Raw genomic sequence first — 57,671 nt, forward strand, 5'->3', positions numbered from 1 at the left:
CACCACCGACCACGAGCAGTCGCGGTACTCCCCGATCGATCCCGCCCCGGCGGCGAACATCGCCTCGGTGACCTGTTCGGCGTTGCCCTCCGGCACCATCACTCCCCACTTGTCCAACGGGGCCGCCGTTTTCGGCTCGATGGGGACGGTGTCGAGCACCCCCAGCACCTCGGCCAACGCATCCGAGACACCCGGGCGTGCGCTGTCGGCGTTGGTGTGAGCGGTGAACAGGGCTGTCCCGGAACGGATCAGACGGTGCACGATGCGCCCCTTGGCGGTGTCGGCGGCCACCGAGTCGACCCCGCGCAGCAACAACGGATGGTGGGCGACGATGAGCTGTGCGCCGACGTCCAGGGCGGCGCTGACGACGTCATCGGTGACGTCGACACAGACGAGGACCGACTCGACCGGTTCACCGGGGTCCCCGCAGACCAGTCCCACCGAATCCCAGGGCTCGGCCAGCGCCGGCGGATACGCGTGGTCGAGTACACCGATCACTTCGGCGACGGTTGCCGTCATCGTCGGATCTCCTCTCGTAGTTCCACGATCGTGTCGATCAGGGTCTGGGTGGTGGCGGGATCACGTACCGCCAGCCGAACATGCGAGTCGTCGAGGCCGACGAAGTTGGCGGCGCTGCGGACCGCGAAACCCCTGCCCCGCAGCCGCTGTTTCAGCTCGAGCGCGTTCGGCAGCGTGATGAGCACGTAGGACGCCGACGGCGTGACACTGACCTCGATCCCGGCACGGGTCAGCCGCGCAACCATCTCCGCGCGGTCCTCGGCGACACGACGCGCCTGCGTCTGTGCGTACTTCTGCCCCATCGGGCCCATGCATTCGGTCAGTGCGGTCAACGCGAGCGTGCCCAGCGGCCACGGACGACGGCCGATGGTGAGCCGCGAGATGACATCCCGATGAGCGAGGAGATACCCGGCGCGTAGCCCGGCGAGCCCGAATGTCTTTGTCACACTGCGGATGACGATGACATCGGTGGCAGCCTCGCCGGCGATCGACGCCGGTTCGTGCCGACCATCTGCCGCATCGAGGGTGATGTCGGCGAAGGCCTCGTCGACCACCACCGTGCGGCCGGGCCTGCGAAGTCGCTCGATCGCGGCAACCGGATGGAGCACCGACGTCGGGTTCGTCGGATTACCCAGGACCACCAGGTCGGCATCGACCGGGACGTCGGCGGAAGCGAGCTCGAACGGCGGCGGCAGCACCACGTCGGTGATCGGCACGCCCGCGGCGCGCAAGGCGAGCTCGGGCTCGGTGAACGACGGCTGGATCAGCGCGGCATGCCGCGGGCGCAGCCGCGGCAGCAACTCGAACCCTTCGGCGGCCCCGGCCAGCAGGAGCACCTCGTTCCCACGACGGCCGTGCGCCTCGGCCACCGCGGAGATGGCCCGCTCCTCGTCGGCGGCCGACGGATAGTGGGCCAGGTCCGCAAGCCGGGTGGCCAGCGCATCCCGCAGGAAGTCGGGAGGACCGCCCCGCACGTTGACCGCGAAGTCGATGAGCCCCGGTTCGGCGTCGGCATCGCCGTGACGCTCCCGTGCGAACAGCCCCGATGTCATAAATCACCAGCCTACGTGCACGATGGAACAGTGACCGACACGCCTGAAACAGCCGATCTCACACCATCACGCGTCGACCCTGCCGATCCGTCGACCGTTCTGCTCGTCGATCTCGACGGCACCATCACCGACAGCTTCGCCGGCATCGCCAACAGTTTCCGCCACGCCCTTGCCACGATCGGCGCCCCGGAACCCGAACCGGACGTCGTCGCCGGGATCGCCGGCCCGCCGATGATCGACACGCTGACCACTCTCGGCATGGATGCCGCCACGGCCGACGCGGCGATGCGCGCATACCGCGAGCGGTATACCGATGTGGGCTGGCTGGAGAACTCGGTGTTCGACGGAATGGGCGAGGTACTCGCGGACCTGCGCGGTTCCGGACGAACCCTCGCGGTGGCGACGTCGAAGAACGAGAACACCGCCCGGGCCATCCTGAGTCACTTCGGACTGGCGCAGCATTTTGCCGTCATCGCCGGCGCGAGCGACGACGGTCGGCGGCGCGCCAAGTCGGACGTGATCGCACATGCGCTCGACGGACTCGGCATCGACGCCGACCCCATCGCCCATGTGACCGGGGCCCCCGTGGTGATGATCGGTGACCGTTCTCACGACATCGAAGGCGCAGCTCTGTTCGGGATTCCAGCGGTCCTGGTGCGTTGGGGCTACGCTCTGGATGGGGAGGACGGCTCGGCGACCTGGTCTGTCGGGTCCATTGCACATCTGCGCGAGGTACTTGGTGTCTGATCAACTGCACGTGTGTTTCGTGTGCACCGGCAACATCTGCCGGTCGCCCATGGCACAGAACATCTTCCGGTCGGCGCTCGACGACGCGGGGTTGAGCGAGCGTGTCCTGGTGAACAGCTGCGGTACCAGCGGCTGGCACACCGGCGAGCCCGCAGACAACCGAGCGCGCACCGAACTGCTCGCGCACGGATACTCGGATGCCCATGTGGCGGCCCAGCTCTCACCAGAGCACTTCGACGCCGACTTGCTGGTCGCGATGGACTCCGGGCACGTCCGTGATCTCGAGCGCAAGCGTCTCGGCGACCGGGTGCGCCTGCTGCGTAGTTTCGACCCCGCCGCCGGCCCGGACGAACTCGACCTCAACGACCCGTACTACGGCGGCAGTGAGGACTTCGAGCTGACCCGCGAGCAGATCGAGGCGGCCGTCCCCGGTCTGCTCGCATGGGTGCAGGCGGCCCTCGAGAACCGCTGAGGACGGTCAGGCCGGCAGCACCAGGTTGTGCACGAACCTGATCTTCTCGAGCACCTTCTCCGGCAGGACGAACGGATACAGGTCGGGATGGCCCATCGACCGGTTGATCTGGTTCAGCGCCCAGGTCAGCGGGAGCCACCACTCGATGAGACGCTCGAATCCGACATCGCCGGGTAGTGCGCTGTCGATGGTCGACCCGGCCGGCGCCATCGCGAAGGCCGCCGCCGTGTCGAGCGTGTCCCGGATGTGCAGGTAATGCGCGAACGTCTCGGCGAAGTCCTCGGCGGGATGCATGGTGGCGTAGGACGACACGAAGGTCTGCGGCCAGCCGTCCGGTGCCCCCTGCGAATAGTGACGGTCCAACGCCGCCTGGTAGTCCTCGTCGGGGTTGCCGAACAGCTTCTCGAACTCGGGACGCTTGTCCTCGTCGATCAGTACGAGTTGGTAATAGTGCCCGATCTCATGCCGAAAGTGTCCCAGCACGGTGCGATACGGCTCCTCGAGTTCCACCCGCATCTGCTCGCGGTGCACGTCGTCGCCTTCCGCGAGATCCAAGGTGATCACACCGTTGGCGTGTCCGGTGACGACCGACTCATCCGAACTCGACAAGAGGTCGAAAGCGAGCCCGATGTCGGGATCCTCGTCACGGTCGCGGATCGGCAGGCCCAGCTCGTCGAGTTCCAGGATCACCCGCCGCTTCGCGGTCTCGGCACGGCCGAATTCCACGATCGCTTCCGCGTCGGTGTCGGCCGGACGTGTCCGAGTCAGGCGGCACGACGTGCACATCTGCGGCAGGCCGGTCCACTTGACCAGCCAATTACATTGCGCCACTTTGTTGTTGGCGCACCGCTCGAGCAGCTCGCCGTCGACCTTGACCCGGCCATCCTTGTCGAGGACGTGGATGGACCGGGTGGGCAGCCAGAATCCCAACGCACTCTTGCAGTGCAGGCACAGGCTGTTCTCGAAGGACAGACGCTGACCACACGTCCGACACAGGAAGTCTCGCATTGCGACAACGGTACCTTGCCCTGGCGCCCAACAGCCGAAGGCCGGGTCGGGGCGGCTTTGCCACCTCGGTACCGTTGAGGTGTGCATGTGTTGCGGACGTTCCTGCGCCCGGGGTGGCTCGCCCTCGGCGTGGTGGTCGTCGCGTTCGCGGCGATGTGTTTCATGCTGCTGGCGCCGTGGCAACTGGGGAAGAACACGGCGACGGAGCAACGCAACGCGCTGATCAAGTCGGCGGTGTCCCAGGCTCCGGTGCCGATCGCCGATGTGGCTCCCGCAGGTCGGGCGTTCGAGCCGTCCACGGAGTGGCGTGAGGTGTCGTTGACCGGGCGGTACCTACCCGACAAACAAGTCCTGGTCCGCCTTCGCTCGGTGGAGGAACGTCCGGCCGTCGAGGTCCTCACCCCGTTCGACGACGGCTCCCGAGTGGTCCTCGTGGATCGCGGATACGTCCGGCCCGATCAGGGGACGCTGCCGGCCATTCCCGCCGCCCCATCCGGCCAGACGACCATCGATGCCCGCATCCGCAAGAGCGAGGGCACCTCGCCGGGGCGTGGCGCACACGACGAGGCCGGCGCCATGGCCGTCTACACGATCGACCCCGCCGAGGTCGGCCGAGCCATCGACACCTCGCTCGACCCGTTCTACCTCCAACTCTCCCCCGACCAGCCGGGTTCGCTCGGCGAGATCCCGCTGCCACAACTGGAATCCGGCCCCTACCTGTCCTACGGGCTGCAGTGGCTGGCGTTCGGCATCATGGCCCCGCTCGGTGCCGGCTATTTCATCTACTCCGAGATCCGCCAGCGTCGACGCCCCGCCACCGAATCGGCCACCGACACCGGAACCGATTCCGGGGTCGAGGTCGAGGGCGGCGGCGCGCTGCACGCACACGATCACGCGACGTCGGCCGCACGAAAACGGCGTGAGCGCATCCGCGCCGACCTGCGCGATGCCGGCACCGACTCCAGCTCACGACAACGCGGCCAGATCGGCAGCGGACCCGACGCCGATGCGGCATCGGCGGACGTACGAGCCAAACTCACCGACCGCTACGGCGGCTGAGTGCCACCCGCAGCGCCACCGCGCCCACCGCGGCACCGACCTGCACGGCACGTGAGAGTCGAACCGCCGCACGTAGATCCGCAGTACCCGGGGATGGCCCGCCGCCCAGCCGGGGCCGGTCCTCGACACCGTGCGGGTACACGGTGCGGCCGCCCAACGTCACTCCGAGAGCACCCGCGAACGCCGATTCGACGACGCCGGCGTTCGGGCTCGGATGATGCCGGGCATCGCGCAGCCACGCCGCGGCGGCCCGCCGCGGCGCATCGCAGAGCACGACGACGAGCAGACCGGTGACGCGTGCGGGCATCAGATTTGCCAGATCGTCGAGCCGCGCGGCGGCCCATCCGAATCTCGAGTACCGGGCGTTGCGATATCCCACCATCGCGTCGAGCGTGTTGACGGTGCGATATGCGATGAGGCCGGGTGCACCGGCGACGGCGCCCCAGAACAGTGGCGCCACCGTCGCGTCGGAGGTGTTCTCCGCGATCGATTCGAGCGCGGCGCGCGCGACACCCGCTGCGTCGAGCGCCTGCGGATCACGACCGCACAGACTCGGCACCAGATCGCGGGCCGCCTCGAGGTCGTCGGCGTCCAGCGAATCGGCCATCGCCTCGCCCACCCCGACCAGGGTCGTACCCCCGAGCACGGCCCAGGTGGTGACCGCGGTCACGGCGACCACCATGGGAGTGGTCCGGCCGCGCGTGGCGAGGGAGCCGGTCATCCAACCGGTGCCCACGCAGATCCCCGTGAAGATCGTTCCGGCAAGTCGCGAATCCCGGTAGAGGAGCTGCTCGGCGCGGGCTGCACCGCGCCCCAGACCCGCCACGGGGTGGTATCGCCGAGGGTCACCGAGCACACGGTCGGCGACGAAGCCCGTGAGCAGCCCCAGCGCGACACCCACCCCGCGTTGCCCGCCGCGGCGCGGACGACGGTGATCGTTGCGGTGAATGGCGGACACACGGCGATCGTAGTGGCGGGTGAGGGCCGGTCCGGCGCCGGCTGCACGCCCTAGACTCATCGCGATGGCCCGAACCCGCGCAGAACCCGTCGCCGGCAAGCACACGATCGACACCGGCGTGGCCGAGCTGACCCGCGACACCATTGCCGGCGGGTGGCTGCTGACCATCAACGGCGCGCAGAGTTCACACATCCATCCCGACCCCGGCGTACTCGACTTCGAGTACATGCGGCAGATGGCAGCGGTGATCGGCGACCGATACGACACCGACGCCCCACTTCGGGTGTTGCATCTCGGCGCGGCGGCGTGTGCGCTGCCGCGGTACCTCGCGGATCGTTATCCCGCATCGCGACAGGTCGCGGTCGAGATCGACGCCGAGTTGGCACGCCTGGCGCGCGAATGGTTCGACCTGCCGCGAGCCCCGCGACTCCGCATCCGCGTCGGTGACGCCCGGGAGGTGCTCAGCTCGCTGACCGAGCAGACGCGTGACGTGATCGTCCGGGATGCCTTTGTGGCGACGCGCACGCCACGCCATCTGACGTCGCGTGAGTTCATCGAACAGGTCCGCCGGGTCCTTGCGCCGGGAGGCGTCTACCTGGCGAACTGCGGTGACAACCGAGACCTCACACTGGCGCGGGCGGAGGTGTCCACGGCGGCGTCCGTCTTCGATCACGTCTCCCTTATTGCCGACGCCGCGATGCTCAAGGGACGCCGAACCGGCAACATCGTCCTGGCGGCCGGCGACCGCCCGGTCGAGGCCACCTCCGAGCTGGTCCGCACGCTGCTGAGCGATCCACAACCGGCGCAGATCCTGGCCGGGCGAAAAGCGCTGGACTTCGGGTCGGGCTCGGTTCTCACCGATGCGGGGCCGGCCCGCTGACCGGCGCGGCGGCATCCACATCGACGACCTGTCGATCAATCGGGCTACATCCGGTTTCCTGGTGTGAATTCCCGGATCCAGAAGGCGAAGCAACCGTCGACAACACGTTCGATTGCAGCCGTCGCCGGCACGTACTCAGATCACGTAGTCGAGGTTGCCGACGATCGCCTCGCCGATCTGCCGCTCGCCCTCGATCACGACACGACCCGGGTCGGCGCTCTTTCGACCGCCCGCCAGGCGCGCAAGGTCCACACAGTCCAGGGTCAGGATCACGTCGGCCGACTCATCGCCGTCGGGGAACTGGTCGATCGCCGATGCACGGTCGTCGACGACGATCCGGATCTCCCGCGGCGCGATGCCACCGATCCTCATCAGCACCGACGACCCTTTCGGCGTACCGGCGCGCTTTCCCACGACGAACGGCATCGACGACGCGATCTCGGTCAGGGCCATGGCGGCCGCCACCGGGTCCGACGGCGCGGACCCGTCCGTACTGTCGCGGATGTCGATCTCGTGCATCCAACAGTCGAACACCCGGATTCGCATGAACCGGCCATAGGTGTCCGGACCCGCCGGCGTCAGGGCGTCGGCCTCGAACTCCTCCTGTGTCATCGCCGTCAGTGCGTCCGTTCGGACCGCGATGATCTCGCGGAAGGCGCTCATCACCTCGGACCGCGGCGACCCGCGGAAGTGGTCGAGCCACCGCTCGTTGAGTTCGCCGATGGGGTTGCGGACGTGCTCGAGCGCGGCCACATCCCGCGTCGACTCGACGTCGCGGCCTGCGAGAAGACTCTCGGTGCCGATCACATGCGCGACGACGTCGGCCACCGTCCAGCCGGGCAGCACCGACGGTATGTCCCACTGCTCGTCGGACAACGCCGACACCACCTCGTCGAGGGTCGCCCATTCGGTGGTCAAGGCCTCGACCACCGGTTTCACGGGCAGCACGGTTCTGGCCACGGCCGTCCTCCTTCTCTGTCGGCGGTTTTCACCGCACGGGTTCGGTGCAACTCGACGGCGCCGCGGCCAGCGAACAGAACTCGGCCGGGCGGGTCGGCCGATACGTGCTCGGCACCCCGTTGTCGCCGGTTATCCGCCGATAGGCTGCGACGGCGCCGGTCGGGCGGCGCGTCAGTGTGGGGTCGGTCCGGACGTCCACTGTGTAGAGACCGAATCGCGGTGTGTAGCTTCCCCACTCGAAGTTGTCGGTGAGACTCCAGTAGTTGTACCCGATCACGTTCATGCCGTCGCCCCGGGCCCGCTGCAACCAGTAGACCAGGTCGCGCAGATGATCGGCGCGACGGTAGCCGTCGCGCCGCGGTGTGCCGTCGCGCGTCGGCATGCCGGACTCGACGACGTAGAGGGGCTTACCGGGATAGCGGCGCGCATAGGAACGCAAGGCGTAGTACAGGCCGTCGGCGGACACCGGCGCGAGCCACTGTTCATCGACCGCGGCATGCCAGGCACCCGTGTCGGCAGGCGAGATCGAGTAGTAGTAATCGATGCCGATGAAGTCGAGGGTGCCGGCCACACGATCGACGAACCCGGTGTCGAGAAGGGGTTCGACCGTCGGGATGTAGGCGACGTTCGACGACACCATCGCGCCGGGGTCGCGCCGGTGGATGTGCCGATAGATCGCGCGATGGACCGCGACCAGCCGGTCGATCATGATCGGCGCCGCCGACGCCGCCAGCGCTCCGATCTTGATCTCGTTCGTCACGTAGGCGAACGGCTCGTTGATGGTGATCCAGATCGGGTGATAGCGGGAGTACCGGTCCACGACGCGACGCGCGTTGCGCAACCACAGCGCCGGGGTGGACGGGTTCGCCCATCCCCCGCGGTCGGCCACCCATCCCGGGTAGACCCAGTGGTCGAGCGTGATCATCGGACGCATCCCGGCCGCGACGATCGAGCCGATCATCGCGTCGTAGTAGGCCAATTCGGTTCGGTCGACGACGCCCGGCCGCGGCTCGACACGCGCCCACTCGACACCGACGCGGTAGACCTTCACCCCGAGTGATGCGGCGAGCGCGATGTCCGCACGATAGCGGTGCCGGAAATCCACCGAGTTCCCGATCCGGTCGTGTGTGCGACCCGATGCGACATAGCGCATCCAGTTGCTGTCCGGTGACGAGCCTTCACTCTGGAATCCCGACGAGGCGACACCCCACGCGAAGTCCCGCGGCAGCGGTGCTGGGGCCGCGACGACGGGCGATATCGGTTGCGCGTGGCCGGTCGAGGCGACCATCGCGCCCGGCAGCAGGGATGCAAGCAGCGTCGCCGACAACACGACGATCGATGCGATGGCCGCTCGGTGGCCGGCCGCGTGCTCAGGCACGGGCCAAGGATGTCAGATGAGCGCGGCTTCCGAGTCGAATCGGCAGACCTGGCGACTGCGGCCCGCACGGTCGCCCCAGGACCTATTCTGTTGCGATGTCCGCCACCCGACCTCGCGCCCGGCGACGGCTCGCTCTCGTCTGCGCCATCGTCGTGATGGTCGCCTCGTTCGGACTCATCGCGCCATCACCGGCGGCCCCGGGGGGTCCTCTGACGCAGCAGGTCGCCGGGTGTGCCGGGTCGTCGATGCGAGCAGGTGCCACCGTGATCCGAACGGTGAAGGTCAGTGGTGTGGTACGCACGTTCCGGATTCATGTGCCACTCGGTTACAGCGGGCGCCAACCGGTGCCACTGGTGCTCGCCTATCACGGTCACGCGGAGCGCGTCGCACCGTTCGAGAGCTACACCGGGCTGTCGACGCTGCCTGCGATCGTGGTGTATCCCACCGGACTGCGTGGGACAGACAACCGTTTCGCGTGGCAGGGGGCTCCGTATGCATCACCGCGCGCCGACGATCTCGCGTTCACGCAGGCGCTTCTCCGCGACCTGCATGCCCGCGCGTGCGTCGACCGCTCCCGGACCTATGCCATCGGGCGATCCAACGGCGGCGGATTCGTCGCCATGCTCGCCTGCCGGATGCCGTCGGGGTTCGCCGGCTTCGCGACGGTGAACGCAGCGGTCTACCTGGAAGCGGTCGCGGGCTGTCCTCGGCAGGGACCCGCGATATCCCTGATCGATTTTCACGGCACCGCCGATCGCACCATCTCCTACGCGGGCGGCCGGCGATTCGGCGAGCGGTACCTGTCGACCCCGGAGTGGCTGCATCGCTGGGTGGCCCGCGACGGCTGCGTCGATGCGCCGATCACCGTGCCGGTGAATCTGGCCGTCGACCGCATGTCGTGGCTGTGCACCCGGGCAGGCGCCGCCATCGTCCATTACCGCATCCGCGGCGGGACTCACGCCTGGCCCGCTCCGGGCGGAACCTCGATCCTCGGCAGCGCGGGTAGTGCCGGCAGCACCGGTGGCACGGTGAACGCGACGGATCTGATCTGGCGGTTCTTCCTCACCCATCCGAGGCTCGGATCATCGTGACCCGACGGCCTCGCCTCGAGCGGAGCTCGAGCCGGCGCATCGAGCGGAGCTCGACGAGCCGGCGCAGCAGGGAGCCCGGGACGACACGTCCTAGCCTGGTGGGATGAGTACTGATCTGCCCACCATCGAGCTCTCCACCGGCGCACTGATCCCCCAGTTGGGTCTCGGGGTCTGGCAAGCCGATGACCAGGACACGGAGAACGCTGTTCGCTTCGCCGTCGGCACTGCCGGATATCGGCATGTCGACACCGCGGCGGCCTACGGCAACGAGACGGCCGTCGGACGTGGAATCGCGGATTCAGGCGTTGCCCGTGACGACGTCTTCGTCACGACCAAGCTGTGGAACGCCGACCACGGACGCGACCACACGAAGGCCGCCATCGACGCCAGCCTCGATCGCCTGGGGCTCGACCACGTGGACCTCTACCTCATGCACTGGCCGCTGCAGAACACCGATCGCATGATCGAGACCTGGCAGGCGATGATCGACATCCGGGAATCGGGCAAGGCCACCTCGATCGGTGTCTCGAACTTCGAACCCCACCACCTGGCCGCCATCATCGATGCCACCGGCCACGTCCCGGCGGTCAACCAGATCGAGCTGCATCCACGCCTCGCACAGCGTGAACTGCGCGACTACTGCGCAGAGCGGGGAATCCACATCGAGGCGTGGAGCCCGCTCGGTGGCAGCGGCTCGGGGTGGGGGAAGAACTCGGCGCCCAACACGCTGCTGACCGATCCGGATCTGTCCGGCATCGGGGCGAAGCACGGGCGTTCGACCGCGCAGGTGATGATCCGATGGCATCTGCAGAACGGCGTGATCGTGATCCCGAAGTCCGTGCACGACGAGCGGATCGCCCAGAACATCGACGTCCTCGACTTCGAACTCGACGACGAGGACATGGCGGCGATCGCGGCACTCGACGTCGGCGCCCGGGTGGGCGCGCATCCCGACGAACTGAATCTCGGCGCTCGCGACTGACCTCCGGTTCTCGGCTTTCGAAAGCACCGTCGGTACCAGCTTTGACCGTCGGCGAACGGCCATTGCGGTCACCACCTGTCCGCAAAAGGCGGCAGGATGTCTCCCATGTTGGAAACGTCAGCCCGACTGCTCGCCCTGCTGACCCTGCTGCAGACGCGTCGCGAGTGGTCGGGAGCCGAGCTCGCGGATCGCCTGAGCATCACCACCCGAACCGTGCGCCGTGACGTCGACAAGCTTCGCGAACTCGGCTATCCGGTCGACGCCACGGTCGGCGTCGGGGGCGGCTATCGGCTCGGCGCGGGCGCGGAGATGCCACCGTTGCTGCTCGACGATTCCGAGGTGCTCGCCGTCGCGCTCGGACTCAATGAGATCACCACCGGGTCGGTCAGCGACATGGCGGAGGCGTCGGCGGGCGCGCTGACCAAACTGCGTCAGGTGATGCCGTCGCGGCTGCGGCATCGGCTCGACGCGCTCACCATGGAGGCCGTGCCCCGCGAATCACGGACGTCGGTGTCCGGCGAGGTGCTCACCGAGATCGCGACAGCCTGTCATCGCTCCGAGCGACTGCGCTTCGACTACCGACGCGGGGACGGTGCCGAGAGTCGGCGCGAAGTGGAGCCGTATCGGCTGGTGCGCAGCGGACTGCGCTGGTATCTCGTGGGGTGGGACCTCGGCCGCGAGGACTGGCGCTCGTTCCGGGTCGATCGGATGCAGCCCAAGACACCCACCGGCCCTCGGTTCACGCCACGTCCGCTTCCCGAGGGCGGCGCCGCCGGATACCTGGCCCGGAGTCTCGGCGCCGTCTACCGGCGTGCGTCCGCGCGGGTACGCATCCATGCGCCGCTCGACGAGGTCGCCTCGATGGTCGACGACGACTGGGGCACCATCGAGGCCGGTGACGAGAGTGGGTGCGACCTCACGCTGTACAGCACCTCGCTGGTCAGCATCGCCCGCTGGCTCCGGGCCTTCGACGCCGACTTCACGGTGCTCGATCCGCCGCAGCTGACCGACGAGTGCCGCGCGGTCGCGCGTTATCACGACGATCTCGCCGCGAGGTACCGGCGCGCCGTCGGCGACCCGGCGGAACGATGACGCCCGAATCGCCTGAAGTGCTGTCGCGCACAATCTCTCGCCTGCGCGCGGCCGGCTGTGTGTTCGCCGAGGAGGAAGCCGGGCTACTCGTCGCCCACGCCACCGACGCCGCCAACCTCGACGCTCTCATCGCCCGGCGCACGGCCGGTGAGCCGCTGGAAGTCATCGTGGGCCGCACGCGTTTCTGTGGCCTCGACGTCCAGGTGGACCCCGGTGTGTTCGTCCCCCGGCAACGGACGACATTCCTGGTCCGACAGGCGCTCAGCGTCACCATCCCGGGCTGCGTTGTCGTCGACCTCTGTTGTGGGACGGGTGCCATCGGACTTGCCATCGCGGATGCGGTGCCCGGGGTGCACCTGTATGCGTGTGACATCGATCCCGTCGCCGTGCGATGCGCGGCCCGCAATCTCACGCCGGTCGGTGGACACACCTACTGCGGCGATCTCTTCGACCCGCTACCGGATCGTTTACGCGGATCCATCGACGTCGTGGTGGTCAACGCACCGTATGTGCCCACCGACGAGATCGCCTTCATGCCTCCCGAGGCCCGCGATCATGAGCCGCACCGGACTCTCGACGGCGGCGCGGACGGGGTGGATGTCCATCGACGTGTCGGCGCATCGATCGGCGCGTGGCTACGTCCGGGCGGTCACCTCCTGATCGAGACAAGCCAGGCGCAGGCGCCACTGACGGCCGCGGCATTGTCGTCGGTCGGAATGGCGACCACCGTCGAGATCTCCGACGAACTCGCGGCGACCGTGGTCGTCGGCACTCTCCCGCCCGGCACCGCGTCGCCCCCCGTTCCCTGAGGAGCCTCCGAATCCGACACAGCGTCATCCCCCGGTCCCTGAGGAGCCTCCGAATCCGACACAGCGTCATCCCCCGGTCCCTGAGGAGCCTCCGAGCCTGCGAGGATGCGTCACGAAGGGCCGCCCTTCGTGACGCTCGCAAGCTCGCTCCTCAGGGACCGGGAGACGTCGCAAGCACGCTCCTCAGGGACCGGGAGACGTCGCAAGCTCGCTCCTCAGGGACCGGGAGACGTCGCAAGCTCGCTCCTCAGGGACCGGGAGACGTCGCAAGCTCGCTCCTCAGGGACCGGGAGACGTCGCAAGCACAATCCGCACGGACCGAGAGACATCGCAAGCACGCTCCGCACGGACCGAGAGACATCGCAAGCACGCACCACGCGGACGGGAGACGGACCCGGAACACTCTCCGCGTCCCGCCGCACTCCCCACCCCGGTCCCTGAGGAGCCTCCGAGCCTGCGAGGATGCGTCACGAAGGGCCGCGCACAACGGGAGCCGGAATCTTTAAGTCCCACGAGTCGGAAGGACACGAGCCAGATGGTGCGCGCAAAGGGATTCGAACCCCTGACCGCTGGTGTGTAAGACCAGAGCTCTACCGCTGAGCTATACGCGCGAGGGCGGCCTCCGATGGCGACATCGGCGAACACCAACACATGAATCTAATGGGTAACCGTCCGGAGCCCAAACCGCCGGTGGCGGGACCGACTACTCCGCCACCAGCAGCGCCTTCTCCCACAATGCCGAGTCGCGGGCCTCCCCGGGCCCGACCATGTCCGCGAATCGGATGACGCCGTCGCCACCCACCAGGAACGTCGCCCGGTTGGGGTAGCCGGCGGCATCGTTGAACACTCCATAGGAACGTGCGACGGCGCCGTGCGGCCAGAAGTCGGACAGGATCGGGAACAGGAACCCCTGAGCCGACGACCACACCTTGTGGGTCGGCGGCGGACCCACCGACAGGGCGACGGTCTGCAGGCCGTCGCGTACGAACCGCGGCTCGTGATCACGGATGAAACCGAGTTCTCCCTGACACGTCCCGGTGAAGGCCAGCGGGAAGAAGACCAGCAGGACCTGCCCCCCGGCCGTGAGCCCGGTCAGCGACACCCGCTGGTTGTTCTGGTCACGCAGTTCGAAGTCGGGCGCCACGTCGCCCACGGCCAACGGTGACGTCGGTCGCTCGGTGGCGTCGTCGTTCATAGGCGCTTGCGGGATTTCGGCTGCACGAGCCGAGATCCGGACCAGCCCCCGAGACTGACGACATTGGTCTGCGTGAGGCCGGCCGTCGGCGCCGATTCGGCGATCTCGCTCGGATCGACGTGCCCGTCGGTGCCCGTCTTCGGCGAGAAGACCCAGACGTATCCGTCGTCGGCCAACGGCGCGATCGCATCCATCAACGCATCGACGAGATCACCATCGCCGTCACGCCACCAGAGAACGACCACGTCGATGACGTCGTCGGCGTCCTCGTCGAGCATCTCTTCGCCGATGACATCTTCGATCTCGGCCCGCAGGTCATCGTCGGTGTCCTCATCCCATCCGAGTTCCTGCACCACCATGCCGGATGTGAATCCGAGCTTGTGGGCGCTATTGCCCCCAGCGCTGCTGGACTCTGTGGCGGCTACCACCGCGTGCGACCTCCCTGCCAATGCGAATTCGACTGTCAGCTTAGGGAACAGCCTAAATGCTCAGAGTGCAAGCCGAACAGGGGGCAACCGGAACAGGACGGAATTGATACGGCGGGCATCCGGCAGGCGAACCGGATCCCGTGCTACGGCGTGGCCGGCACCGACGGCGTCGGCGCGGTCGAGGTTGCCGATTCAGATGGGCCCGCGCCCGGCGCGGGAGCCGGTGACGCGTTGGCGGTGGGCGGCATCGGCAAGTAGTCCGTACAGCTGTCGAGCACTGCCTGTTTGTCGCGAGTCCATTGCGCAGCAATCGGATTGAGCCCGGTCAAACGCTCCTTGCCGATGGCATCACCGAGTCGGCCGGTGGAGTCGAGAAACCGGTCGGCCGGGTCCTTCACGTCGGCCGGGGTCGACGAGGTGATCTTCTGGCGGATGAGATCGGAGCCGGCGATCAGACTCGCGCGAGCCTTGTCATCCAGATCGCCGATCTCGTCGTAACTGTGGACGTCGCTCAAGCGACGCACGAACGCGTTGTACCCGCGGACCATCACCACCATCGACGACATGGCCTCCCGGCAGAGGTCGATGCCGTTCTCGCGTGCCACCGAGGCCTCCGACGCGGACACCTCCGAACGGTAGACCGCAACCTCGCCCGGCGCCGCAGTGCCCGAGCCGTCGACCGACGCGCAGCCCGACAGCGCGGCCAGCGCCACAAAGCCGCCCGCGACCACAGCCGAGGACGTCGCCCGGCGATGGCCGACTCCCCTGCGCGTGACCCCGACATCCCTCGCGCCCCGCATAGTCCTCCTGACCCACGAGTAACAAACACCGCAACGCTATCGCAGGTCGCGGCAGGTGGCACCAACCCGGACGCAACGCGGCCCACCCGGTGCCAACTGCAGTGACATGCGGCACGATGAGGAGGGACACCGCTGTCCCGACATCAAGGGAGCGGGCCCGAGTCATCGCACGCCGGACACCACCGTGTTCCGGCCGACCGAGGGAGTAGGCATCACAGTGACCGAACAGGCAGAGCACACGAGGACCGGGGTGTCGGGGAACGGTACCGGCCCCGCCGCCCGCAACGAGGATCCGGGCCGCGTCCGGGTGATCCGAGAGGGCGTGGCGTCTCATCTGCCCGACATCGACCCCGACGAGACCTCCGAGTGGCTGGAGTCATTCGACGGGCTGATCGACGCCGCCGGACCGGCGCGCGCCCGTTACCTCATGCTGAGGATGCTCGAACGCGCCAGCGAGAAACACGTGTCGCTGCCGTCGTTGACCTCGACCGACTACGTCAACACGATCCCCACAGACCTGGAGCCGTGGTTCCCCGGCGACGAGACCGTCGAGCGCCGATTCCGCCGCATCCTGCGGTGGAACGCGGCGATCATGGTGCACCGTGCGCAGCGTCCCGGGGCCGGGGTCGGCGGTCACATCTCCACCTACGCTTCGTCGGCGACGCTGTACGAGGTCGGGTTCAATCACTTCTTCCGCGGGCTCGATCACCCCGGCGGCGGCGACCAGATCTTCATCCAGGGTCACGCCTCCCCCGGCATCTACGCCCGCGCCTTCCTCGAGGGACGGATCGACGAGGCGAGGATGGACGGGTTCCGCCAGGAACACAGCCATGCCGGCGAAGGCGGCGGCCTACCGTCGTACCCCCATCCGCGACTGATGCCGGATTTCTGGCAGTTCCCGACCGTCTCGATGGGTCTGGGTCCGATGAACGCGGTCTATCAGGCCCGGTTCAATCACTATCTCCACGACCGGGGCATCAAGGACACCTCGGATCAGCATGTGTGGGCCTTCCTGGGTGACGGCGAGATGGACGAGACCGAATCGCGCGGTTTCGCCAGCTTCGCCGCGACCGAAGGGCTCGACAACCTCACCTTCGTCATCAACTGCAACCTGCAGCGACTCGACGGTCCGGTGCGCGGCAACGGCAAGATCATCCAGGAACTCGAATCGTTCTTCCGCGGCGCCGGCTGGAACGTCATCAAGGTGATCTGGGGCCGCGAGTGGGACAAGCTGTTCTACGCCGACCGCGACGGTGCCCTGGTCAATCTGATGAACGTGACCCCGGACGGCGACTTCCAGACCTACCGAGCCAACAACGGTGCGTTCATCCGCGAACACTTCTTCAACCGCGACCCGCGCACGAAGGAACTCGTCAAGGACATGACCGACGCCCAGATCTGGGAGATGAAGCGCGGCGGACACGACTACCGCAAGGTGTACGCGGCCTACCAGGCGGCCGTCGCGCACAAGGGTCAGCCGACCGTGATCCTCGCCCACACGATCAAGGGCTACCTGCTCGGCTCGCACTTCGAGGGTCGCAACGCCACGCACCAGATGAAGAAGCTGACACTCGACGATCTGAAGGCCTTTCGCGACAACAACCGCATCCCGATCACCGACGAACAGCTCGACGAGAACCCCTACCTGCCGCCCTACTACCACCCGGGTGCCGATTCCGACGTCATCCAGTACATGATGGATCGTCGCAAGACCCTCGGCGGCAACCTCCCGGCGCGGCGCACCAGGTCCAGGGCGCTCAAGCCCGATGTGAGCCAGGCTCTGAAGACCTCGGCGAAGGGGTCGGGCAAGCAGCAGGTCGCCACCACCATGGCGCTGGTCCGCATCTTCAAGGACCTGTTGCGCGACAAGGAGATCGGAAAGCGGATCGTTCCGATCATCCCGGACGAGGCCCGCACGTTCGGTATGGACTCGTGGTTCCCGACGCTCAAGATCTACAACCGCAACGGACAGATGTACACGTCGGTCGATGCCGAACTGATGCTGGCCTACAAGGAGAGCTCAGAAGGTCAGATCCTGCACGAGGGCATCAACGAGGCCGGGTCGGCAGCATCGTTCACCGCCGTCGGTACGTCCTACTCGACGCACGACGAACCGATGATCCCGCTCTACATCTTCTATTCGATGTTCGGGTTCCAGCGCACCGGCGACAGCTTCTGGGCCGCCGCCGATCAGATGACCCGCGGCTTCGTCATCGGTGCGACCGCGGGCCGCACCACCCTCACCGGCGAGGGCCTGCAGCACGCCGACGGCCACTCACCGCTGCTGGCCGCGACCAACCCGGCGGTGGTTGCCTATGACCCGGCCTTCGCCTACGAACTGGGCCACATCATCGCCGACGGACTCGCGCGGATGTACGGCGACGACCCGGAGAACATCTACTACTACCTCACGGTCTACAACGAGCCGATCTCCCAGCCGGCCGAACCGGAGAACGTCGATGTGACGGGCATCCTCAAGGGCATCTACCGGTTCCGGCCGGCAGCCGAGGGCAAGAACCTGTACGCCAACATCCTCGTGTCCGGCGTCACCATGCCGGATGCCCTGCGGGCTGCGGAGATCCTGGCCGACGAATGGGATGTGGGCGCCAACGTCTTCTCGGTCACCTCGTGGAGTGAGCTCGCCCGCGACGGCATCGAGGTCGACCGTGCCGCGGTCCGGGAGCCGACGGCGGCGCACGCTCGTCCGTACCTCACGGAGGTCCTCGCCGACACCATGGGACCGACGATCGCCGTGAGCGATTACATGCGAGGCGTGCAGGAGCAGATCCGCGCCTACGTGCCGGGCAGCTACCTCACCCTGGGCACCGACGGCTTCGGATTCTCCGACACCCGGCCCGCGGCCCGGCGCTTCTTCAACGTCGACGCCGAGTCGATCGTGGTCGCCGTACTGGTCGGCCTCGCCCGCGACGGCAACATCCCGTTCACCACCGCGACCGAGGCAGCCGAGAAGTACCAGATCACCGACGTGGCGGCGGCACCCGAGCAGACCAGCGACCCAGGTGTGGCCTGACCTCTGCTTTTCGTGCGCTGTGACCGGGCGGTCCGGTTTCGGACCGCCCGGTCACGGCGCGCGTCGAGGTCGTGACCGGGCGATGGTCGACAGGGCTACATTGAGAATGTGTCCGATGCCCGCGTGAACCAGGAGCCGCCGAAGGCCGACGTGTTCGGTGAACGCGGTGCGCATGTACCCGCGCCGGCGACCGTGCACGATGCGCTGCCGGACACCCTGCTGCGGCGGGTCAAGCAATACAGCGGACGACTCGCCACCGAGGCCGTGCACTCGATGCAGGATCAGCTGCCCTACTTCGGCGACCTCGACGCCGCGCAACGGGCAAGCGTGCAGTTGGTCGTCCAGACCGCGGTGGTCAACTTCGTCGAGTGGATTCAGGATCCCGAGGGCAACGTCAAGTTCACCGTTCAGGCGTTCCAGGTCGTGCCGCAGGACCTCGCCCGCCGGATCACGCTGCTGCAGACCGTCGAGATGGTCCGCGTCGCGATGGAGTTCTTCGAGAAGTGGCTACCGCTGCTCGCACGGAACGACGCCCAGCTGCGGGCACTGACCGAATCGGTGTTGCGCTACGGACGCGAGATCGGGTTCGCCGCCGCATCGATCTATGCGTCGGCCGCCGAATCCCGAGGTGCGTGGGACTCGCGTCTGGAGGCCCTCGTCGTCGATGCCGTGGTCCGCGGTGACACCGGACCCCAGCTGCTCTCTCGGGCAGCAGCGCTCAACTGGGACTCCGATGCGCCGGCCACGGTGATCGTCGGCGCCCCTCCACCGGAGCAGAACGTCTCGGTGCCGTTGGCGATACACAACACCGCCAAGCAGCACGACCGCTCGGCCCTGTCGGTGGTCCAGGGCACGTTCCTCGTCGCCATCGTCAGCGGGCCCGTGCGGCCGGGCGAGAGGTTCGTGACCGACCTGCTCAAACACTTCGCCGACGGACCTGTGGTGATCGGTCCGACGATGGCGAACCTCGGGAGCGCACCCACGAGCGCGTCGGAGGCGATGGCCGCCATCGCCGCCGTGGTCGGCTGGCCGAATGCACCGCGCCCGGTCCACAGCCTCGAGCTCCTCCCCGAGCGCGCACTGAACGGCGACCCGGCAGCGGTGAGTGCTCTCAACGAGCGATTGGTGCGGCCACTGGCCAAAGGGGGCAGCACACTCAACGCGACTCTGGAGGCGTATCTCGACTCGGGAGGCTCGGTCGAAAGCTGCGCGCGCGTACTGTATATCCATCCAAATACTGTCCGGTACAGACTGAAGAAAGTTGCGGAAATCACAGGTCGCGATCCGATGAACCCCCGCGACGCGTATGTCTTGAGGGTCGCCGCGACAGTAGGTCGTTTGACACACTTCCAAAACGAATCGCAATCACAGGCCACATGAATCACATCAGCCACAGGTCGTTTTCCGCGTTTTCGCTGATCAAGGTTGATAGGACACAGTTTTATAACGCATCTCAGAGTGATGACGAACCAGGTGACCGTTCGATCAAGTTTGTGGGAACCCCACAAATCCACACCAGAAGGTTCATGCGCCTCAACACCCACAAAACCACCCTGGACGGTGTTCTCTGGTCACGTGCTTTCGATGCTTGCGCCCGGCCAGGGCTCTCAGACACCAGGGATGCTGACCGCATGGTTGGAACTCGCGGGTGCCCGTGACCAGCTCGCGACGTGGTCGAAGCTGACCCGACTCGATCTCGAACGTCTCGGCACCACCGCGACCGCGGAGGAGATCACCGACACCGCGGTCACCCAACCCCTCGTCGTGGCGGCGGCTCTGCTCGCCTACGACGAGTTCAGCAAACGTTCCGAACTACCCGCCGACGCCATCGTCGCCGGGCACTCCGTCGGTGAACTCGCGGCCGCCGCGATCACCGGTGTGATCAGTGCCGACGAGGCCGTGTCCCTCGCCGCGATCCGCGGCGCGGAGATGGCGAAGGCGTGCGCGATCGAGCCGACGATCATGGCCGCCGTCCTCGGCGGCGACGAGGCCCAGGTGCTCGCGCGCCTCGACGAACTCGATCTGGTCCCCGCCAACCGCAATGCCGCCGGTCAGATCGTGGCCGCCGGCAGGGTCGAGGCGATCGACGAACTCGTCGCCAATCCACCGGAGAAGGCGAGGACTCGCAAGCTCGCCGTCGCGGGCGCATTCCACACGCGCTACATGGCTCCGGCGCGGGACGCGGTCGCCGCTGCGGCGTCGAAGATCACGCCCGCAGACCCCCATCGGACGCTGCTCTCCAACTCCGACGGCCTGCCTGTAACGAATGGCGCCGACGCACTGACAAAACTAGTGGCACAGGTGACGAAGCCGGTGCGCTGGGACCTCTGCTCGGCATACATGCGCGAGCACGCCACAACCGCAGTCGTTGAACTGCCGCCCGCAGGCACCCTGGTGGGCATTGCGAAACGAGAACTGAAGGGCACGCCGACGCTGGCACTGAAGGAGCCCGACGGTCTCGACAACATCACCGAACTTGGATAGCGGTCGCGGCGCGAGGCCGTGACCCCCGGAAGAGCCGCCAGAACGGCTTGTCCAAGCACGCACGGAACTCCGGTGTCCGTGCGTGCTCCGGAGTTGCATATCAAGCGAACAAGAAGGGAACCACACAGTGGCTGCCACCCAGGAACAACTCATTGCCGGCATCGCCGAGATCATCGAGGAAGTCACCGGCATCGAGCCGTCCGAGGTGACCATGGAGAAGTCCTTCGTCGACGACCTGGACATCGACTCGCTGTCGATGGTCGAGATCGCCGTCCAGACCGAGGACAAGTACGGCGTCAAGATCCCGGATGAGGATCTCGCCGGTCTGCGGACCGTGGGCGATGCGGTTGCCTACATCCAGAAGCTCGAGTCCGAGAACCCGGAGGCCGCGGCCGCGATCCAGGCCCAGGTCGAGGCAGACAAGAACTCGTGAGCTCACCGTCCCTCCGCGAATACTCCACGCTGGGCGGGAACTTCCCGAACGTGGTGGTCACCTCCATGGTGGCCACCACCTCGCTCGGTGAAGATCTCGACTCCACGTGGAAGAAACTGCTGGCGGGTGAGTCGGGCATCCGTGAACTGACCGATCCCTTCGTCACGAAGTACGGCGAGCTGCCGTGTCGTGTCGGTGGGCGCTTGGTCAAGGATCCCGCCGAAGAGGTGACACGCGTCGAAGCACGCCGGATGGCCTACGTCGAGCGCATCGCTCATGTGATGAGCAAGCGCCTGTGGGCCCACGCCGGCGAGCCCGAGGTGGACCCCGACCGCCTGGCGGTCGTGCTGGGTACCGGCCAGGGCGGCGGCGACGCGATGGTCGATGCCGTCAAGGCGATCGAGGAATCAGGCAACTACCGCAAGGTCTCACCGCTCGCGGTGTCGATGGCGATGCCGAACGGCCCGGCCGCGGTCGTCGGCCTCAACATCGGTGCGCGCGCCGGCGTGATCACTCCTGTCTCGGCGTGCTCGTCGGGCGCGGAGGCCATCGCACACGGGTGGCGTCACATCGTGATGGGTGATGCGGACATGGTCGTCTGTGGTGGCGTCGAAGGGCATATCGACGCGATTCCGATCGCGGCGTTCTCGATGATGCGTGCGATGAGCACGCGCAACGACGATCCCAAGGGCGCCTCGCGACCGTTCGACAAGGACCGCGACGGCTTCGTCTTCGGCGAGGCCGCGGCCATGCTGATCCTCGAGCGTGAGGAGCATGCCAAGGCCCGCGGTGCGCACATCCACGCCCGCGTGCTCGGTGCGGGCATCACCTCGGATGGCTTCCACCTCGTTGCACCGGACCCCAGTGGTCAGGGCAATGCGCGGGCGATGACCCGGGCCATCCAGACCGCAGGCCTCACCAAGGCCGACATCAGCCACATCAACGCCCATGCCACGGCGACACCGATCGGTGACACCGCCGAGGCGGTCGGCATCAACATGGCGGTCGGTCAGCATGCGGCGGTCTACGCACCCAAGTCGGCCCTCGGCCACTCCATCGGCGCAGTCGGGGCGCTGGAGTCCGTGCTCACCATCAAGAGTGTCGAAGAGGGAGTCATCCCTCCGACGCTCAACCTGGAGAACCAGGATCCTGAGTGCGATGTCGAGGTCGTCTCGGGCGAGGCCCGGTACGGGCAGATCGACTACGCGTTGAACAACTCGTTCGGATTCGGTGGGCATAACGTCGCGCTCGCCTTCGGTCGCTACTGACAACTCCATCCCGACACCCTCAGGAGACTGCGAATGACCACACTGGCTCCCATCACCGGCCATGAGGAATCAGCCGATCCGCGTGATCCGCTGCTCCGGCTGACCAACTTCTTCGACGAAGGCACGATGTCGCTCCTGCACACCCGCGACAAGTCGGGTGTGCAAGCGGCGATCGGCATGGTCAACGGCGTTCGTACCGTCTCGTATTGCACCGATGGCACCGTGATGGGCGGTGCCATGGGTGTGGTCGGTTGCGCACACATCGTGAACGCGATCGACACCGCCATCACCGAGCAGGCACCGGTCGTCGGCATCTGGCACTCGGGCGGCGCCCGACTCGCCGAGGGCGTCGAGGCCCTGCATGCCGTCGGCGGCGTCTTCGAGGCGATGGTTCGTGCTTCGGGCTACGTCCCACAGATCTCGGTGGTCGTCGGTTTCGCCGCCGGCGGCGCGGCCTATGGGCCTGCGCTCACCGATGTGGTGATCATGGCCCCGGCCGGCCGTGTCTTCGTCACCGGACCCGACGTGGTCAAGAGCGTCACCGGCGAGTCGGTCGACATGGAGACGCTCGGCGGTCCGCTGACCCATGGCAAGAAGTCCGGCGTCAGTCACATCACCGCCGACTCCGAGCCCGACGCCTACTGGCGTGCGCGCCGTCTCGTGTCGACGTTCAGCCGACAGGGACACTTCAACCGCGAGCAGGCCGAGGCCGGCGACGTCGACCTCAAGGCGTTGCTGCCCGAATCGAATCGCCGCGCCTACGACGTGCATCCGCTCGTCACCAACCTGCTCGACACTCAGCTCGCCGCCGACGGTGAGACCGAGGTCTCCACTTTCGAAGAGCTGCAGGCAAAGTGGGCCCCGAACATCGTCATCGGGTTCGGGCGACTGTCCGGTCGCAGCGTCGGCGTCATCGCCAACAACCCGCTGCGCATGGGCGGCTGCCTGAACTCCGAGAGCGCGGAGAAGGCGTCCCGCTTCGTCCGTCTCTGCGACGCCTTCGGTGTGCCGCTGATCGTCATCACCGACGTGCCCGGCTACCTGCCCGGCGTCGGTCAGGAGTGGAACGGTGTGGTGCGCCGCGGCGCGAAGCTGCTGCACGCGTTCGCCGAATGCACGGTCCCGCGCGTGACGCTGGTGACCCGCAAGATCTACGGCGGCGCCTACATCGCGATGAACTCTCGTGCGCTCGGCGCCACCGCGGTCTTCGCGTGGCCCGGCTCCGAGGTCGCGGTCATGGGTGCCAAGGCCGCGGTCGGCATCCTGCACAAGAAGGCTCTCGCCGCCGCACCCGAGGACGAGCGCGAGGCACTCCACGAGCGTCTCGCCGCCGAACACGAGGCCATCGCCGGTGGTGTGGGGCGCGCCCAGTCGATCGGTGTGGTCGACGACGTGATCGACCCGGCCACCACCCGCAGCCGGATCGCCGAGGCGCTCGCCGCGGCACCCGCCCGCCGGGGTCGCCACAAGAACATCCCACTGTGATCAGCTGATCGCAGCGCGCAATTCGGCCCCGGTAGATCACTACCGGGGCCGAGTTACGTTCTGTCGGTGCTGTTCCGCGCTGGTCCGTGCGGTTATCCGACGCGCTGCTGCAGCCAGGTCACCTCGGCACCGGCACCACCCATGCGGTACGGCTCGAGCGCGTCGTCCCAGGCGACGCCGAGGGCTGCCTCGAGTTCACCGGCGAGACCGACGCTGTCGGGCTGCCGGTCGATCAGGGCACGCAGTTGCATCTCCCCGATCATCACGTCGCCGTTGGCGCTCGTGGAGCCACGCCAGAGCCCGAGACCGGGCACATAGCTGAAACGCTCACCGTCGACACCGTCGCTGGCGTTCTCGGTCACCTCGAAACGCAGCGCCGACCATTCCCGCAGCGCCGTCACCAGACGTGCTGCGGTGCCGACCGGCCCCGTCCAGTCCACCGTGGCACGCTGCAACCCGGGGTCGGCCTCTTGCGCCGACCACTTCAGGTTGGCCCGCGCATTCAGGGTCGACGACAGAGCCCACTCGACATGCGGGCACAGCGCCACCGGCGCCGAGTGGATGTACACCACTCCTGTCGTCATGTCCGCAAACTGATTCAGATTGCGCACCTTGCTCACCTCCGGTTTCGACGAGGAACGTCTTCCCCAACACACCTCGCGAACCGGTTATCACACTCGTGTGGTTAATTGTGCCCCATGGTGCCCGTGTTGCGCCAGTTTCTGGAGTGCTTTCTCAGGATTCGCGTCGGCCTGTCAGATCACCGACGACGGCGTCGTTGAACTCGCTCCAGAGCGGCTTGGCCCACGCGCCGAAGGGGCGATCGGTGAGCACGACGCATGCCGCCTGCAGATCCGGGTCCACCCACAGGAACGTCCCGCTCTGCCCGAAGTGCCCGAAGGTGCGCGACGAATTGTGGTCACCGGTCCAGTGCGGGCTCTTGTGCGAGCGGATCTCGAACCCGAGTCCCCAGTCGTTCGGTCGGTGCTTGCCGTATCCCGGCACGAAGCCGTCGAGTCCGGGGAAGTGCACCGAGTGCGCACGTGAGGCGAGTTCCGCAGACAACAGGCGTGGCGTCAACAGTTCCCGCGCGAACCCGGCCAGGTCGTCGACACAGGATCGTGCACCGTGCCCGGCCGGGCCGGCGAGCGTGGTCGACGACAGGCCCAGCGGTTCGCACACCGCCTGCTCGAGGTACTCGGCGAACGGGATCGCGCTGGCCGACTCGACACTCTCGGCGAGCACCTCGAAGCCGGCACTCGAATAGATCCGCTGGGTACCGGGAGGAGCGGCGACCTCGCGGCTGTCGAATGCCAGTCCGGACGCGTGAGCCAGCAGGTGGGCCACGGTGGACCCGGGTGGCCCGGCCGCATCGTCCAACTCGACCGCACCCTCCTCGACGGCGACGAGAACGGCCTCGGCCACCAGGAGCTTGGTGACCGAGGCCAACTCGAATACCCGTCCCGTGTCACCGAATTGCTCGGTGACACCACTGTCGGTGACGATCGCGGCCGATACGTTGTCGACCGGCCAGCCGGTCAGCACATCAAGGGTGGACACATCGGATCACCCTACCGACACGCGCCGGCGGCGTTCGGTCAGTGATCGTCGTCGGTGTAGCGGATCACGCCACGGATGTTGCGTCCCTCGAGCATGTCCCGGTAGCCCTCGTTGATCTGATCCAGCCGGTACTGACGGGTGATCATGTCCTCGATGTTGAGCTTGCCCATGCGGTACATCGACAGCAGTTGCGGGATGTCGAGTTTCGGGTTGCCCCCGCCGAAGAGCGAGCCCTGCAGGTTCTTCTGGAGCAGGGTCAGCATCGCGAGGTTGAGGGTGACGTCACTCTCCATCATGTTGCCCATGCCGGTGAGCACGCACGTGCCGGCCTTGGCGGTGATGCCCATCCACGTGTCGACGTCCTTGCCGTGCACCTCGCCGACGGTGACGATCACCTTCTGACACATACCGCCCGCGGTGATCTCGGCAATCGTCATCGCCGCCTCCTCGACCGACGCGAAAGCGTGCGTCGCACCGAACTTCATGGCCTGTTCGCGCTTCCACTCGACCGGATCGATCGCGAAGACGTTGCGAGCGCCGGAGATGACCGCGCCCTGGAGCGCCGCGATACCCACCCCGCCGACACCGACGATCGCGACATCCTCACCGGCCTTGACCGCTGCGCTGTGGGTCGACGACCCGTATCCGGTGGGAACACCGCACCCGCACAGGGCGGCAACCTCGAACGGGATGTCCTTGTCGATCTTCACCACGGACGCCTCGTGGACGACCATGTACGGCGCGAAGGTGCCGAGCAATGTCATCGGGTAGACATTCTCACCCTTGCTCGTGTGGATACGGAACGTGTTGTCCGACACCGCTTCACCCTGCAGCAGCATCGCACCGAAGTCGCACAGGTTCGACTGGCCCGCCTTGCAGGAGGGACACTTGCCGCATGACGGGATGAACGACAGCACGACGTGGTCGCCCACCTCGAAGTCGGTGACGCCCTCCCCCACCTGCTCGACGACACCCGCTCCTTCGTGGCCACCGAGGATCGGGAACCCGGCCATGGGGATCCCCCCGGTCATCAGATGATGGTCGGAGTGGCACATGCCCGCCGCTTCCATCCTGATCTTGATCTCGCTGCGCTGCGGATCGCCGATCTCGATCTCTTCGATCTCCCACGGCTTGTTGAGTTCGCGCAGCAGCGCGCCCTTGGTCTTCACTTCACAATCCTCCACTTCTCGATACCGCGTCGCCGGCCGGAGAACGCCCCCCGTGAGACGTACGACGACCTACTGAGACCCTAGTCACTCCGGCGGAAAAATGAAACGTGTTCTAGTCGCGATTCTTCGTGCGGACACCGGTGCGATCCGATCGCACGAACGGACCGCATGCTCCCGGTTCGGGGTGCGTGCGGTCCGTTGGTTCGCCGGACCGGCGCCACGGTCCGGCGGGCACATCAGTTGGCCAGGCCGGCATCCTTGCTGCCGTAGGACGAACGCAGCGTCGGCTTCACGACCTTGCCACCGGCATTGCGCGGCAGCTCGTCGACGATGACGAGATCCTTCGGATGCTTGAAGCGGGCCAGGTTCTCGTTCAGGAACGGCTCGAGTTCGGCCAGCGTGAGGTCGTCGACACCGGCGGCGAGCACGACGACCGCAACCGGCACCTCGCCCCACTTCTCGTGCGCGCGACCGATGATCGCGGCCTCGGCGATCTTGTCATGGCCGAACAGGACGTTCTCGACCTCGGCGCAGTAGATGTTCTCCCCGCCGGAGATGATCATGTCCTTCGCGCGGTCGACGACGTAGATGAACCCTTCGTCGTCCTGGCGGACCAGGTCGCCGGAGTGGAACCAGCCGCCGTGGAAAGCGTCCGCGGTGCCCTGCGGGTTCTGCCAGTAGCCCACCATCATGTTGGGGCCGCGGTAGACGATCTCGCCCACTTCGCCCGGTGCGACGTCGTTCATCTCCGGGTCGACGATGCGGGCGGTCACGGCCGGGACCACCTTGCCGATCGACCCGAGCTTGCGCAGTGCGTCCTTGCCCTCCAGGGCACAGGTGATCGGCGACATCTCCGTCTGGCCGAACACGGCGACGTTGGTCGCGTCCGGGAAGGTCTCGTTCATGGCACGCAGCACCGAGTCCGAGGCCGGCGCGGCGCCCCAGCTGATGACCCGGAGTTTCAGATCACGCGGCTTGGCCTGCTGAGCCGCGCAGACCGCCTGCCACTGGGCAGGAACCAGGAAGATCGAGGTGGTGCCCTCGAGTTCCAGGGTGTCGAGCATCTGATCGGGATCGAACGCGCCGAGCGGGTGGATCACCGACAGCGCGCCCATGTAGAACAGCGGTGTCATCGCGCCGAGTCCGGCGATGTGGAACATCGGCGCCACACAGGCGCCGACGTCGTCCGAGCTCGTCTGCAACGCCTGCAGACAGGTCACCGCCTGTGCCTGCAGGTTGGTGTGGGTCAGCATCGCGCCCTTGGGTTTTCCCGTGGTGCCCGACGTGTACATGATGAGCGCGACGGTCTCTTCCGGAACATCGATCTCCGGCAGATCCGACGAGTCCTCCGCCATCAGCGACTCGTAGGCGAGGTGGGCGTCGTTCTGCGTGTCACCGACGACGATGGTGGCGTCGATCGCACCGGTGGAGGCGGCGACCGCATCGGCCAGGGGGGCGAGCAGCGATTCGGTCACGATGACCTTCGCCCCGCTGTCGCTCACGAGGAACGCGACCTCGGCCGGGGACATCCGGATGTTGACCGGTACCGGGATCGCGCCGATCAGGTTGGCGCCGAGCGTCGCCTCCACGTACTCCGTGCGGTTCAGCATCAGGATCAGGATGCGGTCGCCGAACTTCACCCCACGCCGACTCAGCGCGGCGCCAAAAGCTCGGGTGCGTTCGTCGAGCTCACGCCAGGTGGTGACGTTGCCCATGAACTTCAGCGCGGCTCGGTCCGGTGTCATGAAGGCGTGCCGGCGAACCTGGTTGTTCCAGTGGTTACGACGCGAGCGCAGGGGCTCCGTGGTCAGGTCACTCATCGAGTCGAGGGTGGCGGTCATTGGTGTGCTCCTTCGTTCAGGTGACGCGGCCTGGCCGCGTCTGATGGTCGGTACGTATCGATTTCGGTCGGCCGGCCCCGGGCGGACGGGCCGACGGATCAGCGCTTGCCTCCGGCGAAGGCACTCATCGCCGCCTGGAACTCGGCGGACTGCAGCAACTGGGTCTGGCCGTCGAGCTCGCGGTCCAGTGCGGCCTCGAAGTCACCCATCGTGTGCGCGTCGAGCGCCGCTTTCGTGAGCCGCAGCGCGCTCGACGACGATCGCACGAGCTTGGCCACGGCCTTGTCGACCGTGGCGTCGAGCGCTTCGCGATCTGCCAGCACGTCGTTGATGAGTCCGGCGTCGAACGCCTCGGACGCGGGCAGCTTCTCTCCGAGCAACGCCATCGCGTTGGCCCGCGCCCGGCCGACCGCCGCGGCGACCAGCATCGACGCACCACCGTCGGGCATGAGGCCGATGTTGATGAATGCCAGCAGGAAGTAGGAGCGCTCAGTGGCGTAGACGAGATCCGCCGCGAGAGCCAGGGACGCACCGATACCGGCCGCCGGGCCGTCGACCGAGGCGATCACGGGCACCCGAACGCCGCGAACCGCACGAGCGAGTTCCGAGCCCCCGGATATCACCCCGCGCGCCTGGCTCGGATCGAGTCCACCGCCGGCGTTCTCACCCGCGGTCTTCGCGATGTCGATCACGTCGGCTCCGGTGCTGAAACTTCCCCCCACACCGTCGATCACCACGACCCGGACGTCGTCGCGCTGCGACCACTCGGCGCACGCATCCATGATGGTGCGACTCGCCGCGCCGTTGAGCGCGTTCATGCGGTGCGGCCGGTCGATCTCGATCCGGGCCACGCCTCGTTCGTCCACACCGACCCGGACTTCGTCCACGACGGTCTCGTTGTCACTCACTGCTGCCTCACCTCGCCCGTAGCGCCGGCCGCCCGACTCGGGCCGGCTGACGCTCACACTACTACCACAGTGCGATGTGAATCACGAGAATACCGATTAACTTATCTGTGGCCGGACACCGATCTTCCTGGGCTTTTCTTGTAGCTGACCGAATCGGCCATTGGGAAGACCGACTCCGGCTATGCTCGCTGATCATGCCTTCCCGTTCGTCCTCGCCGGCCACGCCGCAGAGTCGCACACCGCGACGGCGTCCCGTCGACCGGCGCGACGTGATCCTGCGGTCGGCGGCCAAGGCCTTCAGCGAGAACGGCTATCACGCGGTTCGCCTCGACGACATCGCCGACGCCGCGGGCATCTCGGCACCGGCCCTCTACCGTCACTTCCCGAACAAGTACGCGCTGTTCGCCGAGACCGCCCGGTCACTCGCCGACGCGCTGGCCGCCGCAACCGCCGCGGTACCAGCCGACCCCGCCCGCCCCGAGCACGAACTGCGCGGTCTGCTCGCCGCGCTGACCACCGCCGCGGTCGAGAACCGGCGCACCGGCGGCATCTACCACTGGGAGGCCGACTACCTCGAGGACGACGACGCGCATTTTGTGCGCTCGATCCTCGTGGCCCAGCACCGCCGGCTCCGCGCCGCCTTACGCGGGTGTCGACCGGGTCTCGACACGGAGTCGGCCGACCTGATCACCGCCGCGATGACGAGTGTGGTCGCGAGTCCGGCCACGCACCGGACCGCCCTGGCCTCGCGCCAGATAGTCGCCTTGATCACCGACGCCGCGATGTCGTTGATCCGGGCCGACCTGCCCGCCGCGGCGGCGGAGAACACGGAAGCACACCTGGGCGGCCTCTCCCCCACATCGAAACGCGAAGTGCTGCTGGCCGAGTCGATCAGACTGTTCGCCGCGCACGGATTCCGCGAGGTCACGATCGACGACATCGCCCGCGCCGCCGATCTTCCGTCGTCCGGGGTCTATCGGCACTTCGAGAGCAAGGCCGCGATCCTGCAGGCCGCATTCTGGCGTGCCTCCGACCGGGTGACGACGATGATCGGCGACGCGCTGTCGTCGTCGCGAACGCCACGCGAGGCCATCGTCACGCTCGTCACGCGCTATGTGGACATGTGCTGTACGAACAACGACCTGCTGTCGGTATATGCCCGTGAGATCAGCAACGTGGCACCCCGCCAACGCACCGAACTCCGCCGCCAGCAACGGATCAACGTCGAGGAGTGGGCGGGCTGGCTGAGCCGGGACAGACCCGAACTGACCCCTGCACAAGCCCGGTTCCTCGTGCAGGCCGCCCTCAACGTCACGATGGACCTGACGCGGTCGAACCGACTCCCGTCACCCCAGCGCATCACGACTCTGGGCTTGCAGCTACTGCTGGGCGGGCACGGCTCAGACGGTGTCGAGGTCGTCGAGTAGCCACCGGCCATCGCGCTGCACCAGCGTGATCTTCACCCGCGACTGGTATGGAATGCCGTCAGGGAGTTCAGAACTCACCTGCGGCGACGTGACGGTCTGGTCGAGGGTGACCAAGACGACCGCCTTGCCGTCGGCGATGGGCTGCAGCCCCGCCTCCTTCGACTCCGCGCGCGAGGTTCCGCGTGCCGTCGCATTGCCGCGCCGGGCGTCCTGCGACGACGTGATGTAGGTCTTCGCGAACTCCGGCGTGGAGATCTCCCGGATCCGACGATCGAGATCGTCGTAGTTCGCAGGGTCGTAGGTGGCGACGGTCGCGGCATACTCGCGGGCCGTGTCCATCGCCTCTTGCCGCGTGGCCGCCGACGGCCCGGCCGCGTCGACACCGTGTTCGGCCTGCACCCACGGATACGCGAAGAAGCCGGTGGCGACGGCGAGCACGATGACCAGCACCGACAGAACGATCGGCAACGGTCGCAACCGAGATCGGCCCACGGGCGCGACGACCTTGCCCGGAATGCGATCCGCTGGGGTCGCGATCCCTGGTCCGGCCCCCCGGGCGCTGTCATCTCCGGAGCGTTCGGCATCGGGTTCAGCATCGGCCGCCGACGCAACCTCGCCGGTCCGCCGCCACCGGGGGCGTCGTCGAGACTTGAGTTGCGCCTCACCACGCAACCGCTCCCGGTTGGAACGGTTGACGGCCAGGAACTCGTCGCCGTCGAGCGAGGTGACGTCGCCGACCGGACGCGCCGCGACATCCACCGGGTTCTCGATCGGTTCGGAGGTGTTGGCGTCGACCGTCGTCGGCCGCTGGGACTTCACCATGCGACCAATGTAGCCACCCGTACGTCGCATGTGGCCATCGTCACCCGGCTGGGCTATCACATATATGTGATGTGATAGTTTGTCTCGAATGATGGGGGTTACGTCTGTGCAACCGAATTCCACGCGGGTCGGCTGATCCGTGGCGCGATCATCCCGACCGTCTACGGTGACACAGATGAGATCCAGCGCGACACCCTCGGGCGGGCCGACCAGTGCGGAGCGCCCCGCTCGTCTGCGACGCCGCCCCCAGCTCTCCGAAGAAGTCGCCGTCCATCTTCGCGAACAGATCATGACGGCCGCGATCCGACCCGGTGAGTACGTCCGGATGGACGAGACCGCCGAACGTCTCGGCGTGAGTGTGACCCCCGTGCGTGAGGCGCTGCTCACCCTGCGCGGTGAGGGCATGGTCAACCTCGCGCCACATCGGGGCTACATCGTCGCCGAACTCAACCGCACCGACGTCGAGGACCTGTTCTGGCTGCAGGGCGAGATCGCGGTGAAGCTGGCGCTTCGCACCGCGGACGCGATCAGCGCCGAGCAGCTCGCCGACCTCGAATGGCACAACCAGCAGCTGAGCAGCGCGCTCGACTCCGGCGACGGAGAGCAGGTGGCGACCGCCGAGTTCGAGTTCCATCGGGTGCACAATCTGATCGCCTCGGGCGGCAAGCTCGCCTGGTTCCTGTTGAGCGCCACGCGCTACACCCCCTCGCAGCTGTACGCCACCGACCCCGAATGGGGTGTGGTGGCCGTCGATTCGCACGCAAGACTGATCGAGGCGTATCGCACCGGTGATCGCGAGCAGGTGATCGAACAGACCCGCAGGCAGTTCACCGACGGCGCCGCACGACTCACCCGGCACCTGGAGACCACCGGCATCTGGGACGACCAGGACTCCTGACAACCACCGCCGACACCCCGGCACCCTCGCTCGTTCGAGGCACTGGCGCGCGTCGGGTACGCTCGTATGTGAGGCGCCGCCCAGGGCGGGGCTGGTCACCCCCGACGACCAGCCCCGCCCTGGGCGGCGGTCTCGTCTGTAGAGCCGGCAATCCTGGCGCGGTTGTCGCGCACATCGCTGATCGACCGAGAAAAAATCGCCCGCCACCTGAGGTGACGGGCGATTGTCTTGCTCCCCCAACTGGACTCGAACCAGTAACCGTTCGATTAACAGTCGAATGCTCTGCCAATTGAGCTATGGGGGAATGCTCTCGAACCGAGTGCTGACTTTAGCGCATGGACGCACCGGAGAACAAAACGCCTGTACGCGCGTTCTCCGGTGCGTCCGCTGACACCCCCAGGTCAGTGACCGGCGACCACCTCGGCCTCGTCGACCGTCCGCGGTGTGCGGGCACCCGGCAGGAACCAGTAGGCCAGGCACACGATGCCGAAGAACGCATAGCCGAGCGCGACCTCCGGGTTCGCCGCCCAACTCACCTCCGGAGCGTGGATCAGGCCGATGAACGAGAGCACCGCTCCGACACCCGACGCGATCGCCGCGTAATGGAACTTCTTGTCGAGGATGAAGGTCACCATCGCGCCGAGCACCAGACCGACCAGCACCGCACCCTCGCCCAGGGTCTGCAGGCCTTCGTAGACGACCCCGGCGTTGTTCAGCGCGTCATTCCCCACATCGCCCGCGCTGGTGCCCGCCGCACTGAGCGCGTTGTCGATCATTCCCGACCCCCATTGCGCGAGGTTGGGCAGGATCGCCGCCACGACCGCGACGGCATGCAGTCGTGGCACGGCCTGGAACGCCTGGGCGCCGATCAACAGTCCGATGTACAGCAGGATCGGGACGATCGCGGGTACCGGCAGCAGCGCCTCGAGAACCCCGAACAGGCCGGCGAAACACAGGATGCCGATGACGACGCCGCTGGCCAGCGAGTAGCTGGATCGGCCGCCCGCGTCCTTCCAGCCCGGATGACCGATGTAGACGGCCGGCGGGAACGGGGAACCGAACGCGGCACCGATACAGGCACCCGCACCGTCGGCGAGCAGCACGCTGCGCAGGTTGTAGTTGTCGCCGGCCGCGGCGGCGCTCTCCACGTTGCTCATCGCCTCGGTGAAGTTGTAGACGCCGAGCGGGATCGCGGTTCCCAGCAGGGGTGCGAGGTCACCGAGACCGGAGAAGAGCATGTCGAAACGCTGATCCGGGATACCGACCGCGATATCGGACACTGCCTGGCTCAGGTCGGGCGCGGACATGAACCCGCCGATCCAGCCGATCGCGGTGCCGACCAGGAGTGCCGCGAGCCCGACCGGGATGTTGCCCGGCAGACGCACGTCGGTGAAGAAGCCGATCAGGATGATCGCCAGCACCGGCAGGCCGATCCACGCGACCTCCCACATCTGTGCGGCCGGCCGCATGGAGATGAAGGTGATCGAGATGCCTGCGAGAGTGCCCAGCATCGCGGCACGCGGGGTCAGTTTGCGGACGTAGGGACCGACGAACGCGCCGATCATGACGATCACACCGATCATGAACGCCCAGGCGAGACCCGCTTCCCAGGCCGCCATGGCGTCATTGGTCTGCAGGTAGATCGGCAGCATCACGACGAACACCACGATGAACATGTGCGGGACGCTCGGCCCGTACGGCAGCGCGGTGACGTCGTCGCGCCCCTCGCGTTTGGACAGTCGCCGCGCCAGGAAGGTGTAGTAGAGGTTGCCCAGGATCAGCGCGACGCCGAGGGCGGGCAGCACGGTCCCCAGCACGTCGTCGGCGGGGACCTTCACCACGCCGATCATCAGTCCGGTCAGAGTGAGGACGTTGACGAGGATGTTGAATCCGAGACCGAAGAAGGCGTTGGTGTCGCCTCGGGTCCACCAGGCGACGGCGGGCGGGGGTGGTGACGACGAGGGGTCGGCGGGTGGCGCGGGCTCGGTGGTGGTACTCATCTGATCGGGTTCCTCTCGGCGACAGGTGAAGTGACGGACTTTCAGGACACTGCGGTCGTCGGCGACGTTGCCGAGTGGTCGGTGAGGGCGGCGACGAGTTCGCCGCTGGGTGCGGTCCAGCCGAAGATGCCGCCCTGGGCGGCGATCATCTCGAGGCCGACGCGTTGGAACTCCGGGAAATACGATCCGACACAATCGGAGACGACGACGCATTCGAAGCCGCGATCATTGGCCTCCCGAGTGGTCGTGTGCACACACACCTCGGTGGTCACCCCGGTGACGAGCAGCTGGGTGATGCCGTGCTCGGCGAGCACCGCGGCGAGGTCGGTCGCGTAGAAGGCGCCCTTGCCGGGTTTGTCGATCACCACTTCCCCGTCGATCGGGGTCAGCTCGTCGATGATGTCGTGCCCGTACTCGCCGCGGATGAGGATGCGGCCGAACGCGCCGGGATCACCGATCCGCTTGGAGGGCATGCCGCGGTTGAGCTTGGCGGGTGGGCAGTCCGAGAGGTCCGGAAGGTGTCCCTCGCGGGTGTGGATCACCAGCATTCCGGCCGCCCGGGCGGCGTCGAGCAGCCCCACCAACGGGTCCACGACCCGTTGGAGCTGTGCGACGTCGTTGCCGAGCGTCTCGCCGAAACCACCGGGCAACAGGAAGTCCCGCTGCATGTCGATGATGACGAGTGCGGTGTGGGCCAGATCGAGATCGAGGGGGGCGGGTTGGGCAGCAATGGTCACGGTGTCGGCCACGTCGCGAGCCTTTCTGTGGTGAGGTCGGGATTCTGGGCGGCCGCCGATGCGCGCGGCTCGTCGAGGAGGGCCGCCGCGAGTTGCAGCACCGTGTCGTCGGACAGTGCGTTGCCCAGCAGCATGGCGCTGTGCGGGCGGCCATCGGCGGTGTGTCCTTGCGGGACGGCGACGCCGAGCAGGTCGAGCAGATTTCCGAAATGCGTGTAGTGCCCGAGCATGGTGTTGGCCTCGATGGGGTGGCTGAGCACCTCGTCGACGGTGAACGTCCGGCCGATCGTCGGCACCACGAGGACATCCATCTCCCGCCATAGCCGACCGACCTCGGCGCGCAATTCCTGCAACGCCTGCAGAGCTGCGAAGGCATCGACCGCCGAATACTTCTCGCCGCTGCGCAGGATGTCGCGAACCACCGGATGAATCGATTCGGGACGCCCGGCGAGGAAGTCGCCGAACACGACGAGCCGCTCGGCCACCCACGGTCCGGCGTAGAGCAATTCCCCGGCTGCCAGGAACGGCTCCAGCGACACCTCCACGACCTCGATATCGATCGGGAATCCGTGGTGGTCCAGCCGGTTGCGGAATGCGAGGTGGGCGGCCCGCATCGCGTCGTCGCCGAAGAACTCCAGCTCGGTCACCGGTGGCACACCCACGCGGATCGCGGCGCCGCCGAAGTCGGCGCCGGGCGAGCGAGACCACGGGTCATCGTCGTCGCGCCCGACCATGACCTCCATCACCCGGTCGACGTCGTCGATGCAGCCGGCCATCATGGTGATGCAGTCCAGGGACTTGCATGCCGGAACGAGACCGACGGTGCTGATCAGGCCGCGGGACGGCTTGTATCCGACGACGCCGTTGAGCGCCGCGGGCACACGCCCGGAACCCGCGGTGTCGGTCGCCACCGCGAACGGCACCTGTCCCAGAGCGACCGCCACCGCCGACCCCGAACTCGACCCGCCCGAGATCATCTCGCCGCCGTAGACACTCCGCGGGATCGTGTACGGCGTCCGGGTGCCGTTGAGCCCGGTGGCGAACTGATCCAGGTTGGTCTTCCCGACGTAGAGCGCTCCCGCATCGAGCAGACGCCGCACCACCGGCGCCGTCCGCTCCGCCACGTAAGCGAAATCCGGGCACGAGAGAGTCGTCGGGACGCCGGCCACATCGATGCTGTCCTTCACGCCGAACGGAACCCCGTACAGCGGGAGCCCGCGGGCGCCGGGCCGCCGTTCGAGTTCCGCGGCGGCACCGATCAGCTCGTCCCGCGGCACCGTGGACAGCCAGGTTCCGTCATCTCCGCGTGCCTCGATGGCGTCGGAGACCATCCGCGCGGTTCGGGTGGGCGATCCGCTCCCGCTGACGTGGTCGGCGAGTATCTCGGCGACCGAGGGGCCGAGCGAGGGCCCGGCATCCGGCCCGAATGCAATGTCCATACCGTCGATTGTCGACAGAATTATGGCGCCTGCGGATCGGCTGTGTGTCAGTTGTGTTAGCTGGGGCTGTGCGCTCGGGCGGCGTCGCCCGGTGGAGCGGCCAGATCCAGGTACTGCAGGTGTTTGTGGTCACGGAGGGCGGCCACCGCCGCGACGGGGTCATTCGTCTCCAGCGCCTCGAGTATCGCGAGATGCCGTTTGAAGCCGTCGTCGGGGCCATGATGGTCGACGGTCTCCGTGCGGAGGTTGACCGCCATCGGCAGCTGGAGCTTCAGCAGGATCGGCTCCAGCGCGATGTCGAGCTGCCTGTTACCGGCTAGTCCCACGACCGCCGCGTGAAAATGCCGATGTGCATCGTCCTTGGTCAGGTCATCGGAAGCATGCTTCATCTCCTCGACCGCCGCGCGTACAGGCGCCAGCGCGGTGGCCGGGTCCTCGAGCGGCAAGGCCGATTCCACCGCGAAGCGTTCGAGCACCTGCCGCAGCTCGAAGAGCTGCACGATGTCCTGGGGGGACCATTCGGCCACCCGCGTCCCACGCCGCGGCTGGTGCTCGACGAGTCCCTGCTGGGCGAGCAGGCGAAGCGCCTCGCGGACCGGCGCACGGCTGATCCCGAGGTCGGCACACAGGGTCTCCTCGACGATCTTCTGGCCGGGCTTCAGGCCCCCGGACAGGATGGCGTCCCGAATCCGCCTGCCGGCGACATCGACCAGGCTCTCCGGGAGGTCACTGTCCACATTCGCCTCATCCGGCCCGGTCATGCGCTCCTCGTTCGTCGTCTGCACCGGATCTCCACGGCGCGGTTGCACTGGCTGTGCCACTACCCGGTGTCACTGCAGTCTAATCGCGCACCACGCCCACATCGCGACCGCGGCGATCGCGTCACCGCTCCGCGGCGTGCGCACCTCACCCCGGGGATCGCGCGGAATCGGTGACGACCGCTTGCGGTAATGTGCACCGGCGGGCATTCGTGCCCTGCCCGGGGGCGGTAGCTCAGTCGGTTAGAGCCGCGGACTCATAATCCGCTGGTCGTGGGTTCGAGCCCCACCCGCCCCACTCGCCCCTGACGAAGTCCGGTGACCCGTGCGCACCAGGCAGCGCTCGCACACGCCACCACAGACCGCGCGCCGCACCGGCATTCCGTCGCCGTCCGCCGACAGGCCCCGGGCCGGCACCCCCGGATGTCATCGGAAATGATTGCACCAGAGCATGGTTCGCTCAGCTAACCAAACGAGTATCGCAATGACGCAGTACCGCAACATACTTCGCTCAACTAAGTGTCGTCTCCCGTTGCCCCTCGTGCATCTTCGGTTGACACCTACACCATGTGCCACAGAAGTCACCGGTGTCCACGAATACATGTGCCCGACAGCCGGATTGACGTGGCGGCCGCGCACGGTCGCGACGCGCCGGAGTGTCGTACAAACATCCGAATATCCCTCGGACGCCTACTACCCCACTGTAGTGTTCGAGATCATCAATCCGATCGTTACCGCGTCACAGCAGCCCGGATCGACGACTCGATCCACGCCACCCCTCTCGCCAGCCGTGGACAAGGCCGATGACACGTATCACCATCGTGTTTCGAAAACTGTTCAGCCCCAACCCCATAAGCGATAGCGAAGCCGGCCCGGCCGCCCTCCGCCGTGCCGCGATCTCGATGATCGTTGCCGGCGCGGCGGCGAGTGCGCTGACCGCTCCGCCGGCGTTGTCGCACGCCGACCCGATCACGCCGGATGACGCCGCATCGTTCAACCTGTTCATCCCGGGCACCTGGGAGACCGACGAATCGGCCGACCCGTGGCGGGCGATCGGCGCGCTGAAGCCCGTCGCCGACCGGATTCGGCACGACCACGGCGCCTCGGCCGTCATCTACTTCCTGCCCTACGTGGCGCGGGCCTTCGACAACGGCGAGAGTTACGGGTCCAGCAAGGAGACGGCAATCGACAATGCCGCGCGGGTCCTTCGGGATTTCACCGCAAGCCATCCCGCGGCAAAGTTCACCATCACCGGCTACAGCCAGGGTGCGGACGCGGCGGGCGATCTCGCAGCCGCCATCGGCAACCACCTCGGACCCATCCCACCGGACAAGGTGCTGGCCGTCGCACTGCTCGCCGACCCGCGGGCCGGGACGTCCGGCGAGACCGCCGTCGGACCGAGAGCCGACGGGATCGGCATCGCCGATCCACGGCCCCAGGGCATGGGCAGCCTGGTCGGGCGCGTCTCGTCGATCTGTGCTCCCGACGACCTGTACTGCTCGATCGACAAACGACAGAACCCGTTCCTCGGACAGTTGGGCAGCGCGCTGGGCAAAACACCCGCCGACGCCGCCCACGCGGTCCGGCGCGCGGCAACTGCGGCCTCGATTCTGGCCGAGCTGGACCTGCCGGGCATCGTCGACGGCCTGGAGTCACTGCCGAAGAAGGTCGCCGCCGGTGACCTCGCCGCCGCACACTCGCTCGCCGGCACCCTCAACAACGACATGCGTCCACTGGTCCGACTCGCCGCCATGGTCGACTTCGCCGAGGTCTCCGCGACCCTGGCGCTGATTCCCGACGACACCGGTTTCACCAAGGCGATGTCGCTGGTTGCGGCGGCTCTGTCCCACGTCGACATCGAGCGAACCGCCGAGCTGGTCGGCAAGATCCAGGAGGTCTCCTGGGTGGCGATCGCGGCAGTGGGCCGGCACGCCGGCGCCAAGACCGTGCCCACAACCGTGACGTCGATGGCAGACCTCAAGCGCCTCGCTCGAGAACTCGCGACCCTGTCCAGTTCGGTCGTCACCGCCACACCGCAGTCCGGGACCGGCGTCGACGCGGTGGCGCCCGATCTCAAGAGCGCGGCGAAGGACGTCATCCGCATCTCGGCCAAGTACGCGATCACGAACCCGGCGACCCTCATCACCGACGCCGTCAGCGCCGGAGAGTTCTACGCATCCGAGAGCCACGTCCGATACGGCTCGCTCGTCGTCGACAAGCAGGGGCACGACGCGGTCGACTGGCTCGGCGCCTGGCTGTCGGCGAGCATCTCCCGGGCCCGGTGACCACGGTCCGCAGGGACAGCAGGTGTGACGTCGCCCTCGCCGACCTGCCCGATCGGACAGGTTGACGCATACTGCTCACTATCGCCAGAGCACCAAGGGGGCGCGATATGAGTGGAACGGGACACCACATCTGGGGACGGCCACGACCGGTCCCGGACCGATGCCGTGGGGCGCACACGTACGCCGGAGGTTGCATCTACAACTCCGACGATCCACACCGGCCCGCGTTTCCCGAGGAACTGAGACCGGGCGCCAAGTCCACCAAGGCCGCCTGAGAGGCCCTCAGCCGACGCCCGCGTCGGGATCCACCGCCTGTTCGAGCAGGCTGCGCCGATAGGCCTCGAGCGCGACGAGATCACCGAACACCGCGTTGTAGGCGTCGGGATCCTCTCCCGGCGCCATGCGCCGCAGCCGCGACTTGATGTCGGCGATCTGTGCACCCACCCAGACCTCCTGCAATCGAGCCAGGACGCTGGTGATGTAGCGCGCGATGTTGTGCTCGCTCACGGGCATCGACTCCACCGCGAGCTCGGTCACCAACGGGCCGACCAGCGGATCGTCGACGGTGTTGTGGATTGCGTCCACCCATTCGGCGCCCCCCATACCACTGGAGGTGCCGCCGGCGGCGGTCATCGCCGTCCGGATCGCGGCGTAGGCGGGTTCGGTGAAGCATTGCACCGGTAGCGAATCGAACACGGTGCCGGCAATCGCCGGGTACTGGAGTGCGGCCTTGAGCGCCTCGCGCTGCGGCCACAGACGAGGATCGGTGGGCAAGGGACGTGCGGTGGGCGGGGCCGAGGCCGCCTCGGGTCGCTGACGCCGGATCGCGGTGACACCTCGACCGTTCTTCGGCGCAGACGCCGCACCCGTCGCACGCGCATATCGCGCACCCTCTTCACGCACCCGGGCCAGCACCTGGGCGACCTCTTCCCAACCGACCCACCCGGCCAACTGACGCGCGTATTCGTCGCGCAGTGCGATGTCCTTGATCCGCGCCACCACCGGCACGGTGTCGCGAAGCGCGTGCACACGGCCCTCCGCCGTCTCGAGATCGTGCCCGGCCAGCAGCGCCTTGATCGCGAACTCGAACATCGGCACCCGCCTCGCGATGAGGTCACGGACCGCCGCGTCGCCACTGCGTTGACGCAACTCGCACGGGTCCATACCGTCGGGCGCCACCGCGACGAAGGTCTGCCCCGCGATGCTCTGTTCGCCCTCGAATGCCTTGAGGGCGGCGGCCTTTCCCGCGTCGTCGCCGTCGAAGGTGTAGATCACCTCGCCCCGGAAGTACGAGTCGTCCATCATCAGCCGCCGCAGCAGCGCCAGATGATCCTCGCCGAACGCGGTTCCGCAGGAGGCAACCGCCGTGGTGACGCCCGCAAGATGCATCGCCATGACGTCGGTGTACCCCTCGACGACGACCACCTGGTGCCCCTTGGCGATGTTCTTCTTGGCGTGGTCGAGTCCGAACAGCACCTGAGACTTCTTGTACAGCATGGTCTCCGGCGTGTTCATGTACTTGCCGAGATTGTCGTCGTCGAACAGCTTGCGCGCGCCGAACCCGATGATGTCGCCGCCGAGATTGCGGATCGGCCACAGCAACCGACGATGGAATCGGTCGATCGGACCCTTGCGTCCTTGCTTGGACAGGCCTGCCGCCTCGAGTTCGCTGAACTCAAAGCCTTGCGACAGAAGATTTTTCGTCATCGTGTCCCACCCGGCGGGTGCGTAACCGCATCCGAACGTGGCCGCGGTGGCGGCGTCGAAGTCCCGCTCGGTCAGATAGTCGCGCGCGATCTGGGCTTCGGGTGACTGCAGCTGCTGGGCGTAGTACTTCTGCGCGGCGGCGTTGGCTGCCACCAGGCGGGCGCGGGTCCCGCGATCGCGCACGATGGCGGTGCCGCCGCCCTCGTAGTGGATCTGGTAGCCGATCCGATCGGCGAGTTGCTGGACCGCCTCGACGAAAGTGATGTGTTCCTGCTTCTGGAGGAAGCTGTAGACGTCACCACCCTCGCCGCATCCGAAACAGTGGAAGTGTCCGTGGTTCGGCCGCACATGGAACGACGGCGACTTCTCGTCGTGAAAGGGACACAGCCCCTTCATGCTGTCGGCGCCGGCCCGGCGCAGGGCCACGTAGTCGCCGACGATCTCCTCGATACGCGTCTGCTCACGGATCGCCGTGATGTCACGATCGGGGATTCGGCCTGGCACGCCTACGAGTGTAGTGACTGCACGGTCGACGTCCGCACCGCACGTATCACTCAGCCCAGATGCGCCTGTGCTCCCGAGTTCTGCCGGTCGGATCGCTCCAGCCGTCCCTCAGTCATCGACGCGATCTGGTCGACGATGACCCGCAGTCGCGCGTTGTCGTCAGCGGCCTCCTGCCACAGCGGCACGAAGATCGGATCCAGCCCGCCCGGCGCGGCCGCGGTCAGCCAGACAGCGACGCGGTGGATGCGTTCGCGCTGGCGTTGCTGGGTCGCCTTGTGTCGCTCGTTGGAGAAGATGAACCGCAACGCGAGCGTCTTGAGGATGGCGACCTCCGCGGCGACCAACGGCGACACGGTGAGGTCGGCATCGTAGCGGGCCACCGAACGATCGCCCACGACCGCGCGGGTGCCGGTGATCGCTGCCGACGCGAAACGACCGATCAGCTCGCTGGTCAACCGTTTGAGGGCCACCGCGCTGTCGAGACTGCCGTCGTATCCTCCGGCCGACCGCACGATGTCCATCGCCGACAGGCGTTGCGCGGCGTCGATCAATGCATTGGCCTCGAGTCCGTCGAATTCCTTCACGCCGATGTCGGCGAGCGCGCGCTGATCGGTGGGGTCACCGAGCGTGCGCAGATCGATACGGTCGGCGATCACGCCGTCCTCGAGGTCGTGCACCGAATAGGCCACGTCGTCGGACCAGTCCATCACCTGCGCCTCGATGCACTGCCGGCCCGGTTCGGCGTCTCGCCGGATCCAGTCGAGTGCCGCGGCGTCGTCCTCGTAGGCGCCGAACTTGATCGCCGGTGGTCGCCGGGTCCAGGGGTACTTGAGCGTGGCGTCGAGCGAGGCCCGGGTCAGGTTGAGCCCGGCGCTGCGCCCGTGCGCATCGAGCAGCTTGGGCTCCAGCCGGGTGAGGATGCGGAGGTTCTGCGCGTTGCCCTCGAATCCGCCGATGTCGGCGGCCACCTCGTTGAGGGCCCGTTCGCCGTTGTGCCCGTAGGGCGGATGACCGATGTCGTGCGCGAGACCGGCGAGTTCGACCAGGTCGGGTTCGCATCCCAGGCCGATGGCGATGCCTCGACCGATCTGCCCGACCTCGAGTGAATGGGTCAGGCGGGTGCGTGGGGTGTCGCCCTCTCGCGGTCCGACGACCTGCGTCTTGTCCGCCAGCCGACGCAGCGCGGCGGAGTGCAGAACACGGGCCCGGTCGCGCGCGTAGTCGCTGCGGTGGTCGGTGCGGGTTCCGGGCAGACTCGCGACCTTCGGTGCCTCGGGCACGATCCGTTCGACGGCCTCGTCGCCGTAGTCGGCCGTCAGCGGGATGGCGGGGACGCCGGTGGTGCTAGTCAAGCACCCATCCCCGAGCGACGGCGAAGTCGGTGATGCGCTGACGGATGGCGACGATCTGCGCCGCGGTCAGATCGTCGGACGAGTCGAGCAACAGTTCGGTGAGCTCCTCGTTGAACGATGACGCATCCAACGACGAACGCGAGCGGCGAGGCCGCTCCCCGCCGTGTGACCGACTGTGGTCGGACCGACCGTGGTCGTGGTTGTCCCGCCGGTGCGGCCGAGCGGTAGCCGTGCCACCGTCTTCCGCGGGGGCTGCTTCGGTGACCGCGACGTTGACCGCCTTGGTCCCCCGATCGGTCTCCTCGACGTCGAAGGAGACCTTGGCGCCCGGCTTCAGCGCATTCTCGTCGATGTCGATGTCATTGATGTGGAGGAAGACGTCGGCGCCGCCGGCCTCCGGCGCGAGAAACCCGAAACCCCGATTTGCGTCGTAATGCACGACCTTGCCACTGACGGTCACTTCACACTCGCTCTCCTCGCCGCACGGTCCCCCGGACCCCACGTCCGGATCCTGCGACAACTCCACACTCAACTATGACAGATATGCGCAGGTCGCACGTCGTCCACACATCGATCCCCGAGGAGCCCGCGACGAACGGGCGAAGGGTCACGCCCCGAGCAGCTTGCCGCCCAGATACTCGACCACCTTGTCGAGCGCCACCCGCTCCTGGCCCATGGTGTCGCGCTCGCGAACGGTGACGGCCTGGTCGTCGAGGGTGTCGAAGTCGACCGTCACACAGAACGGCGTCCCGATCTCGTCCTGGCGGCGGTACCGCTTGCCGATGCCCTGCGCGTCGTCGAACTCGACGTTCCAGTGCTTGCGCAGTTCAGCGGCGAGGTCCTTGGCCTTCGGCGAGAGCTTCTCGTTGCGTGAGAGCGGGAGCACGGCAACCTTGACCGGGGCGAGCCTGCGATCGAGCCGCAGCACGGTGCGCATGTCGGTGCCGCCCTTGGCGTTCGGCACCTCCTCCTCGGTGTAGGCATCGCAGAGGAACGCCATCAGCGAGCGGGTCAGCCCGGCCGCGGGTTCGATGACATAGGGGGTGTAGCGCTCGCCGCTGGCCTGGTCGAAGAACGACAGGTCCTCACCGGAGTGCTTGCTGTGGGTCGACAGGTCGAAGTCGGTGCGGTTCGCGACGCCCTCGAGTTCGCCCCACGGGTTGCCGGAGAAGCCGAACTTGTACTCGACGTCGACGGTGCGCTTCGAGTAATGCGACAGCTTGTCCTTCGGATGCTCGAACAGGCGCAGGTTCTCCGGGTCGATCCCGAGGTCGACGTACCAGTTGAATCGCTGATCGATCCAGTATTGGTGGCATTCCTCGTCCTCGCCCGGCTTGACGAAGTACTCCATCTCCATCTGCTCGAACTCACGGGTGCGGAAGATGAAGTTGCCCGGCGTGATCTCGTTGCGGAAGCTCTTGCCGATCTGCGCGATGCCGAACGGCGGCTTCTTGCGCGCGGTGGTCATCACGTTCTTGAAGTTCACGAAGATGCCCTGCGCGGTCTCCGGGCGCAGGTAGTGCAGCCCCTCCTGGTCGTCGACCGGACCCAGGAAGGTCTTCATCAGGCCACTGAACGCCTTGGGTTCGGTCCACTTGCCGGGCTGCCCGGTGTCCGGGTCATTGATGTCGGCGAGACCGTTGGCCGGCGGGTGGCCGTGCTTGAGTTCGTAGTTCTCGATCAGATGATCGGCGCGGTAGCGCTTGTGCGTGTACAGCGACTCGACCAGCGGGTCGGTGAACACCTCCACGTGTCCGGAGGCCTCCCACACCTGGCGCGGCAGGATGACCGAGGAGTCGAGGCCCACGATGTCGTCGCGACTCGTCACCATCGAGCGCCACCACTGGCGCTTGATGTTCTCCTTCACCTCCACACCCAGCGGCCCGTAGTCCCACGCGGACCGGGTTCCGCCGTAGATCTCACCGCTCGGGAACACCAGACCTCGACGCTTGGCGAGGTTGACGACGGCTTCGACGCGGTTGGACTGGGCGGCCACGGTTAACTGATCTCCAACGAGTAGGGGTACAGGGTCTGGTGTCTGCATCGACAGTGTCGTCGGCGCGCAACGGCATCGCTGATGACATGGCAACCCTTACAGGGTAGCCGCACGAGGGCTCGGTCACGGAATCGCTGCCGCCCTCGGGCCCCACCCCGGCGCCAGGAGTCTGCCTAGGCTGGTGTCGTGTTCCGGGTGTGTGCCGATCGCGGACCGCGACGAATCGCATGTGTCTGTCTCGTGGTCACGGTGGCCGTCGTCATGGCGTCGGGCTGCAAACTCGCCGAGAACGGCCGGACGGTGTCGTCGACGACCTCATCTGCACCAGCCGTCTCCGGGGCCGCGGAAGGCCTCACCCCCGATCGTCTGGCGGCAGCCGTGACCGGGAGCGCCGTCCTCGCCCATGTGCGGGCACTGCAGGCCATCGCCGATCACCACGGCGGAAACCGGGCGGCCGGCACCCCTGGATACGACGCTTCCGCGGGCCATGTCGCCGGGCTGCTGCGCCTTGCCGGGTTCACCGTCTCCACGCCGAGGTTCGACTATCCCCGGTTCAACGGTGGGACGACGACACTGACCGCCGACGGCGCGGACGTTCCCACCGCAGTGTTGCAGTATTCGGCCGGCACCGACGGATCACCGGTCAGCGGTGTGCCGGTCTCCGCCGCCCGCCTGGGCTGCGCTGCCGCGGACTATCCCGCCGCGAGCCGCGGTGCTGTCCTCGTCGTCGATCGGGGTGAGTGCACGTTCGCCCGCAAAGCGGAGCTTGCCGAAGGTGCCGGCGCAGTGGCGATGGTCGTGGCGAACACCTCGGACGACCCGCTCAGGGATGCCACCCTCGAACCGGACGGCGCCCGCGTGATCCCGGTCGTGGCCGTCGCGCGCGACCTCGCGACCCGGGTCCGCGGCGCCCGGTCACTCACGGTGACCTCGACCGCCACGACAACGACGATCACGTCGCGCAACGTGATCGCCGACACGCGCACCGGCTCACCGGACGACGTGGTGATGGTGGGCGCGCACCTCGACAGCGTCCCGGAAGGTCCCGGGATCAACGACAACGCGACCGGCGTCGCCGCCGTGCTCGAGACGGCGTTGCGCCTCGGCGCGACACCGCCGGTGAACAGGGCCGTCCGCTTTGCTTTCTGGGGTGCCGAGGAGGACGGACTGGTGGGGTCGTCGCGATACGTGCAGCGCCTCGGCGACCGCCGCCGCTCGATTTCCGCCTACCTCAATTTCGACATGCTCGGATCGCCCAATGCCGGCTACTTCGTGCTCGACGGTGATGGCTCCGACGCGGACGATGGCCGAGGCGGGCCGACCGGATCGGACCGCCTCGAGCAGATCCTGACCGATTACTACGACGAGCGCGGCATCGCCACCTCGCCCACCGGGTTGGTGGGTCGCTCGGACTACCAGCCGTTCGTCGACATCGGAGTGCCGGTCGGCGGCGCCGACACCGGCGCCGAACAGCACAAATCCGGGGAGCAGGCTCAACAGTGGGGCGGACGGGCCGATAGTGCCTTCGACCCGAATTACCACACCCCCGCCGACACGCTCGGCAATGTCGCCCAGGATGCGCTGGCGATCAGTGCGCCCGCCGTCGGCTACGCGGTGGCCACCTGTGCCCTCTCCCCTGGACCGGAGATCTGCTGAGACCCGGTTGATCGGTGTCTTCGGCGGCTCAATTGACAACGACTTCCGTTAGTATGGACTGCGATGTCCGCGAAGGAACGAGATTGCGCAGCCTCCACCGATCACCGCGTCGCCGGGACGGTGGAGTGCGAGGCTGCCAGCGACCTGCTCCGCGCTCTCGCGTCACCGACACGGATCGCGATCGTGCTCCTGCTGAGAGAGCGCCCGCAATGCGTTCACGAGGTGGTCGGCGCGCTCTCGTTGAGTCAACCGCTGGTCAGTCAGCACATGCGGGTACTCAAGGATGCCGGTGTCGTTCGCGGTGAACGCAACGGCCGCGAGATCGTCTACGAACTGGTCGACGACCACCTCGCCCACATCGTGACCGACGCGCTCACCCATGCCATGGAGCCCCCGGCCACCACCGAAACCCGCACGGTCGACTAGATGCCCGCAAGTACCGATCGCCCGGTCACCGGCGTCCGTTCCACCCGGCAGCGCGCAGCCATCGCCGATGCCCTCGCGGCCGGCGACGACTTCGTCTCGGCACAAGAACTCCACGATCAGCTGAAGGCTCGGGGCGAGTCGATCGGCCTGACCACCGTGTATCGAAACCTGCAGGCACTGAGTCAGGCAGGCCAGATCGACATGCTGTGGGACGGGTCGGGCGAGACCCGCTACCGGCACTGCTCCTCGGGGCACCACCACCATCTGGTGTGCCGGCAATGCGGCACGACGGTCGAGGTTCAGGCCGGTCCCGTCGAGCAGTGGGCGGCGAGTATCGCTGCCCAGCACGGGTTCTCCGAGATCAACCACACCGTGGAGGTGTTCGGGCGCTGCCCGGACTGCACGGCGATCGCCGACTCGACGAGTCGGTGACCGATATGCGTAAGCCGCCGCCAGCCCCCTGAGGTGCCGCCCGAGCGAGCGTGCGAGCGTCACCACCCGGTCCCTGAGGAGCGAGCGTGCGAGCGTCACCACCCGGTCCCTGAGGAGCGAGCGTGCGAGCGTCACGAAGGGAGCGAGCGTGCGAGCGTCACCACCCGGTCCCTGAGCTGAGGCGCCGCCCTGAGGAGCGAGCGTGCGAGCGTCACGAAGGGAGCGAGCGTGCGAGCGTCACCACCCGGTCCCTGAGGAGCGAGCGTGCGAGCGTCACCACCCGGTCCCTGAGCTGAGGCGCCGCCCTGAGGAGCGAGCGTGCGAGCGTCACGAAGGGAGCGAGCGTGCGAGCGTCACAAAGGGCCCTACGTGGACGCATCCTCGCAAGCTCGGAGGCTCCTCAGGGACCGGGTGCGCTCAGAGTGCGGCTGCATCGGCGAGCCTCTCACGCCCCCGAGAGCTGTTGGGCCGCATCGGCTCCGGCGGCCAGCACCATGTGCAGCACGGTCAGCAGCGGGATGTCGTCGAGGGACCCGGCGGGGAATGTGTAGTACTGCAGCACGTCCGTAGTGACGCCCTCGGGGTCCGATCGCCGCAGCGCCCCGAAACTCAGTCGTGCGTCGCAGGATTCGACGTCGTCGCGCAAGGACGGGGTGTTCGGCAGATTCACCGCCACGAGTTGGGTCACCGTCAGGACGTCGAGACCGGCCGCCAGTTCCAGCACTCGAATCGACGCGCGGGTGGGCCCGACCTGCACCACGACGGAATCGGTGTCGACGTCACCGACGTCGCCGAACTCCGCGAGCAGCCCGGCGAGCCGGGTCGGCCAGGCCGAGCCCGGCGTCGGGTGGGTCATGTCGGCATCACTCCGCCGAACCGGCGGTCGCGGGACGCATACTCGACACACGCCGCCCAGAGGTCACGGCGGTCGAAATCGGGAAACAGCTTCTCCTGGTACACCATCTCTGCGTACGCCGACTGCCACAGCAGGAAGTTGGAGATACGCTGCTCCCCCGACGGCCGCAGGAACAGGTCGACGTCGGGCATGTCCGGCTCGTCGAGGTAGCGGGCGAACGACGACTCGGTGATGCGTTCGGGATCGATCTCACCGGCTGCCGCTCGTCGCGCGATCTCTCTTGCCGCGTCGGCGATCTCGGCCCGACCGCCGTAGTTGACGCACATCGTCAGCGTCATCACCGTGTTGTTCTTCGTCATCTCCTCGGCAACTTCGAGCTCCCGGATCACACTGCGCCACAGGCGTGGCCGACGACCGGCCCATCGAACGCGAACCCCCATCTCGTTCATCTCGTCCCGCCGACGCCGGATCACGTCGCGATTGAAGCCCATCAGGAAGCGGACCTCGTCGGGACTACGCGACCAGTTCTCGGTGGAGAAGGCGTACGCCGACAGCCAGGTGACGCCCATTTCGATACAGCCGCAGACGGTGTCCATGAGGACGGCTTCGCCTCGCTTGTGCCCTTCGGTGCGAGGCAGGCCGCGGTCGGTGGCCCAGCGCCCGTTGCCGTCCATCACCAGGGCGACGTGCTTGGGTATCAGCTCGGGTTGGAGTTTCGGCGGCCGAGCCCCACTCGGGTGTGGGTCGGGCGGACGTACGGTTGCGGTTTCCGGGCGGGCCGACCGTTTCCCGGATCGCGAACCGGGTCGTAAGGCCATCACCCGTCTCCTCTCACGCGGTGTCCACCAGCCTATGGGGTGCTTCGCGTTCGATGAGCGGCAGGGTTCGCAACTGCCGTTCCAGATGCCACTGGAGATGGGCGGCGGTCAGGCCACTGGCCTGGCGCTGCATCGACGAGCTGATCCCCACGGTGTGCTCCCATTGGCCGCGGAACAGAGCGTCCATCAGGTCGAGCACACCAGGTGACGGTGTCGCCGCACCCGGCGGACGGCAGTGGATGCAGACGGCCCCACCGGCCGCAACGTGGAACGCCCGATGCGGTCCGGGCTGTGCACAACGCGCACAGACGTCCAGGGCGGGCATCCATCCCGCGCAGTGCATGGCGCGCAGCAGATACGCATCCAGGATGAGTTCATTGGGGCGGCGATGTTCGGCCAGCGCGTCGAGCGCGCCGACGGTCAACCGGTGCAACTGTGCGGCCGGGGCGCGTTCCTCACCGGCGAGTCTCTCCGCGGTCTCCAGGACCGCGCACGCCGTGGTGTAGCGCCCGTAGTCGGCGACGATGGCGTCGGCGAACGCATGCAGGGTGTGCACTTGCGTCACGATGTCGAGATTGCGGCCGGGATAGAGATGGACGTCGATATGGGCGAAGGGCTCGAGGCGGGCACCGAACTTCGACCGGGTGCGGCGAACACCTTTGGCCACCGCACGCACCAGACCATGGTCCTGGGTGAGCAACGTGATGATGCGATCGGCTTCGCCCAGCTTGTGCTGGCGAAGCACCACGGCCTCATCCCGATAGAACCTCACCGTCACATTCTTCCATCACCCACCGACACCGATCGGATGCGACATGCATCGTCTCAGGTACCGCCGCTCGAACGATCGGCCACCTGCTCGCCACCGACGCCCGCGACGTGTGCCGGCGACGGAGTCGTGATCGTCGCCGGACCGTCGCCCTCGACGAATCGCGCGAGCCGAGGTGGCAGCGTCATACCGCCGGGGAAGCGGTGCCAGCCCTTCCGGTCGTACAGTTTCGTCCCACCCAGACCGAGCAGCACGCCGACGATCAATCCGATCGCGCATTGGATCACCGATCGAGCCAGCCCGGCGTCGAAATCGGCATCGAAGTAGAGAATCGCGCGAACCCCCAGATAGACCAGGTGCATCGGCTCGATGTCCGCGATCCACGCGAACAGCCGTGGACTCGCCTCCAGGGGCACCGTGCCGCCGGACGACGGTAGTCCGAGAATCACGAAGAAGATCAGGTTGAGGATCAGGCCCGGATTGCCGAACACGGCCATCATCGAACTCGCCGAGATGCCGACCGCGGCGATCACCAGCACCGAGAACATCCACAGGGCGAAAGCGTTGGGCAATGACGTACCGACCGCGGTACACACCCCGATGTAGAGCGCCGACTGCACCACCGCGACGAGCACCATGATCGTCCACTTGGTGGCGAGCGTGCCCCACCGGGAGATGGCCAGGCGCTGGCGGAGCTGATAGAAGGGCCCGTACTCGATCGGGGTCTGGCCGAGGATGCCGTCGACCACCACACTGACCATCATCGCGCCGGTGAATCCCGCGAGGATGAGCAACAGTGTGTAGTAGAACGCGGACAGCCCGTTGCCCGATCCGTCCGGCAACGGGGTCGGTTCGACGACCCGCACGTCGACCGGATCCGACAGCGCCAGCTGCGCCGCGCCGGAGAACGGGACGTCCGCCTTGACGAGCGTCTGCCGGACGGTCGCGGTCAGCCGCTCGCCGACCTGCTCGTTGACCTGCGTCGACATCTCGTCGGCGAACGTGGTGGTCACCGCGGAGGCGAATGTGCCCGAGCCGCGATTGATGTAGACATCGATGGACATCGGATCGGGTTTGGCCGTGAGGACCGCCGACCGCCCGAGGGCCACCGCACGATTGGTGAAGTTCGCGCCGATCACCACCACCCCGTAGCTCTTGCCCGAGTTCAGCTCGTTGAGCGCGGTGGTCTTGTCGGTGCGGTGCACGGCGATCCCGCTCTCGGCCGCTGCGGAGATCACGCCGTCGGCGACCTCGTTGCCGAAGTTCTCGGTCGAGGTACCGCCGTCGGGGTTGTCGACCTCCCCTCCCTGGTCCTCGTTCACCAGTGCGATCGGGAAGTCGTGCAGGTTGCGTTCGGGATCCGCGACGGCACCCATGTACAGCGCAGCCATCAGCGACATGATGACGACGACGAGCAGCAGCGGCGCCAACCAGAAGCGGGGCGAGCGCAGGACGCCGGCGATCGTGGTGCCCGCCTCCGCGTCCTGCACCGGCGCCTCGTGCAGGCCGTCGCCGATCTGCCCGTTTCCGTCCAGATCCTGGTTCTCGTGCCGCCCCATCCACTCTCCCGTCGTCCGATCACCGACCCGAGCCGTGTACGACCCCGGGCTCTGGTCCCCCAGTCCGGGGACCCCCCGCTAGAAGCCCATGCGCCCCAGCTGTTTGGGGTCGCGTTGCCAGTCCTTGGCAACCTTGACGTGCAGATCCAGATAGACCCGCGTGCCCAGCAGTTTCTCGATCTGGGCCCGGGCAACGGTGCCGACCTCTTTCAGCCGGGCCCCCCGATGGCCGATGATGATGCCCTTCTGACTGTCACGCTCGACGTAGAGAATGGCGTGCACATCGACCATCGACGGTCCGCTCTCGTCGGTGTCGGAGTCGTTGTCGCGCGGGATGATCTCCTCGATGACCACGGCCAGCGAATGAGGGAGTTCATCGCGCACGCCCTCGAGGGCGGCCTCGCGGATGAACTCGGCCATGAGCGTTTCCTCGGGCTCGTCGGTGAGCTCGCCGTCCGGGTAGAACGCCGGCCCCGGCTCCATGAGATCCACCAGGACGTCGGTCAGGACGTCGAGCTGTTTTCCCGCCTTCGCCGACACCGGGACGACTTCCGACGTCGGCCCGAGCAGTTTCGAAAGAGCGAGGAGCTGTTCGGCCACCTTGTCCCGGGTGACGCGGTCGATCTTGGTCACGACCCCGAGAACCGTCGTGCGCGGCGCCATCTCGCGCACCTGCGACACGATCCACCGATCTCCCGGGCCGATCGCCTCGTCGGCGGGCACGCAGACACCGATGACGTCGACCTCGGAGTAGGTGTCGCGCACAAGATCGTTGAGCCGCTGGCCCAACAGTGTTCGGGGTCGGTGTAACCCGGGGGTGTCCACGAGGATCAGCTGGGCGTCGTCACGATTGACGATCCCCCGGATGGTGTGGCGGGTGGTCTGCGGCCGGTTCGAGGTGATTGCGATCTTCTCCCCGACCAGCGCGTTGGTCAGCGTTGACTTCCCGGTGTTCGGCCGGCCCACGAAACAGACGAATCCGGACCGGAACTCGGCCATCAGACCGCTCCGACCCGGTCGGTGGGGGCGCCCGACAGATCGGTCAGGACGGCGTAGGCATCCGGGCTGATCTCGGCGAGCGTCGCCATGCCGGGATCGGTCGACGACCCGTTGACCAGTGCGGCCGCCTCGAACACGGAGGCCCCGGAGGACAGCGCCGTCGCAAGGGCCACCTGCAGACCGGACAGTGTCAGAGTCCTGGTGGTGACCGGAGCACCCGCATAGGTACGTCCGTCGCCGTCGCGCACCGCGGCCGCCGACGTCGCCTCCGCTCGGGCGAGGGCGCCCCTGGCCAGCACGACCAGCTTCCGGTCCTCGTCGGATAGTTCGGGCTGCCCGCTGGCGGGTGTGGTCACTGTCGGTCCTTGCTCCCGGTGGTCTGGCTCGATCGGTGGCCGTGTCCTCGACGATGCGTTCGTTCACGGCTGGACATGGAGTATTCCGCACGTCCGTCGGATTCGGCCACTTCGCGGTCGGGCATGTCGGTGTCGGTGTGCTCACCGGCGGTGTCGGCTGTGCCATCGGCGTCGTCGGCACCCTCGACGTCGCGCGAGTCACCCTCGTCGGCCTCACCGTTGTCCGGCTCGCTCACCCGCCGGGCCAGGACCGTGATGATGCGCTGGCGTCCACGACGATTCGGCCCACCTTCGGCGGTGAGCAGCAAACCGTTCGACTCCACATGCGCGCCCGGCAGCGGGACGCGCCCGAGCTCGAGGCCGATCAACCCACCGACCGTCTCGACCTCGTCGTCGTCGATGTCGACGTCGAACAACTCGCCGAGATCCTCCACCGGAAGCCTGGCCGACACCCGGTAGGTTCCGTCGCCGAGATCCTCGACCGGTGCGACCTCGTCGGTGTCGTACTCGTCGGTGATCTCGCCGACGATCTCTTCCAGGACGTCCTCGATGGTGACCAGCCCGGCGATGCCGCCGTACTCGTCGACCAGCAGCGCCATGTGATTGCGGGTGCGCTGCATGTCCGCGAGCACCTTGTCCAGCGGTTTGGAGTCCGGGATGAACTCGGCCTCGCGCATGGACGCGCTCACCTGTGACGACATCGACGGACCACCACCCGCGACGAGGTCCTTCAGGTAGACGACCCCGACGATGTCGTCGGGGTTCTCGCCGATCACCGGGATGCGGGAATGCCCTGATCGCACGGCGAGGTTCATCGCCTGCGCGGCGGTCTTGTCCTGCTCGATCCAGATCATCTCGGGCCGTGGCACCATGACCTCGCGGGCATTGGTGTCGCCGAGATCGAAGACCGATTGGATCATCCGGCGCTCGTCGGCTGCCACGACTCCGCTGGCCTCGGCCAGGTCCACCACCTCGCGCAGCTCGACCTCGGTGGCGAACGGGCCGTTGCGGAATCCCTTGCCGGGTGTCACGGCGTTACCGATCAGGATGAGCAGGCGCGTCAGCGGCTTGAGCAACAGGCCGATCGCCTGCAGCACAATCGCCGACGACAGGGAGATCGAGTAGGCGTGCTGACGTCCGAGGGTCCGTGGACCCACCCCCACCGCCACGTAGGAGACCACGGCCATTCCGACGATCGCCGCGAACAGCCCCCAGCCGACGCCGATCCAGTCGGTGAGGACGAGGGCGATCAGCGCGACCGAAGCGGTTTCGCAGACCACCCGCAACAGCACCGCGAGTCCGACGTAGGTCCCGCGGCCTTCGAGGACCGTCGCGAGCCGGCCCGCGCCTGGGCGCTGTTCTTTGACCATGTCCTCTACGCGGGCGATCGAGACGGTCGACAGCGCGGCATCCATGGCCGCGAAGATGCCCGCGAGCAAGATCAGGACGAGCGCGGCCACGACGAAAAGGGCGTCGTCGGGCACCGTCACTCGTCCTCGGTCGCGGTGTTCTCGCGCACTGTGGTCTCGGTGAACCCGATGTTTGTCAGCAGCCGCGTGTCACGGTCGGACTGGCGCTGTAGTTGCGCGAGCCGATGACGTTCGGCATAGAAGTCCTCGAGGATTCGGTTCTGCAGCCCGAACATCTCTTTTTCCTCGTCGGGTTCGGCGTGATCGTAGCCGAGCAGGTGCAGGACACCGTGGATGGTCAGCATCGACAGTTCGTGTTCGAAGGACCGGCGGGCGGTTTTCGCCTGCTGGGCGGCGAACTGTGGGCACAGGACGATGTCCCCGAGGATCGCCGGGCCGGGCTCGGCGGCATCGGGCCGCCCACCCGGAGCGAGTTCGTCCATCGGAAAACTCATCACGTCGGTGGGGCCGGGCAGGTCCATCCACTGCATGTGCATGTCGGCCATGGCGTCCTCGTCGATCAGCAGGATCGACAGCTCCGCGGCCGGGTGCACGTCCATCTCCGCGATGGCGAATCGCGCCGCGGAGATGATCAGGTCCGCCGGCGCCTCGACGCCCGACTCGTTGGCCAGCTCGATGCTCATGAGCGCCGCCCGTGCGTCGAGGCCCGACGCGCCGCCCGATTGCCGGGCAGCCGATCGGCATCACGGAGTTGCGCGCTGCCGCGTGCGCTCTCCTCGGCGCGACCGTAGGCGTCGACGATGTCGGCGACCAGCCGGTGCCGAACCACGTCGGCACTGGTGAGACGAGAGAAGTGGATGTCGTCGATGCCCTCGAGAATCCGTGTCGCCGCGGTCAGACCACTCTGCGCGCCGCCCGGTAGGTCGACCTGCGTGGTGTCGCCGGTGACCACGACCTTCGATCCGAAGCCGAGACGGGTGAGGAACATCTTCATCTGCTCGCCGGTGGTGTTCTGGGCCTCGTCGAGGATGATGAAGGCGTCATTCAACGTCCTTCCGCGCATATATGCGAGCGGTGCCACCTCGATGACGCCGGCGGCCATCAGCTTCGGGATCGATTCGGGGTCCATCATGTCGTGCAGCGCGTCGTACAACGGCCGCAGATAGGGGTCGATCTTCTCGCTGAGCGTCCCGGGCAGGAAGCCTAGCCGCTCACCCGCCTCCACAGCGGGTCGGGTCAGGATGATGCGGTTGACCGACTTGGACTGCAGTGCCTGGACGGCCTTGGCCATGGCCAGGTAGGTCTTGCCGGTTCCGGCGGGACCGAGCCCGAACACGATGGTGTGATTGTCGATCGCGTCGACGTATTTCTTCTGGTTCAGGGTCTTCGGGCGGATCGTCTTGCCGCGTCGCGAGAGGATGTCCAGCGACAGCACGTCGGCGGGCGATTCACCGGCTCCTTCGGAGAGCATCGACACACTGTGTCGGACCAGGTCGGGGGTCAGCGGGGTGCCCCGGCCGACCAGATCGACGAGTTCGGCGATGACGCGCTCCGAGGCCGCGACGTCGGCGGGCGTCCCTGTCAGCGTGACCTGGTTGCCGCGCACGTGAATGTCCGCCGGAAGCAGTTGTTCGAGGGTCCGCAGGTTGACGTCGCTGGTCCCGAGCAGCCCGAACACCACCTCGGGAGAGATTTCCACGTTTGAGGTGACTGATCGGCCCGCAAGAGTCCTGCTCGTCGGCGTGCTCACGTCGGGGTTGTCGTCACTCACGTATGAAATCACTCCTCAGGGGGTCAACGTCGGCGCGTCTGTTTCGCCGGGATGTTGTCAGTCTAACGCGATTGAACCGCGCACCAGCAGGCAATATTCCGCCGCGCGGCTCGGGGTGTCGATGCTCGGGACCCTCGATGGTCAGATCCCGAGTAGACGGATCGTCTGGCGGGTCGACGCGCTGCGCGGATCGACGAATGCATCGTGGCCTTCACCGGGGACCACCACGAGTTCGGCCGACTGACCCGCCGCCGTCACCGTCTCGACGTAGCGTCGGCTGGCCTCGAGTGGGATGGCGGTGTCGTCGGCGGCATGCACCGCGACCACGTGAGCGTCGAACGGTGCCTGTCGAGTCGGCGACGCGTCCCGGTATCGGTGTGGGATCTCATCGATGGGCCTGCCCATCAACCCTCGGATCGACGGCCGGTCCGCCCCGGCCTCCAGATCGAGCGCCGCCGATTGCGCGATCACCGTCGTGATGGCGCAGCGTTCGGTCCTGGCCCCGAGCTGCGCGACCGACCACACGGCCAGCTGACCGCCGGCCGAATGTCCCACGACGGCCACCGCACCCCAATCGACCTGCTTCTCGAGGTCGGCGGGCAGGGCGGTCCGGACCGGGTCGTCGAGCGCACGCAGAGCGGCCACCACATCCCGTCCGGTCGACGGCCAACCGCCACCGTCCTCGCCCACCCGGCGGTATTCGATGTTCCAGACGACGGCTCCTCGTTCGGCGAACTGACGTGCGATCGCGGTCTCGATCGTGAGACCGAACTCCGTGGTCCAGTAACCGCCGTGGATCAGCACGACCGGGCGTACGGTCGCGGTCGGTTCGACTCCGTCGACCGGCTGATACACATGCCCGAATTGTGATCGCGCACTGCCGTATTCGACCTTCGTCCGGTGCACCGCACACCGCTTGCGCACGCTCATCGGATCGCCCACCGGTCGGTCAGCACACCGATCGCGCCGAGCGCGACCGCCGCCGCGGTCGATGTGCGCAGCACCTCGGGGCCGAGGATCACCGACGTCGCACCGAGCGCCGTGAAGTCGGCGATCTCGGCATCGTCGAGGCCGCCCTCCGGACCGACGACGAGAATCACCTCGGGCGCTTCGGAGAGGGCGAGC

At 67.3% G+C, this 57,671-nt stretch carries 55 protein-coding genes and 3 tRNA genes (2 of these 58 cut by a window edge); 22 read left to right on the plus strand and 36 right to left on the minus strand.

Annotation, left to right across the window (positions count from 1 at the left end):
- On the minus strand, positions 1-519 hold the 5' end (the start) of the coding sequence (locus ACVT6V_RS21900) for a Nif3-like dinuclear metal center hexameric protein (RefSeq protein ID WP_489896208.1). 600 nt of this gene lie to the left of the window's left edge; the window shows 519 of its 1,119 coding nt (coding positions 1-519); the start codon lies at positions 517-519; the stop codon falls past the left edge of the window.
- Complete coding sequence (gene cobC, locus ACVT6V_RS21905; protein WP_489896209.1) at positions 516-1,571, minus strand: Rv2231c family histidinol phosphate aminotransferase CobC; 1,056 nt, start codon at positions 1,569-1,571, stop codon at positions 516-518. Before cobC ends, ACVT6V_RS21900 begins: the two co-directional genes overlap by 4 nt.
- A gap of 30 nt (positions 1,572-1,601) precedes the next feature.
- On the opposite strand from cobC, the gene ACVT6V_RS21910 reads away from it, so the two are divergent.
- Together ACVT6V_RS21910 and ACVT6V_RS21915 are read left to right on the plus strand one after the other, a co-directional pair.
- Entirely contained in the window at positions 1,602-2,318 is a 717-nt protein-coding gene (locus ACVT6V_RS21910; protein WP_489896210.1) for an HAD hydrolase-like protein, read from the plus strand.
- Positions 2,311-2,790 (plus strand): low molecular weight protein-tyrosine-phosphatase, encoded by a 480-nt coding sequence (locus ACVT6V_RS21915; protein WP_489896211.1) that lies wholly within the window; start codon positions 2,311-2,313, stop codon positions 2,788-2,790. The genes ACVT6V_RS21910 and ACVT6V_RS21915 overlap by 8 nt, the downstream gene beginning before the upstream one ends.
- 6 nt (positions 2,791-2,796) lie before the next feature.
- On the opposite strand, the gene ACVT6V_RS21920 is transcribed toward ACVT6V_RS21915, so the two are convergent.
- Positions 2,797-3,798, minus strand: coding sequence for a zinc-binding metallopeptidase family protein (locus tag ACVT6V_RS21920; RefSeq protein WP_489896212.1), 1,002 nt, complete (start codon positions 3,796-3,798; stop codon positions 2,797-2,799).
- A gap of 81 nt (positions 3,799-3,879) precedes the next feature.
- On the opposite strand from ACVT6V_RS21920, the gene ACVT6V_RS21925 reads away from it, so the two are divergent.
- Entirely contained in the window at positions 3,880-4,857 is a 978-nt protein-coding gene (locus ACVT6V_RS21925) for an SURF1 family cytochrome oxidase biogenesis protein (protein ID WP_489896213.1), read from the plus strand.
- Here the strand turns inward: ACVT6V_RS21925 and ACVT6V_RS21930 are convergent.
- Positions 4,835-5,815 (minus strand): cobalamin biosynthesis protein, encoded by a 981-nt coding sequence (locus ACVT6V_RS21930; protein ID WP_489896214.1) that lies wholly within the window; start codon positions 5,813-5,815, stop codon positions 4,835-4,837. The two genes, ACVT6V_RS21925 and ACVT6V_RS21930, sit on opposite strands and share 23 nt — an antisense overlap.
- Positions 5,816-5,879: 64 nt before the next feature.
- On the opposite strand from ACVT6V_RS21930, the gene ACVT6V_RS21935 reads away from it, so the two are divergent.
- Positions 5,880-6,695, plus strand: coding sequence for a spermidine synthase (locus ACVT6V_RS21935; RefSeq protein ID WP_489896215.1), 816 nt, complete (start codon positions 5,880-5,882; stop codon positions 6,693-6,695).
- A gap of 135 nt (positions 6,696-6,830) precedes the next feature.
- Here the strand turns inward: ACVT6V_RS21935 and ACVT6V_RS21940 are convergent, their stop codons facing one another.
- Both ACVT6V_RS21940 and ACVT6V_RS21945 read right to left on the minus strand, forming a co-directional pair.
- Positions 6,831-7,655, minus strand: a complete 825-nt coding sequence (locus ACVT6V_RS21940; RefSeq protein ID WP_489896216.1) for a maleylpyruvate isomerase family mycothiol-dependent enzyme — start codon at positions 7,653-7,655, stop codon at positions 6,831-6,833.
- Between the two features lie 28 nt (positions 7,656-7,683).
- On the minus strand, positions 7,684-8,943 hold the full coding sequence (locus ACVT6V_RS21945) for a family 1 glycosylhydrolase (RefSeq protein ID WP_489900954.1): 1,260 nt from the start codon (positions 8,941-8,943) through the stop codon (positions 7,684-7,686).
- Between the two features lie 185 nt (positions 8,944-9,128).
- Between ACVT6V_RS21945 and ACVT6V_RS21950 the strand changes: the two genes are divergently transcribed.
- The 4 genes from ACVT6V_RS21950 to ACVT6V_RS21965 all read left to right on the plus strand — a co-directional run bounded on the left by ACVT6V_RS21950 (position 9,129) and on the right by ACVT6V_RS21965 (position 13,007).
- Positions 9,129-10,124, plus strand: coding sequence for a CE1 family esterase (locus ACVT6V_RS21950; protein ID WP_489896217.1), 996 nt, complete (start codon positions 9,129-9,131; stop codon positions 10,122-10,124).
- 103 nt (positions 10,125-10,227) lie between these two features.
- Complete coding sequence (locus tag ACVT6V_RS21955; RefSeq protein ID WP_489896218.1) at positions 10,228-11,106, plus strand: aldo/keto reductase; 879 nt, start codon at positions 10,228-10,230, stop codon at positions 11,104-11,106.
- A 105-nt stretch (positions 11,107-11,211) separates the two neighbouring features.
- Complete coding sequence (locus ACVT6V_RS21960; RefSeq protein WP_489896219.1) at positions 11,212-12,198, plus strand: helix-turn-helix transcriptional regulator; 987 nt, start codon at positions 11,212-11,214, stop codon at positions 12,196-12,198.
- Entirely contained in the window at positions 12,195-13,007 is an 813-nt protein-coding gene (locus tag ACVT6V_RS21965) for a putative protein N(5)-glutamine methyltransferase (protein ID WP_489896220.1), read from the plus strand. Before ACVT6V_RS21960 ends, ACVT6V_RS21965 begins: the two co-directional genes overlap by 4 nt.
- Positions 13,008-13,543: 536 nt before the next feature.
- Here the strand turns inward: ACVT6V_RS21965 and ACVT6V_RS21970 are convergent.
- The 4 genes from ACVT6V_RS21970 to ACVT6V_RS21985 form a co-directional block, all read right to left on the minus strand.
- Positions 13,544-13,618 (minus strand) — tRNA-Val (locus ACVT6V_RS21970).
- A 92-nt stretch (positions 13,619-13,710) separates the two neighbouring features.
- Positions 13,711-14,202, minus strand: a complete 492-nt coding sequence (locus tag ACVT6V_RS21975; protein WP_489896221.1) for a peroxiredoxin — start codon at positions 14,200-14,202, stop codon at positions 13,711-13,713.
- Positions 14,199-14,630: a DUF3052 domain-containing protein gene (locus ACVT6V_RS21980; protein ID WP_489896222.1), complete on the minus strand. Its 432-nt coding sequence runs from the start codon at positions 14,628-14,630 to the stop codon at positions 14,199-14,201. Before ACVT6V_RS21980 ends, ACVT6V_RS21975 begins: the two co-directional genes overlap by 4 nt.
- A 143-nt stretch (positions 14,631-14,773) precedes the next feature.
- Entirely contained in the window at positions 14,774-15,430 is a 657-nt protein-coding gene (locus ACVT6V_RS21985; protein ID WP_489896223.1) for a hypothetical protein, read from the minus strand.
- A gap of 250 nt (positions 15,431-15,680) precedes the next feature.
- Between ACVT6V_RS21985 and aceE the strand changes: the two genes are divergently transcribed.
- The 6 genes from aceE (at position 15,681) to ACVT6V_RS22015 (ending at position 24,131) form a co-directional block, all read left to right on the plus strand.
- Complete coding sequence (gene aceE, locus ACVT6V_RS21990; protein ID WP_489900956.1) at positions 15,681-18,461, plus strand: pyruvate dehydrogenase (acetyl-transferring), homodimeric type; 2,781 nt, start codon at positions 15,681-15,683, stop codon at positions 18,459-18,461.
- 108 nt (positions 18,462-18,569) lie between these two features.
- Positions 18,570-19,841, plus strand: a complete 1,272-nt coding sequence (locus ACVT6V_RS21995; RefSeq protein ID WP_489896224.1) for a PucR family transcriptional regulator — start codon at positions 18,570-18,572, stop codon at positions 19,839-19,841.
- Between the two features lie 195 nt (positions 19,842-20,036).
- A complete protein-coding gene (locus ACVT6V_RS22000; protein ID WP_489896225.1) occupies positions 20,037-20,945 on the plus strand; it encodes an ACP S-malonyltransferase in 909 nt (302 codons plus the stop codon).
- A 127-nt stretch (positions 20,946-21,072) separates the two neighbouring features.
- Positions 21,073-21,378, plus strand: a complete 306-nt coding sequence (acpM, locus tag ACVT6V_RS22005; RefSeq protein ID WP_489896226.1) for a meromycolate extension acyl carrier protein AcpM — start codon at positions 21,073-21,075, stop codon at positions 21,376-21,378.
- Positions 21,375-22,646, plus strand: coding sequence for a KasA/KasB family beta-ketoacyl-ACP synthase (locus tag ACVT6V_RS22010; RefSeq protein WP_489896227.1), 1,272 nt, complete (start codon positions 21,375-21,377; stop codon positions 22,644-22,646). Before acpM ends, ACVT6V_RS22010 begins: the two co-directional genes overlap by 4 nt.
- 33 nt (positions 22,647-22,679) lie before the next feature.
- On the plus strand, positions 22,680-24,131 hold the full coding sequence (locus ACVT6V_RS22015; RefSeq protein WP_489896228.1) for an acyl-CoA carboxylase subunit beta: 1,452 nt from the start codon (positions 22,680-22,682) through the stop codon (positions 24,129-24,131).
- A gap of 92 nt (positions 24,132-24,223) precedes the next feature.
- On the opposite strand, the gene ACVT6V_RS22020 is transcribed toward ACVT6V_RS22015, so the two are convergent.
- The 5 genes from ACVT6V_RS22020 to ACVT6V_RS22040 form a co-directional block, all read right to left on the minus strand.
- Positions 24,224-24,742 (minus strand): DUF3145 domain-containing protein, encoded by a 519-nt coding sequence (locus tag ACVT6V_RS22020; protein ID WP_489896229.1) that lies wholly within the window; start codon positions 24,740-24,742, stop codon positions 24,224-24,226.
- A 124-nt stretch (positions 24,743-24,866) separates the two neighbouring features.
- A complete protein-coding gene (locus ACVT6V_RS22025; RefSeq protein ID WP_489896230.1) occupies positions 24,867-25,691 on the minus strand; it encodes a serine hydrolase domain-containing protein in 825 nt (274 codons plus the stop codon).
- Positions 25,692-25,729: 38 nt separating this feature from the next.
- Positions 25,730-26,860 carry an NDMA-dependent alcohol dehydrogenase gene (locus ACVT6V_RS22030; protein WP_489896231.1) on the minus strand — a complete coding sequence of 377 codons (1,131 nt, stop codon included), beginning with the start codon at positions 26,858-26,860 and terminating at the stop codon, positions 25,730-25,732.
- A gap of 236 nt (positions 26,861-27,096) precedes the next feature.
- A complete protein-coding gene (fadD5, locus tag ACVT6V_RS22035; protein ID WP_489896232.1) occupies positions 27,097-28,701 on the minus strand; it encodes a fatty-acid--CoA ligase FadD5 in 1,605 nt (534 codons plus the stop codon).
- 98 nt (positions 28,702-28,799) lie between these two features.
- Positions 28,800-29,609, minus strand: a complete 810-nt coding sequence (locus ACVT6V_RS22040) for an enoyl-CoA hydratase-related protein (protein ID WP_489896233.1) — start codon at positions 29,607-29,609, stop codon at positions 28,800-28,802.
- A gap of 194 nt (positions 29,610-29,803) precedes the next feature.
- On the opposite strand from ACVT6V_RS22040, the gene ACVT6V_RS22045 reads away from it, so the two are divergent.
- Complete coding sequence (locus ACVT6V_RS22045; RefSeq protein ID WP_489896234.1) at positions 29,804-31,036, plus strand: TetR/AcrR family transcriptional regulator; 1,233 nt, start codon at positions 29,804-29,806, stop codon at positions 31,034-31,036.
- Here ACVT6V_RS22045 and ACVT6V_RS22050 read toward each other — a convergent pair.
- Positions 31,010-31,858: a hypothetical protein gene (locus tag ACVT6V_RS22050; RefSeq protein WP_489896235.1), complete on the minus strand. Its 849-nt coding sequence runs from the start codon at positions 31,856-31,858 to the stop codon at positions 31,010-31,012. The two genes, ACVT6V_RS22045 and ACVT6V_RS22050, sit on opposite strands and share 27 nt — an antisense overlap.
- Positions 31,859-32,033: 175 nt before the next feature.
- Here ACVT6V_RS22050 and ACVT6V_RS22055 point away from each other — a divergent pair, with 175 nt between their 5' ends.
- Positions 32,034-32,756 carry a GntR family transcriptional regulator gene (locus tag ACVT6V_RS22055; RefSeq protein WP_489896236.1) on the plus strand — a complete coding sequence of 241 codons (723 nt, stop codon included), beginning with the start codon at positions 32,034-32,036 and terminating at the stop codon, positions 32,754-32,756.
- 231 nt (positions 32,757-32,987) lie between these two features.
- Here the strand turns inward: ACVT6V_RS22055 and ACVT6V_RS22060 are convergent.
- The 5 genes from ACVT6V_RS22060 to ACVT6V_RS22080 all read right to left on the minus strand — a co-directional run bounded on the left by ACVT6V_RS22060 (position 32,988) and on the right by ACVT6V_RS22080 (position 37,693).
- Positions 32,988-33,060: transfer RNA gene (locus ACVT6V_RS22060), tRNA-Asn, on the minus strand.
- Positions 33,061-33,157: 97 nt separating this feature from the next.
- Entirely contained in the window at positions 33,158-34,756 is a 1,599-nt protein-coding gene (locus tag ACVT6V_RS22065; RefSeq protein WP_489896237.1) for a SulP family inorganic anion transporter, read from the minus strand.
- A 41-nt stretch (positions 34,757-34,797) separates the two neighbouring features.
- Positions 34,798-35,505 carry a cysteine hydrolase family protein gene (locus tag ACVT6V_RS22070; RefSeq protein ID WP_489896238.1) on the minus strand — a complete coding sequence of 236 codons (708 nt, stop codon included), beginning with the start codon at positions 35,503-35,505 and terminating at the stop codon, positions 34,798-34,800.
- Positions 35,490-36,932 (minus strand): allophanate hydrolase, encoded by a 1,443-nt coding sequence (locus ACVT6V_RS22075; protein ID WP_489896239.1) that lies wholly within the window; start codon positions 36,930-36,932, stop codon positions 35,490-35,492. The genes ACVT6V_RS22070 and ACVT6V_RS22075 overlap by 16 nt, the downstream gene beginning before the upstream one ends.
- Positions 36,933-36,988: 56 nt before the next feature.
- Positions 36,989-37,693, minus strand: coding sequence for a GntR family transcriptional regulator (locus ACVT6V_RS22080; protein WP_489900958.1), 705 nt, complete (start codon positions 37,691-37,693; stop codon positions 36,989-36,991).
- A 221-nt stretch (positions 37,694-37,914) separates the two neighbouring features.
- On the opposite strand from ACVT6V_RS22080, the gene ACVT6V_RS22085 reads away from it, so the two are divergent.
- The 3 genes from ACVT6V_RS22085 (at position 37,915) to ACVT6V_RS22095 (ending at position 40,250) form a co-directional block, all read left to right on the plus strand.
- Positions 37,915-37,988, plus strand: a tRNA-Ile gene (locus ACVT6V_RS22085).
- A 505-nt stretch (positions 37,989-38,493) separates the two neighbouring features.
- Positions 38,494-39,975, plus strand: coding sequence for a cutinase family protein (locus ACVT6V_RS22090; RefSeq protein WP_489896240.1), 1,482 nt, complete (start codon positions 38,494-38,496; stop codon positions 39,973-39,975).
- A gap of 107 nt (positions 39,976-40,082) precedes the next feature.
- Entirely contained in the window at positions 40,083-40,250 is a 168-nt protein-coding gene (locus ACVT6V_RS22095) for a hypothetical protein (protein WP_489896241.1), read from the plus strand.
- Positions 40,251-40,257: 7 nt separating this feature from the next.
- Here the strand turns inward: ACVT6V_RS22095 and dnaG are convergent, their stop codons facing one another.
- From dnaG to ACVT6V_RS22115, 4 genes are all read right to left on the minus strand, one after another.
- Positions 40,258-42,186, minus strand: a complete 1,929-nt coding sequence (dnaG, locus tag ACVT6V_RS22100) for a DNA primase (RefSeq protein WP_489896242.1) — start codon at positions 42,184-42,186, stop codon at positions 40,258-40,260.
- Between the two features lie 50 nt (positions 42,187-42,236).
- Positions 42,237-43,538, minus strand: a complete 1,302-nt coding sequence (locus ACVT6V_RS22105) for a deoxyguanosinetriphosphate triphosphohydrolase (RefSeq protein ID WP_489896243.1) — start codon at positions 43,536-43,538, stop codon at positions 42,237-42,239.
- Positions 43,531-43,998, minus strand: coding sequence for a cold-shock protein (locus ACVT6V_RS22110; RefSeq protein ID WP_489896244.1), 468 nt, complete (start codon positions 43,996-43,998; stop codon positions 43,531-43,533). The genes ACVT6V_RS22105 and ACVT6V_RS22110 overlap by 8 nt, the downstream gene beginning before the upstream one ends.
- Positions 43,999-44,145: 147 nt before the next feature.
- Positions 44,146-45,534, minus strand: a complete 1,389-nt coding sequence (locus tag ACVT6V_RS22115) for a glycine--tRNA ligase (RefSeq protein WP_489900960.1) — start codon at positions 45,532-45,534, stop codon at positions 44,146-44,148.
- A 249-nt stretch (positions 45,535-45,783) separates the two neighbouring features.
- On the opposite strand from ACVT6V_RS22115, the gene ACVT6V_RS22120 reads away from it, so the two are divergent.
- The 3 genes from ACVT6V_RS22120 (at position 45,784) to ACVT6V_RS22130 (ending at position 48,048) form a co-directional block, all read left to right on the plus strand.
- The gene (locus tag ACVT6V_RS22120) at positions 45,784-47,190 is read left to right on the plus strand and encodes a M20/M25/M40 family metallo-hydrolase (protein ID WP_489896245.1); all 1,407 of its coding nucleotides are present in this window, start codon (positions 45,784-45,786) and stop codon (positions 47,188-47,190) included.
- 63 nt (positions 47,191-47,253) lie between these two features.
- Complete coding sequence (locus ACVT6V_RS22125) at positions 47,254-47,616, plus strand: ArsR/SmtB family transcription factor (protein WP_489896246.1); 363 nt, start codon at positions 47,254-47,256, stop codon at positions 47,614-47,616.
- Positions 47,617-48,048 carry a Fur family transcriptional regulator gene (locus ACVT6V_RS22130; protein ID WP_489896247.1) on the plus strand — a complete coding sequence of 144 codons (432 nt, stop codon included), beginning with the start codon at positions 47,617-47,619 and terminating at the stop codon, positions 48,046-48,048.
- Positions 48,049-48,493: 445 nt separating this feature from the next.
- Here ACVT6V_RS22130 and ACVT6V_RS22135 read toward each other — a convergent pair whose 3' ends face one another.
- The 11 genes from ACVT6V_RS22135 to ACVT6V_RS22185 all read right to left on the minus strand — a co-directional run.
- On the minus strand, positions 48,494-48,904 hold the full coding sequence (locus ACVT6V_RS22135; RefSeq protein WP_489896248.1) for a hypothetical protein: 411 nt from the start codon (positions 48,902-48,904) through the stop codon (positions 48,494-48,496).
- Positions 48,901-49,722 carry an isoprenyl transferase gene (locus tag ACVT6V_RS22140; protein WP_489896249.1) on the minus strand — a complete coding sequence of 274 codons (822 nt, stop codon included), beginning with the start codon at positions 49,720-49,722 and terminating at the stop codon, positions 48,901-48,903. The genes ACVT6V_RS22135 and ACVT6V_RS22140 overlap by 4 nt, the downstream gene beginning before the upstream one ends.
- Before the next feature lie 13 nt (positions 49,723-49,735).
- Positions 49,736-50,494, minus strand: coding sequence for a DNA repair protein RecO (recO, locus tag ACVT6V_RS22145; protein ID WP_489896250.1), 759 nt, complete (start codon positions 50,492-50,494; stop codon positions 49,736-49,738).
- A gap of 53 nt (positions 50,495-50,547) precedes the next feature.
- The gene (locus ACVT6V_RS22150; protein ID WP_489896251.1) at positions 50,548-52,050 is read right to left on the minus strand and encodes a YhgE/Pip domain-containing protein; all 1,503 of its coding nucleotides are present in this window, start codon (positions 52,048-52,050) and stop codon (positions 50,548-50,550) included.
- Between the two features lie 78 nt (positions 52,051-52,128).
- Entirely contained in the window at positions 52,129-53,049 is a 921-nt protein-coding gene (gene era, locus ACVT6V_RS22155) for a GTPase Era (protein ID WP_489896252.1), read from the minus strand.
- Positions 53,049-53,405: a cytidine deaminase gene (locus tag ACVT6V_RS22160; protein ID WP_489896253.1), complete on the minus strand. Its 357-nt coding sequence runs from the start codon at positions 53,403-53,405 to the stop codon at positions 53,049-53,051. The genes era and ACVT6V_RS22160 overlap by 1 nt, the downstream gene beginning before the upstream one ends.
- Positions 53,402-54,889 (minus strand): hemolysin family protein, encoded by a 1,488-nt coding sequence (locus ACVT6V_RS22165; RefSeq protein ID WP_489896254.1) that lies wholly within the window; start codon positions 54,887-54,889, stop codon positions 53,402-53,404. Before ACVT6V_RS22165 ends, ACVT6V_RS22160 begins: the two co-directional genes overlap by 4 nt.
- A 2-nt stretch (positions 54,890-54,891) precedes the next feature.
- A complete protein-coding gene (gene ybeY / locus ACVT6V_RS22170) occupies positions 54,892-55,458 on the minus strand; it encodes an rRNA maturation RNase YbeY (RefSeq protein ID WP_489896255.1) in 567 nt (188 codons plus the stop codon).
- Positions 55,455-56,546 (minus strand): PhoH family protein, encoded by a 1,092-nt coding sequence (locus ACVT6V_RS22175; protein ID WP_489896256.1) that lies wholly within the window; start codon positions 56,544-56,546, stop codon positions 55,455-55,457. The genes ybeY and ACVT6V_RS22175 overlap by 4 nt, the downstream gene beginning before the upstream one ends.
- A 141-nt stretch (positions 56,547-56,687) precedes the next feature.
- On the minus strand, positions 56,688-57,476 hold the full coding sequence (locus tag ACVT6V_RS22180; RefSeq protein WP_489896257.1) for an alpha/beta hydrolase family protein: 789 nt from the start codon (positions 57,474-57,476) through the stop codon (positions 56,688-56,690).
- Positions 57,473-57,671, minus strand: partial view of a 16S rRNA (uracil(1498)-N(3))-methyltransferase gene (locus tag ACVT6V_RS22185; protein ID WP_489896258.1) — the 3' portion only. 554 nt of this gene lie beyond the right edge of the window; the window shows 199 of its 753 coding nt (coding positions 555-753); its start codon lies off the right edge, out of view — the gene reads right to left on this strand; it ends in the stop codon at positions 57,473-57,475. The genes ACVT6V_RS22180 and ACVT6V_RS22185 overlap by 4 nt, the downstream gene beginning before the upstream one ends.

The organism is Gordonia sp. LMA167, assembly GCF_058130025.1.

What these genes read in the sequence shown, in the direction of transcription:
- cobC (WP_489896209.1), bottom strand. Translation starts at nt 1,571, where the DNA reads ATGACATCGGGGCTGTTCGCACGGGAGCGTCACGGCGATGCCGACGCC.
- ACVT6V_RS21920 (WP_489896212.1), bottom strand. Translation starts at nt 3,798, where the DNA reads ATGCGAGACTTCCTGTGTCGGACGTGTGGTCAGCGTCTGTCCTTCGAG.
- ACVT6V_RS21935 (WP_489896215.1), top strand. Translation starts at nt 5,880, where the DNA reads ATGGCCCGAACCCGCGCAGAACCCGTCGCCGGCAAGCACACGATCGAC.
- ACVT6V_RS21945 (WP_489900954.1), bottom strand. Translation starts at nt 8,943, where the DNA reads ATGGTCGCCTCGACCGGCCACGCGCAACCGATATCGCCCGTCGTCGCG.
- ACVT6V_RS21950 (WP_489896217.1), top strand. Translation starts at nt 9,129, where the DNA reads ATGTCCGCCACCCGACCTCGCGCCCGGCGACGGCTCGCTCTCGTCTGC.
- ACVT6V_RS21955 (WP_489896218.1), top strand. Translation starts at nt 10,228, where the DNA reads ATGAGTACTGATCTGCCCACCATCGAGCTCTCCACCGGCGCACTGATC.
- ACVT6V_RS21960 (WP_489896219.1), top strand. Translation starts at nt 11,212, where the DNA reads ATGTTGGAAACGTCAGCCCGACTGCTCGCCCTGCTGACCCTGCTGCAG.
- ACVT6V_RS21965 (WP_489896220.1), top strand. Translation starts at nt 12,195, where the DNA reads ATGACGCCCGAATCGCCTGAAGTGCTGTCGCGCACAATCTCTCGCCTG.
- ACVT6V_RS21975 (WP_489896221.1), bottom strand. Translation starts at nt 14,202, where the DNA reads ATGAACGACGACGCCACCGAGCGACCGACGTCACCGTTGGCCGTGGGC.
- ACVT6V_RS21985 (WP_489896223.1), bottom strand. Translation starts at nt 15,430, where the DNA reads ATGCGGGGCGCGAGGGATGTCGGGGTCACGCGCAGGGGAGTCGGCCAT.
- ACVT6V_RS22015 (WP_489896228.1), top strand. Translation starts at nt 22,680, where the DNA reads ATGACCACACTGGCTCCCATCACCGGCCATGAGGAATCAGCCGATCCG.
- fadD5 (WP_489896232.1), bottom strand. Translation starts at nt 28,701, where the DNA reads ATGACCGCCACCCTCGACTCGATGAGTGACCTGACCACGGAGCCCCTG.
- ACVT6V_RS22045 (WP_489896234.1), top strand. Translation starts at nt 29,804, where the DNA reads ATGCCTTCCCGTTCGTCCTCGCCGGCCACGCCGCAGAGTCGCACACCG.
- ACVT6V_RS22050 (WP_489896235.1), bottom strand. Translation starts at nt 31,858, where the DNA reads ATGGTGAAGTCCCAGCGGCCGACGACGGTCGACGCCAACACCTCCGAA.
- ACVT6V_RS22055 (WP_489896236.1), top strand. Translation starts at nt 32,034, where the DNA reads ATGAGATCCAGCGCGACACCCTCGGGCGGGCCGACCAGTGCGGAGCGC.
- ACVT6V_RS22065 (WP_489896237.1), bottom strand. Translation starts at nt 34,756, where the DNA reads ATGAGTACCACCACCGAGCCCGCGCCACCCGCCGACCCCTCGTCGTCA.
- ACVT6V_RS22075 (WP_489896239.1), bottom strand. Translation starts at nt 36,932, where the DNA reads ATGGACATTGCATTCGGGCCGGATGCCGGGCCCTCGCTCGGCCCCTCG.
- ACVT6V_RS22080 (WP_489900958.1), bottom strand. Translation starts at nt 37,693, where the DNA reads ATGACCGGGCCGGATGAGGCGAATGTGGACAGTGACCTCCCGGAGAGC.
- ACVT6V_RS22090 (WP_489896240.1), top strand. Translation starts at nt 38,494, where the DNA reads ATGACACGTATCACCATCGTGTTTCGAAAACTGTTCAGCCCCAACCCC.
- ACVT6V_RS22095 (WP_489896241.1), top strand. Translation starts at nt 40,083, where the DNA reads ATGAGTGGAACGGGACACCACATCTGGGGACGGCCACGACCGGTCCCG.
- ACVT6V_RS22125 (WP_489896246.1), top strand. Translation starts at nt 47,254, where the DNA reads ATGTCCGCGAAGGAACGAGATTGCGCAGCCTCCACCGATCACCGCGTC.
- ACVT6V_RS22130 (WP_489896247.1), top strand. Translation starts at nt 47,617, where the DNA reads ATGCCCGCAAGTACCGATCGCCCGGTCACCGGCGTCCGTTCCACCCGG.
- ACVT6V_RS22135 (WP_489896248.1), bottom strand. Translation starts at nt 48,904, where the DNA reads ATGACCCACCCGACGCCGGGCTCGGCCTGGCCGACCCGGCTCGCCGGG.
- ACVT6V_RS22140 (WP_489896249.1), bottom strand. Translation starts at nt 49,722, where the DNA reads ATGGCCTTACGACCCGGTTCGCGATCCGGGAAACGGTCGGCCCGCCCG.
- ACVT6V_RS22150 (WP_489896251.1), bottom strand. Translation starts at nt 52,050, where the DNA reads ATGGGGCGGCACGAGAACCAGGATCTGGACGGAAACGGGCAGATCGGC.
- era (WP_489896252.1), bottom strand. Translation starts at nt 53,049, where the DNA reads ATGGCCGAGTTCCGGTCCGGATTCGTCTGTTTCGTGGGCCGGCCGAAC.
- ybeY (WP_489896255.1), bottom strand. Translation starts at nt 55,458, where the DNA reads ATGAGCATCGAGCTGGCCAACGAGTCGGGCGTCGAGGCGCCGGCGGAC.
- ACVT6V_RS22180 (WP_489896257.1), bottom strand. Translation starts at nt 57,476, where the DNA reads ATGAGCGTGCGCAAGCGGTGTGCGGTGCACCGGACGAAGGTCGAATAC.